The organism is Parafrankia sp. EUN1f (genome assembly GCF_000177675.1).
GTDB lineage: Bacteria > Actinomycetota > Actinomycetes > Frankiales > Frankiaceae > Parafrankia.
Window position 1 is genome coordinate 1 of the sequence record NZ_ADGX01000051.1, and the last position, 57,671, is coordinate 57,671.

A 57,671-nucleotide genomic window follows, 5' to 3' on the forward strand; every position below is an offset into this window, starting at 1 on the left:
CCCGTTCTCGGCCGCGTCCACGGTGACGTCCTTGAGGACGACCTCGATGCCGGCCTTGGCGCTCACGTACGCGATGCCGGCGCCCATCATGCCGGCGCCGACGACGCCGACCTTGCGGGTCGTGTACTTCGGGTGGCCCGCGGGCCGGCTGCCCCCGGAGTTGATGTGCTGCAGGTCGAAGAAGAACGCCTTGATCATGTTCTTGGCGATCTGACCGGTGGTGAGGTGGACCAGGTAGCGCGTCTCGACGAGGGACGAGGTGTCGAAGTCGACGTATGCGCCCTCGACCGCCGCCGCCAGCGCCGCCCGCGGCGCCGGGGCCGGCGCTCCCCGCGACTGCTTGCGCAGCAGGGAGGCCAGCGTCTGAAGCGTCGTCGCGACCTGCGGGCTGCGCACGTCACCGCCGGGCAGCGTGAAGCCCTTGACGTCCCACGGCTTGACCGGCGCCGGGTTCGCCGCGATCCAGGCGCGGGCGCGGGGCTCCAGCTCCGACGCGTCGCCGACGACCTCGTCGACCAAGCCGACGTCCAAGGCTGCGCGTGGGCCGAACTTCGTGGCCGGCAGGATCACGTTCTGCAGCGCCTTGAGCAGGCCCATCATCCGCACGGTGCGGGAGATCCCGCCGCCGCCGGGGAGCAGCCCGAGGGAGACCTCGGGCAGGCCGATCTGGGTGCCGGGGACGTCCGCGGCGATCCGGTGGTGGGCGCAGAGCGCGACCTCGAGCCCGCCGCCGAGCGCGGCGCCGCCGATGAGCGCGACGACCGGCCTGCCGAGCTTCTCCAGCCGGCGCATGTCGGCCTTCATGCTGTTGATGTAGTCGGTCTCCTCGGCGGCCTGCTCCGCGGAGCCCGCGCGCAGCCGGTTGAGGTCACCTCCCGCGAAGAAGCTCTTCTTCGCCGAGGTGAGCAGCACGCCGACGACGTCCTCGCGGGTGGACTCGAGGCGGTCGACCGCCTCGCGCAGCCCGAGCATGAAGTTGTCGTTCATGGTGTTCACCGGCGCGTCGGGATCGTCCATCGTCAGGGTCACGATGCCGTCCGCGCCATGGCTGTACCTGATGCCTGAGCTGACCATCTGATGTCTCCTAGACCCGCTGATCCGCGCTTAGACGCGCTCGATGACGGTGGCGATGCCCATGCCCGCGCCGACGCACAGCGTCACCAGGCCCCGGCGGCCGCCGGTGCGTTCGAGCTCGTCGAGCACGGTGCCGAGGATCATGGCGCCGGTCGCGCCGAGGGGATGGCCGAGCGCGATGGCGCCGCCGTTGACGTTGACCTTCTCGGCCGGGATCTTGAGGTCCCGCTGCCATTTCAGGACGACGGCGGCGAAGGCCTCGTTGAGCTCGAACAGATCGATGTCGTCGACGGTGAGGCCGGCCTTCGCGAGCACCTTCTCGGTCGCCGGTGTCGGACCGGTGAGCATGATCGTCGGCTCGGACCCGATGACGGCCGTCGCGACGATGCGTGCGCGGGGGGTCAGGCCCAGGCGCTCACCGACCGCCGCGTCACCGATGACGACCAGCGACGCGCCGTCGACGATGCCGGAGCTGTTGCCCGCGTGGTGCACGTGCTCGATCCGCTCGAGCTGGTGGTACTTCTGCAGCGCGACCGCGTCGAAACCGGCCTGGTCGCCGAGGGCGGCGAAGGACGGCTTGAGCTTCCCGAGGCTCTCGACGGTGGTGCCGGCCCGGCGGTGTTCGTCGGTGTCGAGCAGGAGCACGCCGTTGAGGTCGGTGACGGGCACGATCGACCGGGCGAAACGCCCCTCACGCCAGGCGGTGTCGGCGCGTTCCTGGGAGCGGACGGCGAACGCGTCGACGTCCTCGCGGGTGAAGCCCTCCAGGGTCGCGATGAGGTCGGCGCTGACACCCTGCGGGACGAAGTACGAGTCGTACGCCGTGGTGGGGTCCTGCACGTAGGCACCGCCGTCGGAGCCCAGCGGCACCCGCGACATCGACTCGACGCCGCCGGCGAGCACCAGGCTCTCGAAGCCGGAGCCGACCTTCTGCGCCGCCAGGTTGACCGCCTCCAGGCCGGACGCGCAGAAGCGGTTGACCTGAACGCCGGCGACGACGTCGGGCAGCCCCGCGACGAGCGCCGCGGTCCGGGCGATGTCGCCGCCCTGCTCGCCGACCGGGGAGACGACGCCGAGGACGATGTCGTCGATCCGGGTGGGGTCCAGGCCGGGGTTGCGCTCGAGCAGCGCCTGGATCAGGCCCACCACGAGGTCGACCGGCTTGGTGCCGTGCAGCGCTCCGCCGCGGTTCTTTCCGCGGGGGGTGCGCACGGCATCGTAGATGAACGCCTCGGACACGAGGTTTCCTTTCTCAGCAGGTCTTTCGCGTCACAGACCGAGGTCGCGGCCGACGATCTCCTTCATGATTTCCGTCGTGCCGCCGTAGATCGTGGTGATGCGCGAGTCGAGGTAGTCCTGCGCGATGCGGTACTCGAGCATGTAGCCGTAGCCGCCGTGCAACTGCAGGCAGCGCCCGACGATGTCGACGAGCTGCTCGGTGGTCCAGAACTTCGCGGCGGCGGCCTCCGCCGCGGTCACCTCGCCCGCCGTGTGCCGGGTGATGAGGTCGTCGATGTAGACACGGCTGACCCTGGCCGCGGTCACCATTTCCGCGAGCTGGAAACGGGTGTTCTGGAACGCGCCGACGGGCTTGCCGAAGGCCTTGCGCTCGGTGACATAGGACAGCGTGCGCTCGAGCACGCCCTCGGTCGCCGCGATGGCGCCGGCGGCGATCGAGAGGCGTTCCTGCGGCAGGTTCTTCATCAGCCCGAGGAAACCGCTCCCCTCCGCGCCGAGCAGGTTCTCCACCGGCACCCGCACGTCGCTGAAGAACAGCTCGCTGGTGTCCTGGGCGTGCAGACCGATCTTCTCCAGGTTCCGCCCCCGCCCGAAGCCGGGGCTGTCCGCCTCGATGACCATCAGGCTCAGGCCCTTGTGCGGGTCCTCGCTGGTACGCACCGCCGTGACGACCAGGTCCGCGTTCTGCCCGTTCGAGATGAACGTCTTGCTGCCGTTGACGACGTAGTGGTCGCCGTCGCGCACCGCGCTGGTGCGGATGCCCGCGAGGTCGCTGCCGGTGCCCGGCTCGGTCATGGCGACGGCGACGATCAGGTCGCCCTTCGCGATCCCCGGCAGCCAGCGGGCCTTCTGCTCGTCGTTGGTCAGGTCGATGAAGTACGGGATGACGATGTCGTTGGACAGGCCGACACCGGCCATGCCGTCGGAGACCGGGTTGCGGCCGAGCTCCTCCGCGACGATCGCGTTGAAGCGGAAGTCCTTCGTTCCACCGCCGCCGTACTCCTCCGGGATGTTGAACCCGAGGACGCCCGCGTTCCCGGCCTCCTGGAACAGCCAGCGGTCGACCTTGCCCCCCGCCTGCCAGCGCTCGGCGTTCGGCTTTGCGTACTTGTCGACAAAAGCACGGACAGTGGAGCGGAACTCCTCGTGCTCGTCCTCGTACAGGGGGCGGCGGGTCGCGTAGACGCCACTCATCGAATTCTCCGTTCAGCGATGTCGTCTCGTGGTCAGGACCGCGGACGGCTCAGTCCCGTTCCAACCCGAAATAGAAATGCCGGCCGTTGTCCAGCACCAGGCCCGGCTTGCCGTTCATGATGCCCATCAGGGTGCGGTCGTCGACCTTCTTGAAATGGTCGAGAACGGCCATTCCGTCGTAGACCATCGTCGCTGTCACCTCGCCGCGGAACTCCACGTTCCACAGGCTCGCCAGGCCCCGGCCGGACTCGACGTCGGAGAACAGCTCGCCGTCCGGGCCGACGCACAGCAGCGGCACCGCGTCGTCCAGGGCGACGAACCGCTTGCCGTACCAGCGGCTGCGGACCAGCAGCCTGCCCATCCGATGCCCGGTGGGGAAGGCGAAGCCGCGCCACTGCCCCAGGATGTCGCCCGCGTCGACGGGGGCGAGCGCGGCCCACAGGTCGTCCAGCTCGGTGGGCTCGATCGGCCCGGCGGACTCCCGCAGTGCCGTCCAGCGCCGGACCTGGTCGGTCTGCTCCGCCTGGTCCGTCCGGGAAAGATCGGTCATGCCGTGCGCCCTCTCTGGTAGAGGTCGGCGATGACGTCCTCGTATCGGCTGATCACGACCTTGCGCTTCAGCTTCAGCGTGGGTGTGAGCTGCTCGCCGCCGATGGTCCACTCCTCGGTGAGCAGCTCGTAGGCCTTGATCTGCTCGGGCCGTGACAGGCGCGCGTTCGTCGCCGCGACGACCGCGGCGACCGCGTCCAGGATCGCCGGGTCGACCGCGAGCTCGGCCACCGTCGTGCCCTCGGCACCGAGCCGCCGCGCGATGATCGGCGCCGTCTCGCCGTCGAGGGTCAGGATCGCCACGAGGTACGGGCGGCCTTCACCGATCACCAGCGCCTGCCCGATCAGCGGGCTCTCCTTGAGCGCGTTCTCGATGTTCGACGGGGCGACGTTCTTGCCCGACGAGGTGATGATGATGTCCTTCTTGCGGTCGACCACCCGCAGGAAGCCGTCCTCGTCGAGCTCGCCCACGTCCCCGGTGTGCACCCAGCCGTCGGGGTCGATCAGCTCGGCGGTCGCCGTGGGCTCCTTGTGGTAGCCGGGTGTCGTGATCGGCCCGCGCACCAGGATCTCGCCGTCGTCGGCGATGCGTACCTCGATGCCGTCCTGGGCGGTGCCGACAGTGCCGAGCCGGAACGCGTCCGGGCCGCCGGCCGTCGCCGAGGCGGTCGTCTCGGTCATGCCGTACACGTCGTAGACGCTCAGGCCCAGCCCGGCCAGGAAGCGGGCGATCTCCACCGGCATGGGGGCGGCGGCACTGGACGCCCACTCGATCCGGTCGAGGCCGAGTGCGGCGCGCAGCGGCCGCAGGATCGGCCCGTCGACCGCCTCGAACCGCGCCCGCAGCTCCGGCGACGTCGTCTGCCCCGTCTGCGTGGACTCGACATAGGCCTGCCCGATGGCGAGGGCCTGCGCGACGGCCTCGCGCTTCGCCGCGTTCGGCTCGGCCGCGAGCTTCGCCCCGATCCCCGCGCGAATCTTCTCCCAGACCCGCGGAACCCCGAAGAATCGAGTGGGACGGATCTCGGCGAGCGCGGGGGCGAGCGCCGCCGGATCGTCGATGAGGTGGACGTGACCGCCCTGCAGTTGCGGGATGTACAGGCCGAGGATTCGTTCGGCGATGTGCGCGAACGGCAGGTAGGACACCGAGATGCCCGGCCCGTCCAGGTGCGCCTTGCGGGCCGAGACGGCCGCCTCGAACCAGACGTTGCGATGGGTGAGGACGACGCCCTTGGGCCGGCCCGTGGTACCGGATGTGTACAGGATCGTGATCGGGTCGTCCGGCTTGATGGCCTCGCCCCGGGCGGCCAGCTCCGCGTGGCGATGTGCCAGCGCCACCGCACCGTCGGACGCCGCCTGGTCCCAGGTGACGACGCGCACGTCGGCGGCCACCGCCACGGACCCGGCGGCGTCGGCGTCGGCGTCGGCGTCGGCGTCGGCGCTCGCGGTCAGTGCGTCGAAGGCGGTGCCGAACGCGATGACCTGGCTCACCGTGGACTTTTCCGCGAGCACCACGGACCAGCGAGCGGCGTGGTCGGCGGTCTCGAGCACGACGATCCGCGGCTCGACATGCCCGGCGACGTAGGCGACCTGTTCCGGCGAGAGCGTGTTGTAGACCGACACGGGGATGCCGCCGGCGAGCACGGTGGCGATGTCCGCCACGACGTGCTCGATCCGGTTGGAGGCCATGATGGCCACCGCCTCGCCGGGTGCGAGGCCCGCGTCCAGGAAGCCCGCGGCCAGCTCACGGGCACGGTCGACCAGCTCGGCCCAGGTGACGGTCCGCCAGCCGCGGCCGTCATCCGCCCCGTCGGCGAGGCGCCGGTCGGAGTAGGCGGGCTCGGTGCCGCGCTCGCGCACCGTGCGTTCGAGGACCCCGACGAGGGTCAGGCCTTCGATCTCGGCGTCGATCGCTGCGCGCTGTAACGCGATGTCGGTCATCTCTTCGCTCCTCCTGGGATCCATCGGCCGCCGGTAAGGCCACCAATCACGGACTCGTTCCGGCCCCTTGCCTTTGCCCAGCACCGATGATCTGAGGTGAAGACGCGGGTCCGTCAGGCAGTGCCGCCCGTTACGCAAGCCTGGCGGCCAGGCGTCGGGCATTCATGTAGGCGATCGCCTCGATGGAGACCATGGGATTCACTCCAGGCGAGGTGGGAAAACACGACGCATCCGCCACCACGACATTCGGCAGCTCCCAGATGCCGCCATCCGGGTTGGTCGCGCTCATGTCCGGGGCGTCACCCATTCGCGCCGTGCCCATGATGTGCAACGCCGCGATCGAGCATTCACCCGGACCATAACCCGCGTTGTGGCAGGCGGCAACGAATTCACCGTGTGATCCGTACCGGCCCGGTTCATAGGATGGACCGGCCTGATGAGCCGAGTATATCCGGCGTGCTCCCGCGGCCTCCAGAATGCGGGCGGCGCCCTCGATTCCCGCCTTCACGTGCGCGGTGTCGTGGGCCGAAAGCCGATAGTGCGGCACGGGTTCACCATCCCGCCCGACCCGGACCTCACCGGGATCGCGGTCACGGGTGATGATGCCGACTCCCGCGGTGTGCGCGAGGTCCTTCATCGCGGCGAGGTGTGCCCCACCGCCCCGCCAGTTCATGAAGCCCTGCAGGGCGCCCGGGTTACCCGGGCCCGTCTCGTAGATCACGCCGTACCCGTCTCCGTCGAGGTCGCTGTGCTCCAGGGAGTAGCGCGTCTGCATACCGCCCTCCCAGGGGCGGATCGGCTCGTCGAACACGCCCCATACGGCGGTCGCCGGGTGCAGCCGCAGGTACCGGCCGATGTTGGGGTTGGACAGGCCCGACCGGCGCAGCAGCGCGGGTGTCTGGATGGCGCCGGCGGCGGCGACGACCGCCCGGGCACGCACCTTCACCGCGTGACCGTCCGGGGTGACACCTTCGACACCGACGGCGCGGCCGCCCTGCACGTCGATGCGGCGGACGTCGACGTTGACGACCAGCCGGGCACCGTGCGCCTGCGCGTCCGCGAGCCACGTCTTCGTGACCGACTGCTTGGCGCCGAGACGACAGCCGAGACCGCACCGCCCGCATTCGACGGCCATGTCACAGCCGGTGACGTTGCGCGGCAGCGCGTCGACGTGCCAGCCGAGCGCGGTGAGCCCGCGTTCGAGCACCGCGTCCCGCGCCGAGGGGGTGCTGTGGTCGGTGTTGACCGACAGCCGCTGGTTCACCGCGTCCAGCGCCCGCGTGAACTCGTCCTCGTCGAACTGCTTGGCGCCCAGCCCCGCCCACTGGGCACGGATCCGCGGCGGGGTCGGCAGCGACGTGGACCAGTTGACGACCGTTCCCCCGCCCAGGCAGGAACCCGCGACCAGGGCGACCTGGCCCTCCGCCGTCGTCGCCGGCCCCGCCGCGTACATCCGGCTCAGGCCCGACAGCTCACCGCCGTCGAAATCCGCGTCGTCGTAGTACCCGCCGCGTTCGAGGACGACGACGTCGAGGCCGGCGCCGGCGAGCACCCCGGCCGCGGTGCCGCCGCCCGCACCCGACCCGACAACCACCGCGTCACAGTCGAGGGTGGTGTCCGCGGTGGGGGTCAGCGGCGCCAGCGGGGGGCGGGGGGCACCCTCCCGCGGGCCCAGCGGGCCGGGGTAGCCGATCGCCTCCCACGCCGGCGACGAACCGGTCGGCCCCGGGGCGAAGTAGTACGACGAGGTGGCCAGCATCCGCAGGGCCTGGAACAGCACCCGCTTCTGCTCCGCCGGCGACTCCCCCAGCCGCAGCAGGACGTCCTGCCGGGCGGCCGGCTCGAGGGTGGAGAACCGCCTCGGCCCCGCGCCGAGCAGGAGGCCACCGAGGCGGGTGTCCCACACCGACAGCAGCGTCGCGAGCTGCCGACGGTCCGCGGCCCGGGGCAGGCCTGCCGCCACCGCCTCTGCGATGTCGACCGCACCGAGGGCGCTGGCGGGCGGGAGGCCGGCGCCGTCGCCGGGCGCGAACGTGTCGCAGATGGCGGCGAGCGCTGCGCGCTGTCTGGCTCTGAGTGTCAATGCCCCGGTCCCGGAGGTGTCGTGGGTGTCGTCGGCCGGCAGCGTCAGCGGCCGAAGTAGGCGCTCTGGATCTGTTGGCGGTCCTCGCGCAGCGCGGCAGCGGGCCCACTCAGCGCGACCGAGCCGTGGTGGAGGACCACCGCGCTGTCCGCGATCGACAGCGCCTGGTCGATGTGCTGCTCGACCAGCACGATCGCCAGGTTCGTCTCGTCGGCGAGCTGGCGCAGCGTGGGCAGGATCGCCTGGATCGCGATCGGGGAGAGCCCCATGCTCAGCTCGTCGATGAGCAGCACCCTGGGCTTGCGCATGAGCGTGCGCGCGATCGCCAGGCTCTGCTGCTCACCGCCCGAAAGCAGGCCGCACCGGCGCCGGAGCAGCGGCCGCAGCTGCGGGAACCGCTCGAGCGCCTGGTCCAGCTCGTCGCGGCCGCCGGCGAGGCGGAGGTTCTCGATCACGGTCAGGCGGTGGAACAGGCCCCGGTCGTCGGGGATCAGGCTGACGCCGGCCCGCGCGGTCCGTTCGACCCGGCCGCTGACGGGGGCCCCGAGCGCGGTGACGGTGCCGCTCAGCGGGGTCAGCAGGCCGGCGGCGGCGAGCAGGGTGGTCGTCTTTCCGGCGCCGTTCGGGCCGAGCAGCGCCAGGATGTTGCCCGGGTCGACCCGCAGGTTCACCCCGCGGATGGCGGGCACCCCGCGGTAGCCGGCGCTGAGGTTCTCGATCACCAGAGCCGGCTCGGCCGCCGTGGCAGTGGCCGTGGGGGTCACTGTCGCGGACTCCACCGGGCTCTCGGTATCGGTCGGGGTCGGGGTCGGGGTAGGGGTAGGGGTCGGGGTGGTCATGTGGTCACCGCGCTCCCGAGGTAGGCGGCCACGACACGCTCGTCGGCACTGACCTCGGCGGGTGTCCCCGTCGCGATGATCCGGCCGAAGTCCATGACGTAGACGCGGTCGCAGACGTCCAGAACGAGGGTCATGTCGTGGTCGATGAGCAGCACGCCGAGGCCGCTCGCGGCCAGCCGGCGTAGCTCGCCGCCGAACGCCACGCTCTCCTCGGTGTCCAGGCCCGCAGCCGGTTCGTCCAGCAGCAGCACCTGCGTGGCGCCGACGATCGCGCGGGCCACCCCGACCAGCTTCTGCTGGCCCAGCGTGAGCTGGTCGGGCCGGTGTTCCGCCAACTCCGCCAGCCCGACCAGCTCCAGCGCGTTCCACACCGCCTGGTCGGTGCGCCGGCGGCGGCCGAACACGTCGGTGAGCGCGCCGCGGACACCGCCACCCTCGACCGCGACGATCAGGTTCTCGGCGACCGTGAGATCACCGAAGAGCTCGCCGGCCTGCCAGGTACGGGCCAGGCCTGCCCGGCGGCGCCGGTGCGGGCCGGCGTCATCCAGGCTGGTGCCGCCCAGCTCGACGGTGCCCGTGTACCGGGTGAAGCCGGTGATTGCGTCGACGAAGGTCGTCTTGCCGGCGCCGTTCGGCCCGATGAGGCCGACGATCTCCCCGCCGTCCACGGCGAGTGTGATCTCGTCGTTGGCCCGCACGCCGCCGTAGTGGACCGAGACGCCCGCGGTCGCGAGCAGGCGCTGCTTCGAATCGGGTTCAGCGGGCATCGGCGGACCTCGCTGCTATGGACGGCGCCGCGTCGGCCGCGGTCACGCTGTCGGAATCGGCGGAGCTTTCGGAATCGGCGGGGCCGCCGGAGGCGGCGGAGGCGGCGGAGGCGGCGGAGGCGGCGGAGGCGGCGGAGGCGGCGGAGGCGGCGACGCCGTCGGTGGTGCCGGCGCTGGGAGCGGTCGCAGTGCTGGCGGCGGCAGTTCCGGCCGACGTGGCGGCGGTGCCGGCTGTGACCGAGCCGGCTGTGACGGAGCCAGCTGTGACGGAGCCAGCTGTGACGGAGCCGGCGCCGGTGGCCAGGGCAGGCGTTCGGCGTGGGAGCCTGGCGGCGAGCCACTCCTGGACGGGGCCGCCGTCCGGCGGGAACACCACCGCGCGCAGCAGCATGCCGAGCGCGGCGATGAGCGTGTAGTACTTGCTGAGGTCGAGGCTCTGGTTCAGGAAGAGGTAGAGGACGCCGAGCGGCCCGGCAAGCCCGGCGATGACGGCACCGGTGATGGTGGTGATCCCGCCGACGTACGTCATCGCCAGCACGGTGAGCCCGACCAGCACGGTGAACGACGCCGCGGACAGCTGACCGCTGCTGTAGCCGATCAGTCCACCGCCGATGCCGGCGAGGAACGACGCGATCGCGAACCCGAGCAGCTTCGTCGCGGCCACGTCGACTCCGGCGCTCGAAGCCGCCCGCTCGTTGGAGCGCACCGCCAGGAAGGCCCGCCCGGTGGCTCCGCCGAACAGCCGTGCCACCGCGATCAGCAGCAGCACCACGACCGCGAGCACCAGGTAGGAGAACCGCAGCGTGATGATGTTCGTCCCCTCGCGCACCGCCAGCGAGTAGCCGAACAGGGACGGATCCTTGATCAGCGCGCCCGAGTACGGGGTCAGCGACGGGTTGTTGAAGACGAAGGCCTCGATGGCGAGCGCCGCCGCAACAGTGGCGACGGCGAGCTGCGCGCCGCGGATCCGCAGTGCGGGAACACCGACGATGACCCCCAGCAGGGTCGACACGACCGCCGCGAGGAAGAGCGAGAACGGGAAAGGCACGCCCGCGTTCGTCGTCAGCTTCGACAACGCGAACCCGGCGGCACCGGCGAAGGCCATCGTGGCCAGTGAGATCTGGCCGAGGTACCCGGTCAGCAACACCACGGAGACCGCGATCAGCGTGAAGATCGCCGACATCACCAGGCTGAACCGCCAGGTGCCGGACGTCAGCGCGATGACCAGCCCGGCGACCGCAACGGCCCCCGCCACCGGCAGCGGCCGCAGCCGCGGCACCGACACCCGCGGGAGCCGCCCCACCCCGGCGCTGCCGCGCTCGGGGATGCTGCGGCCGAGCGCGAAGAGGGCGACGACGACGATGACGAACGGAATGGCGTCGCCGACCCCGGCCTGCGCCCAGGACGGCCACCAGTCCTTGGTGGTTCCGAACAGCAGGATCTGCTGGAGCGCGCCGAGGGCCAGACCCGCCGCGCACACGGTGCCGACGGAGGTGAGGCGGCCCACAAGGGCGACGGACAGCGCCGGGACGACGTAGAACATGTAGCTCGTCGGGTCAAGACCGCCGATGGCCGGCGCCGCGAGCACCACGATCAGCCCGGAGACGAACCCGGTCGCGCCCCACACCAGCGCCGCGAGGCGGTCCGGTGAGTAGCCCAGCAGGCGCAGCGCTCGCTCGTCCTCGGCACCGGCCCGGGTGGCCGTCCCCATTTTCGTGAACCGCAGGTAGGCCCACATGCCCGCGGCGATCGCGATCGCGATGCCGGCGAGGATCAGATTGCTCACCGCGATGGTGGCACCGGCGAGGGTGAAGGTGTCGGACGGCAGGATCGGCATCGGGATCAGGACGGTCGGGTCGAGCCCCAGGGTGTCGGCGTCGAACCGCAGGGTCACCAGTGCCTGCAGGAGCAGCATCATGCCCACCGACGCGACCACCTGCCCGAGGACAGGCGCCCTGCGCAGCGGGCGGAACACCAGGAAGTGCGCGAGAACCGCCCAGACCAGGCAGCTGGCCGCGCCGATCAGGAGGGCGGGCACCGTGTCCGTCGGGCCGTCGGTGAGCTTGAAACTCCCGATGGGCAGGACCAGCGTCCCGTTGGCCTGCAGGGCCGCCGTCTGCCAGACGCCCCACAGCGCGAGCGAGCCCTGCGCGAAGTTGATGATGCCGGTCGCGACGTAGATGCTGACCAGCGAGGACCCGAGCACCGCGTAGACGGCGCCGGTCGAGAACCCGAGAACGGCGAACTGCAGGATGTCGCTCATGAATGCGGCGTCACAATGGTCATCGGCCGAACCGACGTCCGCACCGCACTTTCCGGTGCGGTGCGGACGTCTTGCTCCTTCCGTTCAGCTTCAGCTCGCGCCCGGAATAGCGGAGAGGATCTGCGGCGACGGAACGATCCAGGTATCGCCCACCGGCTTCAGCGTCAGGTCGTCCTGAACGCTGAACAGCAGCATCTGGGTGGTGCAGTTCGGGCTGGTCGGCTTGCCGCAGGTGGCCGGCGAACCGAGGAAGGTCGGGAAGTCCTTCAGGCCCTTGAGCGTGGTCAGCACGGCCTCACCGGTGAGCCCGTCGGCCGACGGCGTCGTCGCCAGACCGGTGGCGAAGTCCACCACGGTCGCGAACTGACCGTAGGCGAAGAAGTCCTTCGACCCGCCGGCCTGCTTGATTTCCTTCGCCGCCGTCTCCAGCTGCTTGCCGGCCTCCGCAGGGGCGTACTTCTCCGAGCCCGGCAGCCATCCGGGGGCGTACATCATCGCGCCCGGGGCGTCCTTGGGTGCCGCGTCGATGAAGCCGGTGCAGGCCGCGAGGAAGACCCCGCCCTTGTACCCGAGCGACCGCAGGTTCTTGACCAGCTGGGTGCAGACCGACTCGTTGGGCGAGGCGACGAGCCCGGCGACGTCAGGCTTGGTGGAGACGATCGTCGAGGCCAGCGCGCTGAAGTTCGGGTTGGTGGCCGAGAAGTAGACCCCCTCCGCCTTCAGCCCCAGGGCGGTCGCCAGCGGCTTGAGCTGGTTGTCCACGGTGTTGTGACCGGACGGCGTGTCCACCAGGGTCATGGTCACCGCTGTCATGCCCTGGGCCTTGAAGCCCTGCAGCGCACCCACGAGGAACGAGGCCTGCGGCGCGCCGAAGAAGACCCGACCGTCGGCCTTGCTGCCCGTGATCTGGTCGAACGCGATCTGGCCGACCAGCGGAATCTTGGCGTCGACGAGAATGTCGACACCCGCGCTCGAGCTGTAGTTGAAGCCGTCGAACGCCGCGACGACCTTGTCCTGCACGAACTTGTTGGCACACGAGATCGTCTTCTCGGGCGTGCCGTCGACCGGGCAGCTGACGACCTCGAGCGGATGACCGTCGACCCCGCCGAGCTCGGTGTTGACATACGAGACACCGGCCTTCATTCCAGCGACGGCGCCGGGGAGTGTGTTCACCCCGCCTTCCGGGCTGAAGAAACCCACCTTGATCGGTGTGCCGGTCGCGGTGTTCTGGCCCGTCGACGCCTCGTCCGAATCCTTCGAATCGCCGCCGCAGGCCGCTGTCACCGTGAGCACGAGGCCCAGTGCCAGACCGACGGCAACCCTTGATCGCTTCCGCGCGATTAATCGCATGAAGTGCCCCGCTTCTCGATGCCAGCTCGTGTGACGCGGCGACCCCGCACCCGGCCCCACCCTCGGCCCCTCGGTGTGAAGCGCGTCACCGGCCAGGAAGTTAGACCAAAACTGAGGATGACGTCAACCTCTTGATTGGGAGCGACCGAACACGCTTGACTGGGCGGGCTGCCCCGCCGTGGTACCGGGGCTCGTACCATCGCTGCAGCTTGCGGAGGCGTGGAGACCCGCCCGCGCCAGATCCATGACGACGAACGAGGAGTGGTTGTGCCGACGCCTACCGCTGGCCGGAAACGTGGGAACACTCCGGAAAGCCCCCGGCGAACCCGCAACGACCCTCGTCGCGAGACCACGCCTCGGCGGCTCGCCGAGGCGGCCCGGGTCGTCTTCGAGCGGGACGGGTTCTACAACGCCCGGCTCTCCGACATCAGCGCCGAGGCGAAGGTGGCCTCCGGCACGCTGTACAACTACTACCGGTCCAAGCACGACCTGCTGCACGAGGTCATGAAGGACGTCTCCGCCGAGCTGACCACGCTGGCGCCCGATCACGTCAGCACCCAGCTCGACCCGGCCGGCAGCGTCGAGGAGGTCAACCGGGCCTACATCGACGCCTTCCAGCGCAACGTCCATGTACTGCGCGCGGTCTACCAGGCCCGGGATGACGACGACCGGCTCAAGGCCCAGTGGCACGAGGTCGCCGATCACTTCCAGGGCCGGGTGACCAGGGCGATCAGCAGATGGCAGCTGGCCGGGATGGCCTACCCCGACCTCGATCCGCGGCACACCGCGCACGCACTGACCCTCATGGTCGAGCGGATGGTCATGGCCTGGACCTACGAGGGCGCCGACTACGACCGGGAGATCCTGCTCGACACGATCAACAAGATCTGGGAGCGGTCGCTCGGCCTCCCCAAGCGCGGGACACCACCGACCTCGACCCGGGCCGCCTCGGCCTGAGCTGAGCGCCACCCGGGCGAGGATGTGGCGGGAGGTTCCCCCCGGGCCCGCATCGCCTGCGCTCGACCCGCCACACGCCCGCGGCGTACCCCCCGACCGCGTCCGTTGGTTCCGTTGTGTTTGCGGGCAGGCTAGACAAGGTGAGCTGGTCGTGGTGCGGCGTAAGGGCGAACATATGGCTGCCAGGCGGATGACCCCGGGCCGGGATCCGCCGACGGTGGCGACGCGACCGGTGGTGTTGCACGCGTCGGACCGGACCCGGATCAGCCGGATCATGCTGCCGACGGGACCGGTGATCCGGAAGGAGCCGCTGGGCCCGGATGCACAGCAGCGGTTGGGCCACGAAGTGGAGATCCTCGAACGGTTGTCAGGAGTCGAGGGTGTCGTTCAGCTCGCCGCCGGGCCGGCGGAGTGCACGGGATCGATCCTGCTGGCCGATGTCGACGGCACCGCGCTGTCCCGACGGGACACCCCGCTGGAGCCGGCCGAGCTGATCGCTCTCGCCGAATCGCTGGCCCACGCGGTCGCGGGCATGCACCACCGGGGTGTGATGCATCGGGATATCTGCCCGGCGAACATCGTGGTGGCCGCCGGCAACGGGGCGCCCTGCCTGATCGACTTCGCGCTCGCCACGACGTGCCCGGTGGTCAGGCCAGAGCCCGGCTTCCCCGGCGCGACAGTCGGGACCCTGCCGTACCTGGCACCAGAGCTGATCGGGCGCACGGGTCGCCCCGTCGACCAGCGGACCGACCTGTACGCACTCGGGGCCACCCTGTACGAGCTGGCCACCGGCGCGCCACCGTTCGGCACCGGGAACCCGTTCCGGATCATCCATGATCATCTTGCGCGGATCCCGACGCGGCCGGGGGCGGTCAATCCGTCCGTGCCCGCCGGCCTTTCCGTCATCATCATGCACCTGCTGGAGAAGGAGCCTGACGACCGCTACCAGTCCGCCGACGGGCTGGCGCACGACCTCGCGCTGGTGCGTCGCGGCGCGCCGGCGGTGCACCCCGGCGAGCACGATCTCCCGATGCGCCCGCTGGCGCCCTCCCGGCTGGTCGGCCGCGACCGCGAGGTCGACGAGCTGGACACGGCGTTCGCCAGGGCCGTCACCGGGGGTTCGCACGGGGTCCTCGTCACGGGCGCGCCGGGCGTCGGCAAGACGTCCCTGGTCAATGCGCTGCGACCGATCGTGGCCGGCGACAACGGCTGGTTCGTGGCGGGCAAGTTCGACCAGTACCGCCGTGGCCAGGACTATGACGGGGTTCGGCAGGGGCTGCGCGCCCTGGGCCGGCTGCTGCTGGCCGAGTCCGAGGACTACCTGGCCGAGGTGCGGGAGCGGATGCTGCGGGCGTTGGGTTCCAACGCCGGCCTGATCACGGCCACCGTGCCGGAGCTGGCAGCGCTGCTGAGGGTTCCCCCCGAGCCCGGGGAGCCGATGACGGCGCAGGTGCGGCTCTCACATGCGCCGGTCGAGGTGCTGCGCGCCGTCGTCTCCAGCACGCGGCCGGTGGTGTTCTTCATCGACGATCTGCAGTGGGCCGGGCGTACGCCGCTGGGCTTCATCGACCTGGTGTTCAGCGGTGAGGAGCGGATCGCCGGGCTGCTGCTGGTCGCCGCGTACCGAGAGAGAGACATCGACGCCGCCCATCCCCTGGCGCCGCTGCTCGCCCGCTGGTGCGACCAGCGGCCCGGCCCGCAGCGCCTGCGGCTGCGCGGCCTGTCGCCGACGGATCAGACATCCATGGTCGCCGACATGCTGCACCTGGCTCCGGAACCCGCCGCGCGGCTGGCACGGGCGATCGCGCCGTCCACCGGCGGCAACCCCTACGACATCGTGGAACTGCTCAACTCGTTGCGGCGCGACGGCGTCGTGGCCCCGGGCGCGGGCGGGTGGCGATGGGACGCGGCGGTGCTGCGCCGCCGGCTCGACCGGGTGGAGGTGACCGCGCTGCTGGCCGCCCGGGTGGCGGCGCTGCCGCCGGACACCGCCGAGCTCCTGGCAGCGATGGCGTGCCTGGGAGGACAGGTGGAACTGCGCGTCCTGGCCGCCGCGACGGGGCTGCCGGTGGAGGAGGTCGAGAGGCTGCTCACCCCCGCGCTGGGCGAAGGCCTGCTGGTGCGGGAGTGCGACGCCCATCCGAGCGTCCGTTTTCACCATGACCGGACGCGGGATTCCGTGCTGGGTGGCTGTCCTGCCCAGGAGCAGGCCGCGCGGCGGCTGCGCCTGGCACGACGCCTGGCCGCCCGACCGGAGCTCTTCGCCGCGGCAGCCGAGCAGTACCTGCCGGTGGTCGACGCCGTCCGGGGAACCGAGGAACGGCGGGCGGTGGCCGCGCTCTTCCGCCGCGCTGCCGAGCAGGCGAAACTGCTGAGCAACTACCCGCTGGTGGAACGGTTCCTGGCCGCGGCGGTCGAACTCGTCGACCCGGCCGACACCGACAGTCTGATCGCGGTCCTCACCGAGCGGCAGGCCGCGCTGTACAGCCTCGGCCGGCTGGAGGACACGGACGACACCTACCGGACCATCAGCCGGCTGTGCACCCGGCCGGCCCAGCTCACCTCCGCCACGGTGGTGCAGGTCATCAGTCTCACCAATCGGGGACTTGCCAGCGAGGCGACGCAACTCGGCCTCGGCCAGCTGCGGCGCCTCGGCGTATCCGTTCCGGGCGAAGGCGCGGTCAGCGCGGAGACCGACCGCGGACTCGACGAGCTCCCGCGGTGGCTCGACACGACCAGCGAGGCAGACGACCTGCGCAAGCCGGGTGTCACCGACCAGGACGAGCTCGCCGTCATCCGGCTCGTCAACCGGCTCATGGTCGCGACGTTCTTCTGCGACCAGACACTGATGGCCTGGCTGAGCATCAAGATGCTCGAGATCTGGGCGCGGCACGGCCCGGATCGCACCCTGGTCGGCCCGGTCAGCCACCTCTCCGTCGTGTGCATTGTCCGCAGGGGCGACTACCGCACCGGACACCGCATCCTGCAGCGGATACTCGCGGTCGGGCGAGCCCGCGGCTACGAGCCCGAGATCTGGCAGGCGCAGTTCATCTATGTGATCACCAGCGGCCACTGGTTCACACAGCTGGAGGACATTCTGCCCCAGGGCCGTCAGGCGCTGGAGGGCCTCGTGCACGGAGGCGACCTGCAGAACGCGTGCTGGGTCCACTACGCCCTGCTCTGCGCGCTGCTGGACAGCGCGCCATCGCTTGATGTCGTCGCCTCGGCGGTCGACGAGGCGCTGGCGTTCGCCGCGCGCACCGGCAACAGACACGCCGAAGGAACGTTCCGGGAATACCAGCGGCTCGTACAGGCGCTGCGCGGCGAGGCCACCGAATCGGCCGGTGATGAGGCGGCGGAGCTGAGCCTGCTGGCCGGCGACCCGTTCTCCGTCGCCAACCTGCATGCGGCCCGGGCTCTCGTGGCCACGATTCTGGACCGCCCGGCCGACGCGGCACATCACGCCGCAGCCGTGGTGCCCTGCAGGTTCGCGATCGAGACGAACTATTCCGCGGCGGTGGCGCGGGTGCTGCTCGCGATCGCGCTGGCGGCCCAGGTACGGGCCGCGGGCACGGAGCAGCGCGACACCCCGCTGCGGGAGCTCGACACGTCGATCGAATGGCTGGCCGCACGCGCGGCCGACGCACCAGCCAACTTCCTGCCCTTGCTGCGCCTGGCGGAGGCGGAGCGGGCGTGGGCCGTCGGGAACTTCCACGAGGCCGCATACACGTTTGACGTGGCGCTGAGGGAGGTCTCCGTCCGGACCCGCCCGTGGCACCGGGCCCTCGTCCTGGAACGCGCCGCACGCTTCTACCTGGCACATGCCATGGAGGAAGCCGGCTATGCGCTCCTGGCGACCGCCCGGCGCCAGTACCTCGAGTGGGGCGCGACCGCGAAGGTCAGCCAGCTCGACTGGGCCTACCCGGGGCTGCGGAACAGCATCATGGCCGGGATCACGCCCGCGACCCAGGAGCCGATCGTCGCCTCGCCAGCGGAGCGGCCCGGGCGCCGCTCGGCGGTGGCGATCGGCACCGTGGACCTGCTCGCCGTCGTCGCCGCCTCCCAGGCTCTCAGCTCCGAGACCAGCGTCGCCGGTCTCCAGACGAAGGTCGCGGGAATTCTCTCCGAGATGACGGGAGCCACCAGTGTCCATCTGCTGCTGTACGAACAGGAGCAGGACGAATGGCTGGTGCCGACCGACTCCGGCGACACCGTCACGCTCCGCGAGGCCGGCCGGCGGAGGGTGCTGCCGTCCTCGGTCGTCCGCTACGCGGCCCGTACCCACGCGCCCGTCGTCGTCCCCAACGCCGCGCGGGACGACCGCTTTAACCGTGACGCCTACTTCGCCGGCCTCGAGCGCTGCTCGCTCCTCGCCATTCCGATCACTATCCGGCGCGCCCTGCGGGCGATGCTGCTGCTGGAGAACCGGATGATCCGCGGCGCGTTCTCCACCGAGCGCCTCGAAGGCATCATGCTCATCGCCGGGCAGCTCGCGGTCTCGCTCGACAACGCCCGGGTCTACGCGTCGATGGAACGCAAGGTGGCCGACCGGACCAAGGAGCTGGCCGCGACGAACAAGCAGCTCGCCGCCGTGAACCGCCAGCTGGAACAGCTGTCGGTCACCGACCCGCTTACCGGGCTCGCCAACCGGCGGCGTCTCGGGGAGGTCCTGAAGGCCGAATGGCAGCGCGCCCGGCAACACGCCACACCCATCGCGCTGGCGATGATCGACATCGACCATTTCAAGCTCTACAACGACCACTTCGGGCATGCTGCCGGCGACCGGTGCCTGCAGCGGGTCGCCGCGTGCCTCGCGAAGAACGTCGGTGGAGCGCTGCTCACCGCACGTTACGGCGGGGAGGAGTTCACCGTCGTGATGCCCGACACCGACCTGGGCACGGCCACCCGCCTCGGCCGGCGTCTCTGCCGCGCGGTCGAGGACCTCGCCGAACCACACCCGCTGACGGCCGAGTCCGTCATCACGGTCAGCATCGGCGTCACCGCGGCAACCCCCGCCGAGGACGACGGTGAGGCTGCCGGCGACGGCGTGGCGGCCCTGACCAACGCCGCGGATGCCGCCCTGTACCGGGCGAAGAACGGCGGGCGCAACCAGGTGGAGACAGCCTGACCCGGGACCGCCGGGTAGCCGCGGTGTGGCCCAGACCGCGTGCCGCGGGCCCGGCTCACTGCAACAGCAGCGCGGCGGCCGTCGTCTCGAACCACGCGGCGACCGAGGCCTCGTCGCGGTCGGGCTCCGCCTCGTACAGCAGCCAGGCCGTGTACCAGTTGCACGCGGCCCACAGGCGGGTGGCCGCGCACTCGACCGTGAGCCCGGCGCGTAGATCACCGCGCGCGGCCACCGCCTCGACGAACAGGCGCATGTCCTGCAGCCGGCGCCGCTCCTGCTCGTGCCAGGCGGCCGCGATGGCCTCGTCCTGGGCCGCGGCCTGGACGTAGGCGCGGCTGATGGCGGCGTAGCTCCTCGCCCGGCGCCCGGCCATGACGCCGAACAGTCGCACCTGGTCACGCTGGTCCTCGGCGTCGAGCGCGGCGCGGAAGGACTCCTCCTGGGCAAGTGGGGTGTTCTCACCCGCGACGACGGTTCGCTCCAGCGCCAGCTCCAGCAGCCTGGCCTTGGGAGCCAGCCCGTAGACGGACTCGACGGCCACACCCGCCTTCGTGGCGATCGCCTGCATCGTCGTGCGGGCATAGCCGTCCGCGCAGAAGAGCTCGACGGCGGCGTCGAGGATCGCGGCGCGGGTGGCCTGGGCCTGCGCGGCGCGGTGCGGCGAACGGTAGGCGCGCGTCGGCTTCACGACCAATTTCACTCCAGTCGACCTGGGTTCAATACTGTCACCCTACAACGATCTCAGGGAGGACGTTCCCATGGCCAATCCGAACGCCTATCTTCTGATGCACGACGGCATCCGCCTGGAGCTGCGTCGCATCGCCGACTTCGCGACGGAGCTCGCCGCCGGCCGCCGCGTCGCCGGCTCGGCGCAGCTCACGGCGCTGCGGGCCCACGTGGGCGAGGCCCTCGACGCCCTCCACCATCATCACGTCGCCGAGGACGACCACCTGTGGCCCCTGCTGCGCCAGCGCGGCCTCGGCTCCGGCGACCTCGACACCCTCGACGCCCTCAGCGCCGACCACGACCGGCTCGATCTGCTGATCCAGCGCCTGCGCACGACACTGGCCGACCTCGCCGGACCGACCGAGAACACCGGACGTGCCAGACCCAACCGACCCGCCGGGCCCACCGGCCCCACCGGGAACGACGGGAACGACGGGAACGACGGGAACGACGGGAACGACGGGAACGACGGGAACGACGGGAACGACGGGAACGACGGTTCGAGCGTGTCGGCTCTCGCCGCGGTGACCGCCAGCCTGCACAGCCTCATGGGCGAGCACCTCGCCACCGAGGAGGCACTGGTCGTGCCGGCCATCGAGGACCGGATCTCCGACGACGAACTGACCCAGCTCGAGAAGCGGATGAGCCGGGGCGCGAAGATGCGGCTTTCGTTCGTGCTGCCGTGGCTCGCCGCGGCGAACCCCCAGCGCGCGGCGGATGTCGCCGCCGGCCTCGGGCCCGTCCTGCCGCTCCTGCTCGCCGCGAGCCGTTCCGGCTATCAGCGCCGCCTGGCCGCCGCCTACGGAGACCTGGTGGTCGACCCGGGCCCGGTGCTCCTGCGCGGATCCGCCGAGATCTTCGTTCCCGCGCCGGCCGACCAGGTGTACGCGGCGGTGGCCGACGTCGCGGGCATGGCCCGCCACAGCCCCGAGTGCTACCGCTGCGTCTGGCTCGACGGCGCGTCCGGACCCGCCGTCGGCGCCCGCTTCCGCGGCTGGAACCGTTCGCGCGGGATGCGCTGGTCACGCGAGTGCGAGGTGGTGACCGCCGAACCTGGGCGGGAGTTCGCCTACCGCACCCGGCGGACCAGGAGCAAGCCCGACAGCACGCTCTGGCGCTTCCAGCTCCGCGCGCACGACGGCGGCACCCATCTCACCCAGACCTTCGAGCTGTCACCCTCCGCGCTGGTGCTGCGCTTCGAACGGCTCAGCGGCCGGGACGTCAGCACGCCCGTCGCCATGCGCCAGACGCTGGAGCGGCTGCGCGACGAGCTGACCCGCCGGCCCGCCCGCGTCGAGGCGCCCCGCCCGATGATCGGTGTCTGACCGGGGCCCAGCGGGCGTGTCCGACCGTCGCCCGGGATGATCGGGAGCGATCGGGGAGGGGTGGATCCGGAACCCGCCCCTGCCCGCAGACCCGTACGGACGGCAGACTGTCGCACCGGCCATCGGGACCGGGCCCGTCGGCACAACGAGTTCCGCCGGTGAGGAGAGACGTGATCGTGCCTGTACGCGCGCGAAGGACCATCGTCGTGGTGATGGGGGTGAGCGGCAGTGGGAAGACCACGGTCGGCCAGCTGCTCGCGGACCGACTCGGTGTCGACTACGCGGAGGCGGACGCGTTCCATCCAGCGGAGAACATCGCCAAGATGAGCTCCGGGCAGCCACTGAACGACGAGGACCGGCTGCCCTGGCTCGCCTCCATCGCCGTGTGGATCACCGACCGGCTGGCCGCCGGCGACGGCGGCGTCGCGTCCTGCTCGGCGCTCCGGGCCCGCTACCGCGACGTTCTCGGCCAGGGCGGCCCGGGCGCGTGGTTCCTGCACCTGGACGCGCCACGCGAGCTGATCGTCGAGCGCGTCTCCGCCCGGCGGGACCATTTCATGCCGGTGTCCCTCGTCGACTCCCAGTTCGCCGCGCTGGAACCGCTGCGCCCCGGCGAGGCGGGCATGGCCGTCGACGCGTCGCTCCCGATGGACGAGATCGTGAACCGCGCCGTCGACGGGCTCACTGCCTACTGGACATCGACGCTGCCCGAACCTCCGCCAGGCTCGCCGTGAGGCGGTCCTGGGCCGTGGTTGCGCCGATCCGCGCCAGCAGGCGGTCGGCTCGTTCCAGGCTGTAGCTCGCGCCGCCGTTCTCACCGACGTCCGCCTGGCAGTCACCGATCCCCCACCAGGCGCGGGCCTCCTCGAGGGTGCTGCCCACCCGCTGCGCCAGCACGAGCGCCTGGACGAACTCCTGGCGCGCCGACGCGACGTCCCCGGCCCGCCGGGCGAGCCGGCCGAGATGATTGCGCGCCTCGGCGGCTCCCAGGCGATCGTCGAGCTGCTGGTACTGGTCCAGCGCCGCCAGCAGCGGGCCGCGGGCCGATGTCAGGCTCGCGCCGCCCCGCGCGTCGCGGACGAGGCCGTAGCGCGTCGCACCGAGGTTCTTGGACGCGTTGGCGACGCCGAGTGGGTCACCGACCCAGCGGTAGAGGCGCAGCGCACGACTGATCACGCCAAGTGCCTCCTCATGCCGGCCCGCCTCGTTGAGCACGATCGCGGTCTCGTTGAGGGCGTTCGCCTCGCCGAGGCGAGCGGCCGCCCGGCCGGAGCGCCGGGCGAACCGGCCGAGCCCGACGAAGATTCGCCGCGCCTGTTCGAGCACGAGCAGCGCCCGTTCATCCCCCAGCAGTCGATATGTGACGCCCAGATCGTTGAGGGCGATGCCCTGCGCCGTCCGGTCGCCCAGTCCGGTGGCGAGATCCGCGGCGAGCCGGTGCACCTCGGCCGCCACCAGCCAGGGGCCGTTGTTGCGCAGGTATCCGGTCAGCGCGGCGGCGAGATCGACAACGTACCGCCGCCAGGACGGCAGCCGGCCCGGCAGGCCGCGCCCGTCCCCCCACCACACACAGCCCAGCAGATTGGGCTCCTCGAGGGTGAACCATGCCAACGCCCGCTCGCGGGCCGCCCACGCGGCCAGTTCCGTGCTCGGTCCGCTCGTCGGCCGGTTGTGCCGGAGCAGCAGCCACCCCGCACATCGAGCCTGCTCGGTGGCTTCCTTCTGGTAGTGGGCGAGGAGCCGTTCAAAAGCACGGTGCCGCACCTCGGACTCGAGGTCGGCGCAACGCCGGGCGGCGTACAGGGCCACCGGGTCCGGGACGCGCCACCGGTTGGTGGCAACCCAGCTGATCAGATGGGCGCGTTGCAGCGTGTGGAGGTGGCCGCGCGCGGCCTGTCGCTGCCCGCTCAGCGCGGTCGCGGCCGCCGTCGAGATCTCCGGGCTCGGGTTCAGTGCGAGCAGCTGGAACAGCTCGGCGGCACCCGGATCGTGGCCCCGCACATGCTCCCAGGACGGCTCCAGCACCCGCGCGACGATCGACTGCCGCCCGTCGTCCAGGTGGTCCAGCCGATTGTCGGCATCGGCGAGATCGGCCACCAGCTCCCCGATCGGCCGGCTCGGCACCTCGGCGAGCAGCGCGGCCGAGATCCGCAGAGCGAGTGGCAGCCCCCAGCACAGGTCGACGAGTCGGCGGGCGGACTCGCTCTGGCGGGTCGCCCGGCGGTCGGCGGGACGGCGCCGGCGCAGCACCTCGTCGACGACCTCGACGCCGGCGCCGACGTCCAGGCCGGCCAGCGGCAGGCCGTAGAAGTCGCCAAGCCCGAGGTCCCGGGTAGTGACGAGGACCCGGTGTGCCTGCTGCCTCGGGAGCAGGTCGACGATCTGACCGGGATCGGCGACGTTGTCGAGCACCAGCAGGACGGGCTGGCCACGCTCGGCCAGCACCGTCAGCGCCTGGTGGTAGGCGCCGTGCTGTTCCATCGGCGACTGTGGAACCGGATCATCGGGCCGGAGCAGGGCGAGCAGCGGGCCGTACACGTGCGCCGGGCCGCTGCTCCTTCTCCCACCCAGTGCCCCGCGGTCCGGCCCCGCGCCATATCCCTGGAGGTCGGTCACATACACCCCGCCGGGAAAGTAGCCCCTCGTGTCGGCGTCGGCGGCGGCCCGCAACGCCAGTGCGGTCTTGCCGATCCCGCCCATCCCGGACACCGACACCACGGTCACCGGCCGGGCACCGTGGGCCGCCGGCGCCAGCAGGCCCAGCAGCTCGCCTGTCTCACGGCCGCGCCCGACGAACACGTCGGCGGCGAGCGCGTCGTCTGGACGAAGCCTGGTCACCCGGCCTTCGGCCGATGTGCTGTCCACCCGTGTCCGGCTCGGGTCCCGCCCCGGCTTCTTTCCCTCAGGCCCGGGGGAGGACGTGCTCGCCTGTGCCGACGCCGCAGGGAAGGGCGGCGGCACGGACGGTTTGACCCGGCCGGCGAGGGCCGCGTCGACCGCGTCGAGCAGGCGACGTCGAGCCTCGTCCTCCCCCAGACCGACGAGGCTCACCGGGGCGATCTGTGCGAACAGGAGGTCGGGCACCGGGCTGTCGTCGACCCGGACCGGCAGCAGAGCGCGGCTCAGCCCACCCGGATCGGCGGCCCAGAACGACAGCCAGTCGGTCTGGACCCGGTCCGCTACCAGGTAGTTCTCGGACACCACGGCGACCAGCCGCCGGGCCTGGGTGAGAACCGCGTGCGCGCCGGCCGGTCGATGTGTGCCCGCGACGACGTCCCACGCCTCGATGTGCACCCGGTAGCCGACATCCTCCAGATGCCAGGCGACCCACTCCGCCCATGGCTTGTCGGAATCGGCGTAGGAGACCGCGAAATCCCAGCGGAACGTCTCGGCGTCCGCCGAACCTCGTTGCCGCATCTCCCCGTCCCGTCGCACCGCGCGCCTCGGTGACACCACCGTGGCCGTCCTGCGCCTACGCCTACCGCCGACCGGTGCCGCTCGGGCCGCGCAGATGTGACCGTATCGCTTCACTCGGCGACCACCGAGCGCCCCACAGGATCTCGCTGTCGGCGAGTCTGCGGCAATGGCGACAGGGCGTCGCGTGATCGATCGGCCCGGGCGCGGACCCGGTCAGCTGCGGTCAGGCCGCCCGGGCGAAGTAGAGGATCGCCAGCATGATCGCCAGGGCGCCGAGAAGCAGCCGCAGGGCGGTGTTGGGAAGCCGCGGCTGCAGCCGGGCCCCGAGGTAGCCGCCGAGCAGGCCGCCGAGGCCGCAGGCGAAGCCGAGCGCCCAGTGCGGGGCGATGCTGCCGGGCGCGGCCAGGGCCAGCAGCGCGTACGTCACCGCGCCGGCGATCGAGGTGACGAGGGTGGAAGCGAGCGTGGCGGGCGCGACCTGCGCGATCGGCAGGCCGCGCCCGACGAGGATCGGTCCGAGGATGGAGCCGCCGCCGATGCCGTAGAGGCCGCCGACGAAACCGACGACGCCCGCGAGCGGCCTGACCGCGCGCAGTCCCGGCGCGGCGGCGTGCGCGCCGCGGGGTCGGGGCGGGCGCAGGGTGCGCACGCACAGCCAGGTCCCGAGCGGCAGCAGCAGGCAGGCGAGCAGCAGGCGGAACATCCCCGCCCCCGGGGCGAAGGTGACCCGCACGAAGGCTCCGAGCACCACCCCGGGCAGGGTGCCCGCGACGAGCCGGCGAGTCAGCGGGCCACCGAGTTGCTTCTGCTGCCGATAGCGAAGCAGCGACCCCGGCGTCGCGATGACGTTGAACAGCAGGTTCGTGGGCGTGACGGCCGGGTTCGGCACGGACAGCAGATCAAGCTGCACCGGCAGGAGGAACATCGCGCCCGAGACACCGACCGGAGCGGTGAGCGTCGCCAGCACAAGCCCGGCGACGAACCCGGCAAGGACCACGCTCACAACCGGACACCCTCCAGCGCGTTCCGACCCGGCACGACCCCTCACGCCCATTACCTGCGCATTCGCGACGTCCCCTACCAGGTGTGAGGTTTTTCCCACACTTCGAATAGAGTTTCGAGGTCTGTTGTCTGTCGGGGGGCCGACGGGGCGATGTGGGGGGGACGACGTCGAGGCGTCGTCGTGGTGAGCCGTGCCTGGGCGGCAGGGTCGCCGCCACCCCCACCTCCACCTCCCGGGGGCGACGGCCCGGCCGAGTTCTCGACCACGGCGACAAGCTCCGGCAGCCCCGCCCCGCACCGGGCAGCTGCGGCTCGCCATCGTCCTGGACGAGGCGCATCGCCTCGCGAAGGACGCGACCCTGCCCAAGCTGATGAAGGAGGGCCGGAAGTTCGGCGTCGCCGTCGTCGTGGCGAGCCAGGGCCTCGACGACTTCCACCCGGACGTCCTCGCCAACGCGGGTACCAAGGTTCTCTACCGGGTCAACTACCCGCAGTCCCGCAAGGCCGCCGGATTCCTGCGCACCCGTACCGGCAAGGATCTCTCGGAGGAGCTGGAGCAGCTGCCGGTCGGCAACGCGCATATCCAGACACCCCATATGCCCGGCGCGCGCCGTGCGCGCATGCTCCGCCCGGAGGCCTGAGAACCCGACCACTTCTTGCCGGGTGGTCCACCAGCATTTCCAGGGATTCCCGCCGTGAATGGTTGACGGGGGGCACTCCTCCGGTCATGCTGATCAAACTAAGCAAGCGCTTGTCAACTGGTGCGACGGCCGCCCCTGCCCCAGGGCGGCCAGCACCATCACGCCGGCTTCTCGGGCACGCGCGTCCAGCGCCGCACGAATGCCCCGGCACCCGTTCCTAGATTCAGGAGCCACAGGTCCACCGGGATGTCCAACAGACGTCCGCGTACACCTGAGCATGTTCGCAGATTCCGCCGAAACGTCGCGTCATCGCCGCTGCCCGCATTTCGGTGTCTTTGTGCTGGCCGCGACCAGGTCCGGTCGCGGTTCGGAGAACCCACGACGAGAGGAGTTCTAATGCGCGCTGGAAAACTACTGGGGAACGCCCGTAGACGGATACGGCTCGCTCTTGCGAGCGCCACGGCCGCGGCCTTATGCGCCGGCGTCGTGGCCGCGGCGCCGACCGCGCAGGCCGACGTCAACCCTTATGCGAAGGGGCCCAACCCGACGGAGGCGAGCGTCACCGCGACCACCGGTCCGTTCGCGGTGACGACCTACAACATCTCGTCCCTGGTCTCCGGCTTCGGCGGAGGCACCCTCTACTACCCGACCGACACCAGCCAGGGCACCTTCGGCGCGATCGCGCTCTCGCCCGGCTATACCGCCAGCTGGTCCAGCATCTCCTGGCTCGGCCCGCGGCTGGCCTCGCAGGGGTTCGTGGTCATAGGCATCGAGACGAACACGGTTCTCGACTATCCGCCGTCGCGGGGTGACCAGCTGCTCGCCGCGCTCGACTGGGCGGTGGAGGACAGCCCGGCCGCCAGCCGGATCGACCCGAACCGGCTCGCCGTCGGCGGCCATTCCATGGGCGGCGGCGGCTCGCTGGAAGCGGCTTCCGACCGGCCTTCGCTGAAGGCCGCGCTGCCGCTGGCCCCCTGGAACACGGACAAGACCTGGAACGAGGTCGGCGTCCCGACGCTCATCATCGGCGGCGAGGCCGACACCGTCGCCCCGATGAGCACCCATTCGACGCTCTTCTACAACTCGCTCGGCGGCGAGAAGAGCCTGCTCGAACTCAACAACGCGAGTCACTTCTTCCCGCAGACGGCGAACAGCCTGGTCGCCAAGATGATGATTTCATGGGCGAAGCGGTGGGTGGACAACGACACCCGCTACACGCAGTTCCTCTGCCCCGGCCCAACCGCCAGCGCCCTCGGGCCGGTCGAGGAGTACCAGGCCACCTGCCCGTTCTGAGAAAATCCATCCCCGTTTCCCGGAGATCCTTTCGTCCGGCCGGGACAGTGACCTGAAAGAGGAAACTTCGTGAATGCTGGCCAGCCGTCGGGGACGGCGTCTGGCCGGCATTCATCCTTTTCCATCCCACGACCCACGGCCATGGATGCCGCGAGTCCGGGCCGACGACGGAAAGGCTCACTCATGACGGCAGGGCGCCGACCTCCGGCGTGGCCCCGCCGAACATGGCCCGCTGGTTTCGGCGCGAGAATCGAGCACTGGCCCGTTCGAGATACCGCCGCCCGGCGGCGCTGCGCACCAGCAGACCGGAGCGCACCAGGTTCGCGGTGACGATCGGCGGCACCGCCCAGGGCACGGCCGAGGGCAGGCCAAGCTGACGGAGGCCCTCCGCACCGAGGAAGTACCGCAGCATGCTGAGCAGACGGGCCCGCTCATAGCGGTTGCGCAGCGCCGTCAGTCTGCCCCGGTCGCGGGTGAGCTGGCCTTCGACGAGCGCGCGGGCCAACGCCGGGCCTGCCGATGTGGGCTCGGCCTGCACCAACACAAGGTGATAGTTGTGCCGGTTCTGCTCCTGTTCGGTGTCGAACAGCCAGTCCTCGTCGACGCCCATCAACCAGCCCACGTACTTCCACAGGTGCATGACCGCACGCGACTGGTCCGCGGTCACGATCCAGCCGAGCGCCCGGATTCCGAGCAGCAGTGTGCTGTTGAACAGCCCGAGAGTCCCCGACGCGTCGGTCTGGTTGATGGGCAGGCCCCACCGGTCGGCATCCCAGCGGCCGTTCGTCTCGAACTCGTGGTTCACCAGGGCATGCATGACCCGTACGTGGACGGTGGCCACGAAGCCCGCCCCCGTGCGGCGCATCCCGTTCGGCTCCAGCACCGACAGCGCCCACTTCTGGGTTTCGCCGAGCCGGCGCATGGCCGTCGCGCCGACCAGTCCGCCGGTGGCGACCAACAGGTCGGGGGGCCCGCCGAACCGGTAGCCGCCGATCAGCGCCAGCTGCAGCATCACGTCGTCGACCGAGCGCCCCATCTCCCGCATGATCCGCGCGCCGCGCTCGACCTGGTCGAAGTCGACCCACTCGGGCACCTCGTCGACCACGGCGAAGAAGCGGGCCAGTGCGGGCGGCGGGTCGTCGACGCCCCCGATCCCGTGGTTCAGGGCATGGCGCAGCTGGGCGAAGGTCACCCGCTCGGGATCGTCCCGGTCCCGGACGCGCATCGCTCGGGCGAGCTGCGCCCCCAGCTCGTCCCGGGTGCGCAGGCGCCGGCCGATCTCGTGCAGGAGCTCCTCGTCGTCCGTCTTCACCCGGGCCACCCTCCGCAGCGGGCGCGCGATTCGGCGCGACCGCTCGGGTGCGGACCGGAAGCGCGCCGGGTAGTCGCCCGGCACGCTGGCCGATGTCGATGCCTCGGTCGCGGTCGTGATCTGGATGGGTGTCCGTGCTGTCATGCCCGGCGCCGCAACGACGACGGCCTGCGGTGTGGTGGCCTGCGCCGCGGGCGGGCCGGCGGCGTTGCACGCGGTCGCGCGAGGGATCATGGACGGATGTTGACACGACTAACTATTCGTGTTCAATTCGCGTCCGTGCCCTCCCCCGCACCGCCACAGACCGGCCCGCAGGCCGGCGTCACCCAGTGACCGGCAGGCCGTGGGTTCCCACCCGCAAGGAGCCGATGCGCCGGGCACCACGCCAGGACCGGTCCCGCGCCATGGTCGAGCGCATCGTCACCGCCGGGCGCGAGATCCTGCTGGAACGCGGCTACGAGCGCACCAGCACCAGCCGCATCGCCGCCCGCGCCGGCATCAGCCCCGGATCGCTCTACCAGTACTTCCCGAACAAGGAGTCGATTCTCGACCGGGTCGTCGAGGTCTACGCCGAGCAGCTGCGTGCTCGCATTTCACACGCCTTCGTCGCGAACCTCGGCACCTCGGTGCCCGAGATGGTCCGCGCGAACATCGTCGCACTGCTCGACGCCTTCGAGGAGGACTCCGGGCTGCTCCGGGTCCTGTACCAGCTGCCCGAGACGGTCGACGTCCAGCGGGCCGGCTTCGAGCGGCACATCGACGAGCTGGTCACGGCGACGCTGGCGACGCTGCTGCCGCGCCGGCCCGGCGAGCGTGCCGCACCGGGACGCACCTGCGGGACAGCCGGGACAGCCGAGGTAGCCGAGGTAGCCGGGACGCCCGAGACAGGCGGGGACGTCGGAGAGGCCGGGAGTGCCGGCGCGGTGGGAACCGTCGCCTGGATCCTGGTGCGCACGGTCGAGCACGTGACGATCCGCTACGTCCTCGATCAGCCGCCCATCCCGCGGGCGGAAATCGTCGAGGAACTCACCGCAATGATCACCATCTACCTGCGGCAACGGGTCTGAAAGCGAGATGTTCCTCGGCCGGGCAGGACTGGAGCGCACCGGCGCCCGTCCCGGTGATGTCACCATGGGACGGACCCGCGACCGATGAGGGTGGGCGGGCTGGGCGAGCCGGCCAGCCCGGTCGGCGACGAGCGGAGCCGTGCGGCGGCGAGGGGACGTAGGTGCAGGCGACGTCGACAGCTCAGACAACGCCGGGGCGGCGGCCGAGGAACCGAAAGGCGCAGATCGCCCTCGCCGCGGCGGAGCTGTTCTGCGAGCGCGGCTACCACGGGGTCGGCATCGACGAGATCGCCGCCGTGGTCGGCATCAGCGGCCCGGCCGTCTACCGGCACTTTCCGAACAAGTACGCGATCCTCCTGCACGCCTCCCGGGAGCTGATCGACACGCTGGTCACCGCGGCCGACGAGGCACTGGCGGTACCGGACGAACCCGCCGAGCGGATGGCCCGGCTGCTCGCGGCGACGGCGCGGGTGAGCGTCCAGCGTCGCCGGGTGGGCGCGCTCTACCAGTGGCAGGCCCGCTACCTGGAGCCGGCGCACCAGGGCGAGGTCCGGGCCGGGCTGACAGCTCTGGTGCGGCGGATCACCGACCTGCTCCTGGAGCTCCGCCCCGATCTGCCGCGGCCGTCCGCCGTGCTTCTCAGCCGGGCTGCGCTCAGCGCGATCGGCAGCATCTCGACGCACCGCTGCGCGATCGCCGACAGCCGCGCCGAGCAGATCCTGCGATCCGCCGCGTGGACCCTGCTGACGGCGGACCTGCCCGCGGACGTCGCGGCGCCCGTCCTGCTCCCGCCCGGCCCAGGCCAGGCGGGGAGCGAGAGCTCGGGTGGCGACCGGGTGGCAGGTGCCGACGCGGCCGGCGACGACACGGCCGACGACACGGAGGTCCGGCACGTGACGGCCGGCGGCAGCGGGCTTCCCGACGGTGGTTCCGCGCCGATGCGGCCGGGCTCCCGGCGGGAGGCACTGCTGACCGAGGCCGTCCGGCTGTTCGACCGCCTCGGCTACCACGCCGTCAGCATCGACGACATCGGGCGGGCCGCGGGTATCAACGCCTCCGGGGTCTACCGGTACTTCCCCGGCAAGGCCGATCTGCTCGCGGCGGTGTACTACCGTGCCGCCGAGCGCCTGAGCACCAGCACGACCAGCGCGCTGGCCACCGCGAGCAGCCCGGCGGACGCGCTGCGGCGGCTGATCGACGCCTATGTCGACCTGACGTTCGCACATAACGATCTGGTCTCGGTCTACCTGGCCGAGAACAACAATCTGCCGGCCCCGGACCGGCACGAACTGCGCCGCCTCCAGCGGGAGCATGTCGAGGAGTGGGTCCGGCTGCTGGTCACGATCAGGCCGGAGCTCGCCGCGAACGAGGCCCGGCTGCTGGCTCACGCCGCGTTGAACCTGGTCATGGATCTGGGGCGGACCACCAGCTTCAACCGGTCCAACGGGTCGGAACAACTGGTGCGGTTCCTCGCCCTGCGCATGCTCGTGCCCTGACCCACACCGGCCGGCCGGCATCACCTGCGCACAAGACCGGGCCACACGACCGGGCGGCACGACCGGGCCGCGACTTCCCATGTGACCCCGATCACGCCACACTGGGCCCACTGGACGGAACGTGCGGCCGAGACGCCCGCAGACCCTCGGGCCGACCAGCCCGACATCCCCGCCGACCACCCTCAAGTTAACGGACATTCACGCTTACCGTGGCCCGCCACAAACCCATCGACTAACCCGATTTCAGTTGCAGGGAAGGCTATTCAAGCCGGGATCCCCTTGCACATAAGTTAACGATGGTTCTACAGTTCCGGCCATGAGTGAGGGACTGTTCGACAAGCCAGCCGTGATCCGTCGCGTGGTACGGGAGGCAGCCCTCTTAGCCGGCGACGGGTGTGCCAGCCCGCAGAAGGCCGGCTCCCGCGTCCCCGCAGCGGCCTGAGAGGAATCGGCGCGCACCATGACCGGCCCCGCCACCACAGTCATCTCCGGCGACAGCTCCGACGCCGCCGCGGACAACCATCCGCTCACCGGGCTTGAGGCCGAGTGCGCTCGCCGCGCCGCCGACCTGACAGTGCCCGCGCTGCTGGAGCGCAACGCGCTCGAGTTCGGCGATCTTCCCGCCATAAGCGTGATCGGTTCCGAGGAAGCTCCGCTGACCTGGGCGACGGTACGCACGCGATCCCTCGCCCTCGCTCGGGGTCTGTACGAGCTGGGCCTGCGGCCGGGCGAACGGATGCTGATCGCGATGTCGAGCCGGCCTGAGCACTGGCTGGTCGACCTCGGCGCCGTGCACCTCGGCGCGATCCCCTCCACCGTCTACGCCACGCTCAGCACCCCCCAGCTGCGGTACGCGGCCGAGCACAGCCAGGCACAGGTGCTGATCCTGGAGGGCGCCGAGCAGCTGGAACGGTGGGCACTGGTCCTCGCCGGGCAGACGTCCATCCACTCGGTCGTCATCGTGGACGCCGACGCGCTCCCGGCCGACCCGCTCCCGGCCGACGAGGCCCGCCTCCGCCCCCGCTTCCACACCCTCGCCGAGGTCGAGCGCGACGGCGCCGCCCGGCACACCGCGGACCCGGGCGTCGTCGACCGGCTGTGGCGCGCGGTGCATCCCCACCAGCCCGTCACGCTCCTCTACACCTCCGGCACCACCGGCACCCCCAAGGGTGTGGTGCTCAGCCATCACAACGTCCTGTACCAGTCCGTCGCGCTGGAGGCGCAGGTCGACCTTCCCGCGCATCCGGTGACGGTCGCCTACCTTCCGCTCGCCCACATCGCCGAGCGGGTCCTGGGCATCTACGCGCCGATCTACCGCGCCGGCCATGTGCATATCTGCACGGACACCGCCGCGGTCGTCAGCGCGCTCGCCGCGATCCACCCCCTGTCGTTCTTCGGCGTTCCGCGGGTGTGGGAGAAGCTCGCCGCCGGCCTGCAGACCATGATCGCTCTGGCGGACGACGAACGCCGCGGCGCCCTTGCCGCCGCGCAGGCCGTCACGTTGGAGGTGCACAACCTGGCGGAGGCCCACGCCCCGGTCCCCGAGGACCTTGCCCGGCACTTCGACGACGCGCAGGTGTCGGTGCTGCGGCCGCTGCTCGGCACGCTCGGGCTGGACAGGATGATCTGGGCGTGCAGCGGCGCCGCCCCGATCCCGGTGGCGGTGCTGCGCACACTGGCCAGCCTGGGCATCGAGGTTCGCGAGGTCTGGGGCCTGAGCGAGACCACCGGCACCGCGACGATCAACACCCTGGACGTCTTCCGCACCGGCACGGTGGGCCGACCGCACCTCGGCATGCGGCTGCGCCTGGCCGACGACGGGGAGATCCTCATCCGCGGGCCGCTGGTGTGCCTGGGCTATCTGCGGGCCGACGGGACGATCGAGACGATCACCGATGCCGACGGCTGGCTCGCCACCGGCGACATCGGCACCCTGGACGACGCCGGGTACCTCACGATCACCGACCGCAAGAAGGAACTCATCATCACCTCGACCGGCAAGAACGTCGCGCCGGCACAGATCGAGAACCTGCTGCGGGCGCATCCACTGATCGGTCAGGCCGTCGCGATCGGCGACCGGCGCCCGTACGTGACGGCGTTGCTCGTGCTTGACGACGAGGTCGCACCGGCCTGGGCCAAGGCCGCCGGCCTTGACGCGGATGGCCCGGACGCCTCCGCTCGGCTCGCCGCGCACCCCGCCGTCCTGGCTGAGCTGCAGGGCGCGGTCGACGCGGCGAACAGCCGGCTCGCCCGGGCGGAGCAGGTGAAGAAGTTCCGGGTACTACCCGTCGGCTGGACACCGGAGAGCGGCGAGCTCACCCCGACACTCAAGCTGCGCCGCCGGATCATCAACGAGAAGTACGCCATCGAGATCGACGACCTCTACTCCTGACATCTCCCGCACAAAGGAGGAGGCTCACTGAGCCTTTTCCATCGTCGGCTTCGGCCTGCGGTCAGAGCGCTCGACAACGTGAGATGGAAAAGGCTCACTGGTCACCGGCGGGCCCCGCGCCGGTGACCAGTGGTGCGAGAAAACAGCGCGCGAAGGTACGGACCTGCTCCGGGTCGTCGAGATCCAGCTGGCTTTCGGGAGTCAGGCAGAAGGACAGCGTCATGCGGGCGAGCACCTCGGCGACGATGTTCATATCGACCTCCCCCGATATCTCCCCGGCCTCCTGCTCACGGCGAAGCTGCATCGCGATGAAGTCGGACACAGCCCGCAGAAAAGCCCCTCCATCCGTCGTGAGGAAGGGCAGGATGACCTCGGGCTCGACCTCGATGAGGCCGCCGAACAGCGGGTTCACGCGAGCGGTCCGCAGCGCCAGGCAGAATCCCTCGACCAGCCTTTCAGCGGCGGACTCGGCCCTGCCCACGACCGCCCGGAAGCTGACGAGGAAGGCGCGCAGATCCCGTAGCAGAACCTCCTCGACGAGCACGTTCTTCGTCGGGAACCGGCGATACACGGTAATGCGGGAGACGCCGGCACGGCGCGCCACGTCCTCAATGCTCGTGCGCCGGATTCCGGACCGTCCGAAAAGCTCGGCCGCGGCGTCGAGCACGCGGTCACGTATCTCGTCACCGGAGCCAGCACTGTCGAGGGAGGCCCCGAGCGCGCGTTCCAACAATGGTTCCCCGCCAGGCCGCGGACCTTCGGAGGGCAGTGCTGTTCCGGGAGAGCGGCCCCCTGCCTGAGGGCGGGGATCTCCAGCAAAGATCATGAGGCCTCTACCGTACCGCTGCGTTCAATGGGCACCGTCTCGCCGGGCGGACGCCGAGCGGGCGTCCTCCAGCTGCCGCACGTTCCAGGTCGCGGCGACGATACCGCCGGCGATCCGCAGCGGCGGGATCAGGAACACCATCAGCACACGTACCAGCCGGGCGAATCGCCTCAGCCAGCGCTGCTGGCGTTTCGACCAGGTCAGACCCAGCCGCTCACGCAGCACCGGGGGCAGGGTCCCGACGGTGACGAGGTAACAAAGCCGGCCCAGGCCGGCTCCGGCGGGCCGCCACAGCCGGCCGGGGATGAGCCGAAACGGCTTCTTCGGTACCCGCATGCTCTCGAGGACGTCCCAGACCGCCTGGTTGTCCTCGAGCCGGGCGGCGATCTTCTCCTCGTAGTAGGTCCGAAAACTCGGATAGTCCGCGGGCAGGTGCTGCTCGGGTATTCCGAGCATCCGGCCGATGTCACGCATCCCCTGGTAGTAACCGTCCAGCTCGGCGGCTGGCAGACCCGCACCGAAGACACGATGACCGTCGAGAGCGCCCTGGACGAGGGTGGCATGCACCCAGGCATATGCCTCGGGGTTCAGCGCGTGATAACGCCGACCTTTTTCGTCGACCCCACCCATGGCCTTGTGGAGCTCGAACAGACGCTCGCCCTCCAGCGCGGCGCCGCGCTCACCGCCGTAGATCACGGTGGACAACGAGAGCAGGGTACGCAACAGGCGGCCCCAGGGATCATCCCGAAAGTTCGAATGCTCCCGAACCCCCGCCCCGACAACCGGGTGCGCCACCTGGAGCACGAGCAGCTGCGGCCCCATAAGCGAGTTTCTTGCATCACCGAAGTAACGCCACACCGCGGAACCCCGCACCGGAGCCAACCGAATGCACGGCGTGCCCGATGGGTCACGCAGGCCATCACCCAAGCCCTCCGCAGGGTCCGGATGAACATTGAGAACCGATGACGAGCCCACGACCCACACCTCCCGCACACGCTGGGCGACACCAGGTTGCCGAGATACGACTATACGCTAGCCATACCAATGCGCCGAAGCAGGTATTCGTAAGCGTTTTCCCTGCCGCACGCAAGGCCTTCCGCGGGAGGATCAATGTTCGTCGACATGTCAGCGGGAGGGAGCGAAAACCGATGTGGAGTGGCGAACTCGGTGGCGGCGAGCCGCACTGTTATTCGTGCCGCCGGCGGCCAGCCACCAGATCGCCCCGACCGACCCGAAGGCCGTGGCACGCTACGCGGGCGTGCGTGACGGGTTCCTCCACTTCTCGTCGAGGTTCTCAGGCGGCGGCGGGGCGCCCAGGTCCCGCGGCTGGTAGCCCTCGGGATAGCCGGGATAGGTGCGGACCCTGGGATTCCAGGCGAACTTGACCTTCTTCCGCGGCGGCAGCTGACGCACCACCGCCGAGCGGGCACGCAGCGAGCCAGCCGCGGCCCGGCTCATCCACGCCGGCGCCGGATCGAAGCCGAAGGCCGTCAGCATCGTCTCGTCGAGCAGCGCACGCACCCCAAGCCGGACCGCCGGCCGCAGCGGCCCGGGGAACCAGTTGGCGAACATCTCCGTCGTGTACGTACCGATCTTGCGGTTGCTCTCGGCGAAGCGGAAGGTCTCGCGCTCGTAGGCCCGCTTGAAGCTCAGGAACTCGTCGAAGTCGGCAGGAATGTCGCGAATTCCCATCCGGATCCCGACCTCGCGGTAGAAGTGGAAAGCAGCGAGGGTCTCGTGCTCGGTCAGCCGGCGCCAGCCATGGGCGTTGATCCAGTCGATCGGCTCGTAGATGAACGTGGTCAGCACGTAGAGCATGTCGTCGTTGTCGATCGCGTAACGCCCGTGCATCCGGTTGATCACCCGCAGGGCCTCACGGCCTCGCGGCGAGTCGTAGCCGACGGCGGTGAGCTCCCCCATCAACACGGCGGTGTCGTCATAGCGCTTCTGCGGCCGGTCCCGGAACTCCCCCGTCGCCTCGAGCAGGGCCGAGATCGTGGGGACACAGTAGGTCCGGAACAATGCGAACTCGAGCGCCCGACGATAGTCCCATGGGAACTCGTGGCCAGAGGAGATCACGTAGATCTCGTGATGGTCAACCACCGGATCGAGCTCGAGAATCCGGCGCTTCCACCTGTCGCGGTCGGTAAACATTCAGCCCACCTCATGCCGTCCTTCGGATCGCCGTGGTCATACGGCGACTTGCCATCGACTGGTCCCGTCCCGGTTCACACCGCCCCGCGAACCCGCGAACCCGCGGGCCCGCGGGCAGCGTGTCCCTGCCGCCTGCCGCCCGCCTCCGATCCGTCCCGTCGCCTACGCCGCCCGGCGGGCCCGACTGCACGGGCCGCCGCGGCTGCGACGCCGCTCTCGCCGCCGTGCGGGCCGAGCATCCGCGAGATCCCACGCCTACCGCGATACATTTCATATATTTGATAGGCGACTTTGGCCATGACCATCCGCCAGAGCTACGGTCAGCCTGACCGGCCGCTTGGGCACCTCACGGCAGACACCCCGGAAAGGCGGCACATGACCAGGCCAGCCGGAACGCGACGGGCCCGTGGCACCCCGCTGCCCCGAGCACCCCAACTCGCCGACGAAGTCGCCGCCCACCTGCGCGACCTCATCATGTCCGGCGAAATCTGGCCCGGCCAGTACATCCGCCTCGACGACGTCGCCCGCGAACTCGGCGTCAGCGTCACCCCCGTCCGCGAAGCCCTCGTCCGCCTGCGCAGCGAGGACATGGTCGAACTCGAACCCCGCCGCGGCTACGTCGTCACCCCCCTGTCCCAACAGGACGTCCGCGACCTGTTCAACCTCCAGGGCCACATCGCCGGCGAACTCGCCGCCCGCGCCGCCACCACCATCGACCCCCCACACCTCACCCAGCTCCACGACATCCAACAAGCACTCCGCAACGCCGTGGACACCGAAGACATCGACCAGGTCAAAAAGCTCGAGTTCGAGTTCCACCGCGTCATCAACCGCCTCGCCCACGCCCGCAAACTCTCCTGGTTCCTGCACACCGCCAACCGCTACACACCCGCCCGCTTCTACTCCACCGACCAGGCCTGGCGCGCCGACATGCTCCAACGCCACGACGCCCTGCTCACCGCCCTCGAGAACAAGAACACCGAAGAAGCCCGCGCCATCACCGTCCGACACTTCACCGACGGCGCCGACCGCCTCATCAACCACCTCGCCAAACTCGGCATGTGGCGACCGCACCCGGTCACACCCCCACACCCACGCCCGCCGGCCTGAGCCGGAGAACCGGGTACCCACGAACCGGGTACCTGTATTCGCGGCGGTCATCACCGAACCCCGTGGAAGACATCCAATATATTTGGTATTCAGTACGATACAGACTCGGCGGTCGGCATGGGAGACCCACACGGAGCCTCTTCCCGCCTTCCGTCCCGGTTTCGCACCCCTGTACTTGTCTGGGGTGTCACCATGGGCCGGTGTCCGCTCATGTCGCGAGCTCGGCCGGGGCACCGCCCGCACCGGCGCCGACGCTGACGCGACGGCGGTGGCTGGATTTCGTCCGGCTGTACGGCAGCGTCTGTACCGCCCCAGTCGGTCGGGTGTCGCGGGCCGCCGGCGCGGGCCGAACCTGAGCCGAACCCGAGCCCGCGCGCCCGCGCCTTCGACAGCGCACTCACGCGCCGTCCGCTCCCGGCCGATCAGCGCGCCCCGTCCCGTTCTGGGTGGCGCACACCTGCGCCGGAGCCGCATCGCGAGAGGACTCATGAGCTACGACCCCCGCCAGCGGGAGCTGGGCGTCTTCCTGCGCGCGCACCGCGAACAGATCAAGCCGGAGGAGGTGGGGCTGCCCACCTCGCCCCGACGGCGTACACCGGGTCTACGCCGGGAGGAGGTCGCCACCCTCGCCGGCCTGGGCCTGGCCTGGTACACCTGGCTCGAGCAGGGCAAGGTCACAGCGTCGCGGCAGGTGCTGGAGGCCATCGCCCGAGCGCTGCGCCTCGACGACGACGCCCGCCGCCACGCGCTCACCCTCTCCGGCCTGTACACGTCGCCGGACGGCGACCGGCACGAGCAGGCCGTCGCCCACCTGCGCCCGGTGCTGGAAAGGTGGACGACGTCGCCGGCTCTGTTACTCGATCGCCACTTCGACGTCACCGCGTGGAACGAGGCCTACGCCGCGCTGTGGGGCGATCCGGGACGGTTGCCGGATTCACGCCGCAACCTGCTGTGGCTGATGGCGGCCGACCCGCGTGTGCGCGCAGTGCTTCAGGAGTGGGAGTCCTTGGCACGCGATGTGTTCGCGCAGTTCCGTGCGCAGGCCGGGCTGCACCCGGAGGACCCGCGGGCGCGCGCGGTGCTGGCGGCGCTCGAACAGGATGTCCCGCACCTGCGCCACTGGTGGCGGTGCCAGACGGTGCGCGAGTTCCCCAGCCGGACGGTGACCTTCGACAGCACCGCGGGCCAGATCACGTTGGTGGTGTCGCCGCTGCGCCCCGCCGACGACCCGGAGGCGCTGATTCTGCTGCAGACACCGGCGACCGAGACGGACCACGCACGCCTGGCCGTACTCGTCTCACGCGGGCCTGGGGAACGGCGCGAGCCGCTGGATGCGCCAGCCGGCCAGCATGAGCCGCGCCTCCGGCCCGGCCAGGTACCGGTCGCCGATCAGCCCGTTGTCCTCGCAGAACCGGACGAAGACGGTACTCAGCACCCACGCGACCGCGGCCTGCGTGACCCGCTCGTCCAGCCAGGCTGACCGGGTCGCCGCCGTTCGGCCGACCTTTAACGCACAGTCGTACTCGGCCCGCAGCCCAGAACAGAAAGGCGTGCGGGAGGGCCTCCTGGTAGGGCCTGCCCTCGCCGAGCATCTTTCCGTGGGTGTGCCAGAACGCGGCGAGGCTGGTCAGCGCGCCCGGAACGTCGAACCGACCGTAGGGCACGCAAGATCCACGCATGACGTGCCTAATACTGCTCGTATCAGGACAGTCCGGCTCCTGGATGTTCGTTTCCCTCCCAAGCAATCATCGAGCCCGCAGGTATCGGCGAGGCGCGGCGACCGCGGGTCGGCCGGTCGATGTCCGGGCGAACGGGGGGCAGTCCGCGTGGAACGGCACGACGAGGTTCCGCTCCTGTGCGTGGGAGCGCCACTGGGCGCACGACGCCATCCGCCGAGCGGGCAGCGGCGGCGGCACTGGGGGCGCTGCCACGCGACGGATCCCGTCCTCGGCGGGCGGCACGGCGACGGCGGGCAGCCGGTCCTCACGAGGCCGGTGTTCCTGGACCTGCGCCGACTGGCCGGCTCCGCCTGCCCCGGTTCACCCGGGCAGCACGCACCGGACGCTCGCAACACATGTTGACCGCCCGGTCACAGCCCCCGGTGGCCCTCCAGCCGCGACCCTGCTGATCGGCGTCGTTCTCACCGCGGCGCGGCACCGGGCCTGACGGCCACGCACCGTCGCGGCGGGCCTGCGAGCAGGCCGGCGGACAGATCCACCGCCGGCTCGCGCCATCGCCACGGCCGTCAAGGCAGCGGCCGCCCACCGTCATCGCGCTGATGGCCTCGCGTCGCGATTCGGATCGCCATCCGCAATCCGCACCATTCCCTTATAAGACGTCGGATGTCCAGTGGCGGGAAAATCCGCACTCGGGATGCTCCGCGTGCCTTCTCCGGGAGCTATTGATGAATGCCAATCGTCCGCTGATCCGGCCGCGGCGCAGAACAGCGCGCCGCGGCACCGTGGCGGCCGCCGCCACGGTGCTCGCGCTCGTGTCAGGAGCCTGCGCCTCCGACCCCGAGCCGACCGGTTCGACCAGCACCGCCGGAACGCCGCACTCGGGCGGCAAGCTGACCTTCGCCGTCAACACCGTGGGCGACTGCCTGGACCCCCATGTGAGCCCGGCAGATGTCACTTCGGTCATCCAGCGCGGAGTTTTCGACTCCCTGGTCTCGCTGACCGCGGACGGCAAGGTCGTGCCCTGGCTCGCCCAGAGCTGGGAGGTCTCCCCTGACGCGAAGACCTTCATCTTTCATCTGCGCGATGACGTGACGTTCCACGACGGCACGAAGTTCGACGCCGGCGCGGTGAAGGTCAACTTCGACCACATCGTCGCCAAGTCGACCAGATCCCAGTATGCGGTGGCGCTGCTCGGCAGCTACACCGGCACCGATGTCATCGACGCGCAGACGGTGAAGGTGAACTTCGCCAAGCCGTACGCGGCGTTCCTCACCGCCGCCAGCACCACCTACCTGGGTTTCTACTCACCCAAGGTCATCGAGACCGCGCCGGACACGCTGTGCGCCGACGCGAAGAGCTCCGTCGGTTCCGGGCCGTTCCGTTTCACCGAGTTCGTCAAGGGCTCGCACGCGACCTTCAGGCGCAACGACGGCTACCGCTGGGCGCCGAGCAGCGCCAGGCATGCCGGCGCCGCGTACCTGGACACGCTGGTGATCCGCATTCTCTCCGAGGACGCGACGCGGGTCGGCGGGCTGCGCAGCGGCGAGCTGGACGCCATCGACAACCTTCCCGCGACCAGCGTGACCACGCTGGCGGAGAGCAAGCTGCAGGTGCTGAAGGTGCTCCCGCAGAACGCCAACTTCTCCGTCTACTTCAACACCGTCCGCGAACCCTTCTCCGACCATCGTGTCCGGGAGGCGTTCCAGCACGCGGTGGACGTCGACACAATCGTCAAAACCGTCTATCAGGGGCAGTACGACCGTGCATGGAGCAACCTGACACCGAAGAACATCGCCTACGATCCATCGTTGGAAGGCCGGATAACCCACGACACCGCCAAGGCGAACAGCCTGCTCGACGAGGCGGGCTGGACCGAGCGGGACGGCGCCGGCTACCGGGCGAAGAATGGCAGACGACTCGTTCTCGAATGGCCGTATGTAGGTGCCTTCAACCGTGACCAGCGCGACGTCGTCATGCAGGCCATTCAGGCGGACCTGAAGAAGGTCGGCGCCGACGTCCAGATCACCTCGCTGGAGTCCGGCGCGTACACGACCCGACGCAATGGCGGTGGCTATGACCTGATCGCGTTCAGCTGGGGCAAGTCCGACCCCGATCTGCTGCGCCAGATCTACGCCTCCGACCAGGTGTTCACGAAGGGTGGGGTGAACGGATCCGGGATCAGCTCGCCGGAGGTCGACGGCTGGCTGGCGGCCGGTGCGGCCACCACCGATCTCGCCGCCCGGCGGGAGAACTACGCGAAGGTCCAGAACTACGTCGTGGACGAGGCCTACACGCTGCCGCTCTACGTCAACACCCGGCTGGTGGGCGCCCGGCCGTCCGTGCACGACATCACCTTCGACACGGATGCCTTCCCGATCTTCTACGACGCCTGGGTGGATTGAGCCGCCGTGATGCGGGTGGCGTGGTTTCTGCTCCGCCGGCTGGCCGTCGGTCTCGCGGTGCTGTGGGGAGCGGCCACGATCAGTTTCGCGACGCTGCACACGATGCCCGGCGACCCGGTCGACACGCTGATCGGGCCGACGTTCGGAGTCACACCACAGCTGCGCGCCCAGATCAACGAGACCTACGGATTCTCCGAGCCACTGGTCGCCCAGTACGGCCGATGGCTCGGCCGCCTGGTCACCGGGCATCTCGGCACCTCGTACCAGCAACAGGCACCGGTCGCAGACGTGCTCGGTGACCAGCTGTGGCCCACGGTGGAGCTCGCCCTCGCAGCCTCGGCGGTCGCGGCCCTGCTCGCCGTCGGCGCGGCACTCGCGACAGCCGGGCGCCACGGCCCGGGCGGGCGGGCCCTGCGCGGGCTGGCCAGTTCGCTGGAGCTGCTGGCGGTGTCCAGCCCGACCTTCTGGGTCGGCATCCTGCTGGCCACCGTCTTCTCGACCTGGCTGGGCTGGCTCCCCGTCGCGGGCGCCACGGGTCCGGAGGGACTGGTGCTGCCCGCAGTCACGCTGGCGCTGCCGATCGCGGGGGTGCTGGCGCAGGTGCTGCGCGAAGGCCTGGACTCCGCGCTGGAACAGCCGTTCGTCGTGTCGGTCCGGGCGCGAGGGGTCGGCGCGGCCACGGTGCTGTTCGTCCATGCCCTGCGGCACGCCGCGCTCCCGCTGGTGACGCTGCTCGGCTGGGTGGTCGGCAGCCTGCTCAGCGGCACGGTCATCACCGAGGCCGTCTTCGCCCGACCCGGCCTCGGCCGGGTCACCCTGGAGGCGATCACCGCGCGGGACGTCCCCGTCGTCACCGCGGTCGTGCTGCTGTCCGCAGTGGTGTTCGTGGTGGTGAACAGCCTGGTGGATCTGGCGTATCTGGTCCTCGACCCACGGCTGCGGGACGACCGCCGCGCACCTGACACGCCCGGCCCGCCGGGCGCGCCGGCGAGGTCGGGCAGGTCGATGGTCAGCGGGGCGACGCAGAAGGGATCTTCCGCGTGACGACGACGGCATCGGAGATACCCGGCTGGCCGGGGTTCCTCGCCGCCCGCGCGACCCGCTCGGTCCTGCGGGCCGGGCCGGGGCTGATCGCCGCAGTGCTGCTGCTCGGGCTCGTCACCGTGGCCGCGCTCTGGCCCGGCCTGTTGGCCCGGTACGACCCGGATGTCATCGACCTCGCCGCGTCGCTCGACGGCCCGAATGCGGCGCACTGGTTCGGTACGGACCAGCTCGGGCGGGACGTGTTCGCCCGGGTGGTGCACGGCGCCCGTCACTCGCTGCTGCTCGGCATCAGCGCCACCGCGCTCGGGGCCGTCGGCGGCGCGATGGTCGGCCTGGCCGCCGGGCTCGGCGGGCGCCTCCTCGACGGACTGCTCATGCGGGTCGCGGACATCCTGCTCGCCTTCCCCGAGCTGCTGCTGGCCCTGGTGGTCATCTCGGTGATGGGGCCGGGCCCGGTGAACGCGGCGGTCGCCATCGGCGTGGCGGCGATTCCCACCTACGCGCGGGTCGTCCGGTCCAGTGCGCTGGTGGTGCGCCGCGCACCGTACCTCGACGCCGCCGTCGCGCTCGGCCAGAGCCGCGCCCACATCCTGTTCCGGCATGTCGTCCCGAACACCCTGGGACCGTTGCTGGTGCTGGCCACCGCGGGCGTCGGGACCGCGACCATCGCAGGCTCGGCGCTGAGCTTCCTCGGCCTGGGAACCAGGCCGCCGGTCCCCGAATGGGGCGCGATGCTGTCGGAGGGCCGGAACTTCGTGGAGTCCGCCTGGTGGATCGTGGTGTTCCCGGGAGCGGCGATCGCCGCCACAGTGGTGTCGGTGACCGTGGTCGGCCGGGCCGCGCGGCTTCGGGTCGAAGGCAGGCCCCGTTGACCGCCTCCGGCGCGGCGCCGCTGCTTGCCGTCGAGGATCTGCGGGTGGCCTTCGGCCGCCGGGGCGCTCTGGTGGAGGCGGTCCGCGGGGTGTCGCTGACGGTCCACCACGGCGAGATCGTCGCGCTGGTCGGTGAGTCCGGGTCGGGCAAGAGCGTCACGGCCCGCACGCTGCTCGGCCTGGCCGGAGCCGACGCCCGAGTCACCGCGCGGCGCCTTGAGTTCGACGGCATCGACCTGACCCGCCAGGACCGGGCCGGCTGGCGACGGCTGCGGGGCCGGCGGATCGGCCTCGTCCTGCAGGACGCCCTGAGCTCCCTCGACCCGCTGCGACGGGTGGCCGACGAGGTGGCCGAGGCCCAACGGGACGACGTCAGCCGGGCACGGCGCCGCGCCCGGGTGCTCGAACTGCTGGCGGAGGTCGGCCTGCCGGACCCGCCGACGCAGGCCCGGCAGTATCCCCATCAGCTCTCCGGCGGGATGCGCCAGCGGGCGCTGATCGCCGCCGCGCTGGCCGGCGCACCGGATCTGCTGATCGCGGACGAGCCGACCACCGCGCTGGACGTGATCGTCCAGGCCCAGATCCTCGACCTGCTGGGGGATCTGCGGGCCGCGGGCCGGGCCGTGCTGCTCATCAGCCACGACCTCGCCGTGGTGAGCCGCCTCGCCGACCGGATCGTCGTGATGCGCGAGGGCGTCGTCGTCGAGTCGGCCGCGGCCGGGGAGGTCCTGGGATCCCCGGCGCACGAGTACACCCGCGCCCTGCTCGCGGCCGTGCCGTCGGCCGCGACCCGAGGACGTCGGCTCGCCGCGCCGGCCGCGCCGCAGCGGCCCGCCGAGGTTCCGACGGTGCCGGTGCCGGTGGCGCCCGTGGCCGAGGTTCCGGTCGTCGAGATTCCGGTGGCGGATGTCCCGGTGGTGCAGGAGCCGGTGCTCGCCGCGGAGGGGCTGGCCAAGCGGTTTCGTGACCCCCACGACGGCTGGCGCGATGCCGTGATCGACGTGTCCTTCGAGCTGCGCGCCGGTGAGGCACTCGGTCTGGTGGGGGCGTCCGGCTCCGGCAAGACGACGCTCGTCCGGATGCTGCTGGGTCTGCTCGAACCGGACACGGGCGAGGTCACCCTGGACGGACAGCCCTGGAGCGGGGTGGCGGAGTCGGCCCGCCGACCACGGCGCGGCGACCTTCAGGCGATCTTCCAGGATCCGCTCGGGTCGTTCGACCCGCGGCTCACCGTCGGCGCGCTCCTCGGCGAGGCGCTGGCGCTGGCCGGTGTGCCCAGGGCGGGCCGCCGCGACGCGGCGGTGCGGCGAGCCGACCAGGTCGGGCTGCCCGCCGCCCTGCTGCGCCGCCGCCCGGCGGAGTTGTCCGGTGGGCAGCGCCAGCGGCTCGCGATCGCCCGGGCGCTGATCCGGCAGCCGCGAGTGCTGGTCTGCGACGAGCCGGTCTCGTCGCTGGACGTGTCCATCCAGGCACAGATCCTCGACCTGCTGACCGACCTGCGGGCCGAGCTCGGTATGACGTTGCTGTTCGTGTCCCATGACCTGGGCGTCGTCCGCCATCTGTGCGACCGCGCCCTGGTGATGCACGCCGGCCGGATCGTCGAGGCCGGCGAGGTCGAGACCGTCTTCACCGCACCACGCCACGAGTACACCCGCGCGCTGCTGGCCGCCGTCCCCGTGCTACGGGCGGTCCGGCCGGGCACCCTGTCCGCGCAGCTTCCCACGATCGAGGTAGGCCGTTGACATCGCATCTGAGTTCCGTTCCCGACTATCGCAACCCCGGTGTCGGCGTCCGCACCGGGCTGGCGGCTCCGTCCACACCGCCGGTGCCGGTGCGCTGGGGCATCACGCTGCCGTTGGCGGGGGTGCCGCTGCGCGAGCACCAGCCGATCGTGACCGGCCTGGCCGAGGCCGGCTACACCGACGTCTGGACCGCCGAGGGCGGCGGCCTCGATGCCTTCACCCCGCTGGCGGTCACCGCCGCCTGGGCCCCGCAGCTGCGGCTGGCCAGCGCGATCGTGCCGGTCCACACCCGCGGTCCGGCCGTCATCGCCCAGACCGCGGCGACGCTCGCCGACCTGACCTCCGGAGGGCTGGTGCTCGGCATCGGGTCCTCGGTGGCCGCGCATGTCACCGACATCAACGGCATCGAGTTCACCGAGCCGTTCAAGCGGACCAGGGACGTCCTGCGTTTCCTGACCCGGGTGTTCGACGGCGAGGTCATCAGCGGCGCGTTCGACACGTTCGCCATCCGGGGGTTCGCGCTGCGTGACGCGCCGAGGATCCGCCCGAAGGTCATCCTCGGCGCGTTGCGCCCGCGGATGCTGCGCCTCGGCTTCGCCGAGGGGGACGGTGCGGTGACGAACATGCTGTTCGCCCGGGACGTCCCCACTGTGCTCGGGGCGGTGGGCCCCCAGCCGGCCGGCAAGGAGCTGGTGGTCAAGGTGTTCGTCTGCCCGGTCGAGGATCCGGTGCTGGCTCGGCGGCTGACCCGGCCGTTCCTCGCCTGGATCCTCAACCAGGAGCCCTATCACGCGTTCCACGAATGGCTCGGCAACGGTGATCTTCTCGCCGCCAGCTACCAGCGCTACCTGGCCGGGGACGCGGCCGGCGCCGAGCGCGAGCTGCCCGACGAGGTCGTCGACGGCCTGTTCGTCCACGGCACGCCCGAGGAATGCCGCCGCAGGATCGCCGAGTACGTCCAGCCCGGGGTGACCGCCATCCAGCTGTACCTGCAGGCACCGCGGCTCGCCACGTTCGGCGGGCCGCGCAACCGGGGCCTGGCCGGCGCGCCCGGCGCCCTGGCCGCGTCGGGTGCGGCTGGCATCTCCGTCGCGGACGAGGCACTCATACTGCTGCACGCCCTGCGGTCCTGACGTGACGTGGGCCACTTGTTCATCACTTGACTGAACAATGTCGGTCAGCGAAGGTGGAGCCACCTGGTGATCGCGATGGACGACAGCATCGCGATGGACGACGGCCCCGTCTCGCCGGGCCGGCAGCGCGACCGCGGCCGTGCACGGCAGGCTACGCCGCGCCGTGTCGGCACCTGGTCACCGCGGTCGCCTGACGTCCGCGGGCAGGCGCGGACTGGCGCGCCCGGCGCAGCCACCCCACCGCAGGTCGGGCTTGTCACCCGACTGACCGGCCGGGGCGAGCCCGCGGCGGGTCCCGGCGGTCCGGTGCCGTGGCCACCAGGCAGACCGCGACTCCAGAGAGCGAGCCAACGATGAGCGCCCCGCCCGGCCCCCGCGGCACTCTCGCGCCGCGACCCTCACTGGTCGTTTTGGACGGAAGTCCGCAGCTGGCGTCCCGCACGTTGACGGTCGCGCGGTTCCTGGCGCACCGGCTGGCGACGTCGCTGCCCGCGCGCCCACCGGCCGCCTTCGGCCCGGAGGGCACCTCCGCGGCCGAAGGACTCGGCCCGCCCGGCACCTCCGGAACAACCGGCGCGGGCAGCGGCACGGTGGAGCTGGCCCGGCTCGCCGGCGACCTGTTCACCGACGCCCACGGCCCGGTCCGGGCCAGGCTGGCCGAGGTGCGTGACGCCGAGGTCCTCGTCGTGGCGACACCGGCCTACAAGGGCCAGTACACCGGCCTGCTCAAGGCTTTCCTGGATCTGCTCCCCCCGGGAGCGCTCGCCGGCACGCTGGTCGTGCCGGTGGTCGTGGCGAACGCACCGGAACACCGCGTCACGACCGACGTCGCGCTGCGCGCGGTGCTCGCCGAGCTGGGCGCGGCGCTGCCGGTTCGTTCGTTCACCCTGGTGGAGGCAGCCCTCGGCGAGGTCGAAGCACACGGCGAGCGCTGGCTCAGCGCTCATCTGCGGGTGCTGCGCGCGGTCCTGACGGCGCTGGCACCGCCGACCGCCCCGCTCAACGGCAGCCGCCCGGCCGCCTGATCCCGCAGGCCCGTGGGCCTGCGGGCCTGCGGGCCCACGCACCGCCGCGCCCCGGGACTTGCGCACTTCACAGCTGTCCCCTCGTATCCACCTGTCCCCGCGTATCCGCTTCACCTGTCCCCGCGTATCCGCTTATTCATCCGACGGAAGGTCGCCCTGTGAGCGGCACCAAGACTCCCGGCCTCCCCGGGAGCGACCAGGCCCACCCGGCGGCGGTCGGCGTCGTCGACCCGACCGACCTCGCCGGCCGGCTGGACGCAGGCGAACGCATCGTCCTGCTCGACGTGCGCTGGGCCCTCGGCGACGACCACGGCCACGAGCACTACCTGGCCGGTCATCTCCCCGGAGCGGTGTTCGTCGATCTCGAGACCGAGCTTTCCGACAAGCCCGGCCCGGGCACCGGCCGCCATCCGCTGCCCACAGCCGAACACCTGCAGGCCGCAGCCCGGCGGTGGGGCCTGCGCGCCGGCGACGAGGTCGTCGTCTACGACAACAGTGGCGGGCTCGCCGCCGCCCGGGCCTGGTGGCTGCTGCGCTGGGCCGGCCACCGGCAGGTGCGGCTGCTCGACGGCGGCCTCGCCGCCTGGCTCGAGGCCGGGCTGCCGGTGCGGACCGGTGAGGTGACCGCACCCGCGGGTGACGTGGTGCTCTCCCCCGGCCAGCTACCGGCGCTCGATGCGGACGAAGCCGCCCGGCTCGCGCGCGACGGCGTGCTGCTCGACGCCCGGGCAGGCGAGCGTTACCGTGGCGAGACCGAACCGATTGACCCGCGCGCCGGCCACATCCCAGGTGCGCGCAGCCTGCCCGCGGCCTCGCTGCTCGGGGCCGCCGGTCGCGTCCTGCCGCCGGCGGAGCTGAACGCCGCGCTGGCGGCAGTAGGCGTCACGCAGCCCGAGCCAGGCGAGAACGCGCCCGCCGTCGGCGTGTACTGCGGCTCCGGTGTCACGGCGTCCTTCCTCGCCGCCGCCCTGGCCACGGTCGGCGTGGAGGCGGTGCTCTACCCGGGTTCCTGGTCCGAGTGGTCCGCCGACCCGGCCCGGCCCGCCGCCACCGGGGCGCAGCCCGGCTGAGGGCCAACCTCCCTGTCCCGCATCGTTCCTTCCCGGTTTCCTCCGTCTTCGCCGTATGCGCACCCGTCGTCGCGGGAGCGCCGTCACGACATCGAGGTCATGCCAATGCCGCGTCGCCTGTTCACCTCCGAATCAGTCACCGAAGGCCATCCCGACAAGCTCGCCGACCAGATCAGCGACGCGCTGCTCGACGCCTTCCTGGCCGGCGACCCGCGCTCGCGGGTGGCCGTGGAGACCTTGCTGACCACCGGGCATGTGCACGTGGCCGGGGAGGTCACCACCGCGGCCCACGTCGACGTCACCAGCGTCGTCCGCCGCACCCTCACCGAGATCGGGTACGACGCCGCGACGGGCTTCGACGGCGCCACCGTCGGTGTGCTGGTCTCGATCGGGTCTCAGTCGCCCGACATCGCCCAGGGTGTCGACCGGGCCCACGAGGCCCGGGTCGAGGGTGCCGACGACGCGCTGGCCCAGCAGGGCGCCGGCGACCAGGGCATCATGTTCGGCTACGCCACCGACGAGACCCCGGCCCTGCTGCCGTTGCCGATCACCCTGGCGCACCGGCTGTCCGCCCGCCTCGCCCGGGTACGCCACGACGGCGTGCTGGACTACCTGCGCCCCGACGGCAAGACCCAGGTCACGATCGAGTACGACGAGCACGGGCCGGTCCGGCTCGACACCGTCGTGGTCTCCGCGCACCACGCACCCGGGGTCGACCTCGACCTCACGCTCAGCGCCGACATCCGCGCCCAGGTCGTCGAGCCGGAGCTCAAGCGGCTCGCCGAGGAGAACCTCAACCTGGAGGTCGACGGCTACCGGCTGCTGGTCAACCCGACCGGCCGGTTCGAGGTCGGCGGGCCGCAGGGTGACGCCGGCCTGACCGGGCGCAAGATCATCATCGACACCTACGGCGGGTCGGCACGCCACGGCGGTGGCGCGTTCTCGGGCAAGGACCCGTCCAAGGTCGACCGGTCCGCCGCGTACGCCCTGCGGTGGGCGGCCAAGAACGTGGTCGCGGCGGGACTGGCGCACCGGGCGGAGCTTCAGGTCGCGTACGCGATCGGGAAGGCCGAGCCGGTCGGGCTGTTCGTCGAGACGTTCGGCACCGAGACGGTGCCGGTCACCCGGATCGAGCACGCCGTGACCGAGGTCTTCGACCTGCGCCCGGCCGCGATCATCCGCGACCTCGACCTGCTTCGGCCGATCTACCGCCCGACCGCCGCCTACGGCCACTTCGGCCGCGACGAGCCGAACTTCACCTGGGAGCGCACCAACCGCGTCGAGGAGCTGCGCGCCGCCGCGGGCAGGTCAGCCTGACGCCGTCGAGCGCCGCCGCTGCCGCTGCCACCGCCACCGCTGGCGGCGCTGGCGGCGGCGGAGCCGGCCTGCCGGCGGGCTTTCTGCCCGCGTTGCGGGCCGCCACCAGCGCCGGCAGCGTCAGCCAGGACCCCGCAGACCTGACCGCGGCCCGGGCGGACCGGTCCGGCTGGCCGTCACCGGCACCGCCGGCGGTCGTCGTCCGGGCCGCCGGCGTCGACGACGTGTGCGCGGTGCTGCGCCTGGCGCACGAGTACCGCGTCCCGGTCGTGCCACGCGGCGCCGGGACGGGGCTCGCCGGCGGCGCGGTCGCCGGCCCCGGCGAGCTGGTCCTGAGCCTGGAGCGGATGAACCGCATCCGCGAGCTCTCCCCCGCCGACATGATCGCCGTCGTCGAGCCGGGCGTGCGGGCCGCCGAGCTGGACCAGGCCGCGGCCGCGCACGGCCTGCGCTACGCACCCGACCCGGCCAGCCTCGACATCTCCACCCTCGGCGGGAACATCGCGACCAACGCCGGTGGCCTGCGCTGCGCGAAGTACGGCGTCACCCGCGAGGCCGTGCTGGGGCTCGACGTGGTGCTGCCGGGCGGGGAGCTGCTGCGCACCGGCCGGCGCACCGTCAAGGGAGTCACCGGCTACGACCTCACCGCGCTGCTCGTCGGCTCGGAGGGGACCCTCGGCGTGGTCGTCGCGGCGGCGCTGCGGCTGCAGCCGATTCCGCCTGGGCAGCCGGCCACCATCGCGGCCTACTTCCGCGACGCGCACGCCGCCGCGGCCGCCGCCGGCGCCGTCCTCGCCGCCGGTGTGACGCCGGCGCTGCTGGAGCTGCTCGACGCCCGTTTCCTCGCCGCGCTCGACGCCTGGCGCGGGACGGACCTGCGGGCACGCGGGCAGGCCCTGCTGCTCGCGCAGACCGACGGCGCGGGTGCCGCGGCGGACGCCGACCGACTGGCGGCCGCGATACGCGAGCACGCCACCGTCGTGGAGATCAGTACCGATCCGGCGAGCGCCGACGAGCTGCTCGCCGCCCGCCGGCTGGCGCTGCCGGCGATCGAACGTCTCGGCCGGCCCCTGATCGAGGACGTCGCCGTGCCCCGCTCACGCCTCGCCGACATGGTCGAGGCGATCGCCCGCATCGGCGAGCGGCACGACGTGGTGGTCGCCACCCTCGCCCACGCCGCCGACGGCAACCTCCACCCGATCTTCGTCGTCGACCCGGCCGAGGCCGTGGCCGGTACCGGCATCGGTGGGGCAGAGCTGGATGCGACCGCGGGGGACCCGGGCGCGCCGCAGGTACCCGAGGCGGTGTGGCGCGCCGCCGACGAGGTGTTCACCACCGCGTTGGAGATGGGCGGCACGCTCACCGGTGAGCACGGGGTCGGCCTGCTCAAGCGCCGCTGGGTGGCGGCCGAGCTCGGCGACGGCTCCGTCGACCTGCAGCGGCGGCTTCGCGCCGTCTTCGACCCGCGCGGAATCCTCAACCGGGGCAAGGTCCTGCCAGACCCGGCGAACACGGCGGCCGTGTAGTCCCGCCCGCCCGCGGCGCACGCAAGGTCCTTTGGCAATCCGCAAGAAGTGCGGATCTCGGTTGCTGCGGCAGCCAGAATCCGCGCTTCTTGCCCGGAAGCAGCGGTGGCAGCGGAAGCCCGAGACTCGGGGACCCACCACCGTGCTCAGGTACTCGGCGGTCCAGCCCTAGTCGATGACGTCCGGTTCGAGGCCGACGGTGAGCCAGTCCGAGTACGACAGGCCGGTCAGCTCCTCCAGACGGGCGATGTCGGAGGTGAAGTAGGGCAGCACCGCGGCCCGCTCGGCCGGGGTCAGCTTCGGGCGCCCGCCGCGCTCACGCTGCAGGAGGGTGAGTAGCGGGCCCCGCACCGCCAGGCGCACCGGCACCGGGAAGTGATAGCCGATCTGGCCGCCCGTGCGCAGCACCGCCCGCAGCACCGCGTTCGGCCGGGTGTCCGCCACGAACGGGGTGACGTTCTGCGAGGGCACGACGTCCAGCAGCCCGGTCTCGACGCCGAGGAACTCGCAGACCCGGTCGAGGGTGGCCTTCGGTTCGTCGCGCAGGTCGCGGTAACGCAGCAGGAGCACCTGCTCGCGCGGGAACAGCTCGAACAGGTGGGCGAGCTGTTCCCCGTAGAGCCCCTGCGAGACGTAGTGCCAGAAATGCGCCCAACCGGCGGCGCGGCGGCTCTCCTCCAGCGCGCAGGCGCGGACGAAGTCCCGCTCCGGCTCGAGGCCGGCGGCCCACAGATGCGTCCAGTTCGAGTGGGCCCGGTCGACCGGGTTGCGCAGCAGCACCACCAGCCGCGCCTTCGGCAGCAGCCGGCGGATCCGGTTCTGCGCGTCGAGGTCGTAGAGATAGAACGGGGTCGCCTCGCCGCGCAGTGCCCCGGGCGGCGCCTGGTCGAACAGCGCCTCGTAGTCCGCGGGCCGCCACACGTGTTCCTGACTGGTCTGGACGTCGCCGGGCCCGCGCCAGGCGGGCGGCGGCCCGTCCGAGAGGAAGAACTTCGGCTCCTTGACCTGGGACAGGAACAGCTGCGGGTGCCGACTGAGCGCCGCGTGGATGGCGGTCGTACCGGCCTTGGGGACGCCGATGACGAGGAAGTCGGGCAGGGGCATCTCGACACGCTCCTGATGGGGCGACACGACACAGAATCCGTGTAACGACAGGTGACGACCCGGCGTCGCGTCGTCGTCCGGAGCTTAACCGGTAAGTCCGATCGAAATAGTGGAAAGAGATCGAGAGTGGGCGAGGCCGCACGGCGACAACCCGGCGACAGCGTGGCGACGCGGCACCGAACGCCGGCGAGCCCCCGGATCCCCGACATGTTTACCGGCTAAGTAGGATTGCCGCGTGACAACCGGACACGCCGAACGGGCCGAGCACCTTCCCCTCCCCCTGCCTGACGCGGGGGCGATCGTGGTGGGCCCGCCCGGCGACGGCCCGGGCTACTGGGCCGGCGCGCCCAGCGCGATCCTGGTGGACGGCGTCTACTACCTCACCTACCGGCTGCGCCGGCCCGTCGGGCGCGGGCGCGGCTATGCGGTGGTCGTCGCGTCGTCCACCGACGGCGAGCACTTCACCCAGCTGGCCACGATCACCCGCGGCCCGTTCGGCGCCGAGTCGCTCGAACGCGCCGCGCTCGCCGTCACGCCGCAGGGCACCTGGCGGCTCTACGTCAGCTGCGCCACCCCCGACAGCTACCACTGGTGGGTCGACGTCCTGGAGGCCGACTCCCCCGCCGGCTTCGACGCCAACCGCAGGCAGACCGTGCTGCCCGGAGATGCGCGCACCGCCGTGAAGGACCCGGTGATCAGGTACGACGGCGACCGCTGGCACCTGTGGGCGTCGTGCCATCCGCTGGAGGACGACACCGCCACCGACCGGATGGACAGCCGCTACGCCACCAGCCCCGACGGTCTGACCTGGACCTGGCACGGCGTCGCCCTGGCACCGCGCCCGGGGCACTGGGACGCCCGCGGTGTCCGGATCAGCTCCGTCCTTCTCGACGGTGACCGGGCGGTGGCGTTCTACGACGGCCGGGCGAGCGCCGCCGAGAACTGGGCCGAGCGCACCGGTGTCGCGTTCGGCACGGGCCCCGGCCACTTCGAGGCGGTCGGGGTGGAGCCGGCCGCGCAGTCATTCGACGCCGACCACGCGCTGCGTTACCTCTCCGTGGTCGAGCTGCCCGGCGGCGGCTACCGGACGTACTATGAGATCGCCCGCCCCGACGGCGCGCACGAGCTGCGCTCGCAGCTCCACCCGGCGTAGTCGCACCCCACGGGCTCCAACCCCACGGGCGACGCCGTCCGCGGCGCCTGACGCTGATCGCGCCGAGATCCTGGACGGGGCTACGCGGCGGTCAGGCTTCGCGGTGCGGCGATCAGGCCTCGGGCGTCAGGCTTCGAGGCGGCGGAACTGGCTGGCGTGGAACACCAGTGGGCTGATGCCGTGGTCGGCGTCGAGGTCGTGCACCCGCAGCAGGATGACGTCGTGGTCACCCGCGCGCACCTCCTGCTCGATGCTGGTCTCGATCCAGCCGCTCGCCCCGTCGAGCAGGACGGCGCCGTGCTCGCTCACCCGCCAGCCCAGCTCGGCGAAGCGGTCATCACCGCGCCCCGCGAGCTGACGGGCCACCCGGTCCTGATCGGCGCTGAGAATGCTCACCCCGATGCGGGCCGCGCTGCGCAGCACGGGCCAGGTGTTGGACGTGTGTGCGACGCACAGCGACACCAGCGGCGGCTCGAGGGAGACGGAGGTGAAGGAGCTCGCCGCGATTCCCACGGGTGCGCCGTCGACCAGAGCGGCCACCGCGGCGACCCCGGACGGGAAGGCACCGAAGACGTGCCGCAGCCGCCTGGGGTCAAGCGCCGGCAGGGCTGTCACCATCTGCTCGCCTCCGTGACGATGATCGGGCTCAGCGCCGGCTCGTTGCGCAGCGCCTCCAGGAACGTGACGACCTCAGCGGAGACCGACCGGTGGTGGACGTCGTTGAGCACGTCGTGGTGCGCGCCGCGGACGACGGTGAGGCGCGCGTTCGGCAGCGACTTCGCCGCGCGGGTGAGCGCGTCGCGGTCGGCGACGGGGTCGGTGTCGCCGACGAGCAGCAGCTGCGGCAGCGCGGCGGTGCTGCCGTAGGCGAGGTCGAGCAGCGCGTCGGGGACGACGTCGCCGAGGCTCCCCCGCTGTACTGCCGGGTCGTCGCTGAGCACACCGCGATGCACCGGGCAGTGGCTGCGGGCGTCCAGCTCGTCGTCCCAGCCGCCGGTGGCGTGGGCGCCGTAGCCGGGCAGCCCGGCGAGGACGAGGGCGTCCGGCCGCCAGACGTCCGCAATGGCGCGCTGACCACCCGCGGCGAGCGCGGCGAGCGCCGCGAGCGCCACCGCGCCGGTGTCCGACCCGACCGCGACGAGCGGCTGGGCCAGCTCGTCTCCCACGCCGGCCACCGCTTGTGACAGCTGCTTCGCGATCAGCTCGAGCGAGGCGACCGGGTCGGCCGGGTCGATCGCCGGTGCCTCGGTGACCCGTACGCGGTAGGTGTCCGACGCCACGCGGGCGCCGAAGCGGCGGTAGACGGCCGGGCTCTCACCGCGGCCCGGCACGATCAGAACGGTCCCGCGGGTGCGCAGGCCGCCGGTGGCTTCGAAGTCGAGGTGGTCGGTCATGGTGTCGGGCTCCCGCCGGTTCGGGCTGTGCGGTGGGCCGCGGTACGACGGTGCGCCGCCACGGCAGGACAGTGAGTGAGGGTCAGGTCACACACCGGCGGGCTGCAGCGTCTGCTGGCGGGCCGCGGTGTGGCGGTTCTCGGGGATGGGCAGCCCGAGATTGCCGCGCAGCGTCGTGGACTCGTACTCGTCCCGCACGACGCCACGCTCGCGCAGGATCGGCAGGACCTCGTCGACGAAGCGCGCGAACTCGCTGGGCACCGTCACGATGATGTTGATGCCGTCGAACGCGCCGGCACGGAACCAGCGCTCGATCTCGTCGGCCACGGTGCGCGCCGAGCCGACGAAGGGTGAGTAGTGCGCGCTGAGCTGGTGCTCGACCACCTGGCGCAGGGTGAGGTTGTTCTCCCGGGCGTGCTTCTTGATGGCCTCCGCCTGGGTGCGGAAGCTGAGCGCACCGGCGTCACCGACCTCGGGGAACGGCGCGTCCAGGTCGTACTGCGAGAAGTCGTGCCAGCCGAACGGCCGGCCGAGCTCGGCCAGTGCCCGGGCGAAGCTCTTCGCGCCCAGGGTCGCCCGCTGGAGCTCGCGGGCCTCCTCGTCGGTGTCGGCGATGATCGGCGAGATGCCCGGGAACACGAGCACCTGCTCGGGGTCGCGCCCCTTGGCCGCCGCCCGTGCCCGCAGCTCGGTGCGGAACGCCTGGGCCTGCTCCAGCGTCTCGGCGTGTGTGAAGATCGCCTCGGCGACACTGGCGCCCAGGTCACGGCCCTCCTCGGAGTCCCCCGCCTGGAAGATCACCGGCTGCCCCTGGGGGGTGCGCTCCAGGTTGAGCGGGCCGACCACCGAGAAGTACTCGCCGCGGTGGTTCAGCGTGTGCTGGCGGTCGCGGTCGAAGAACATGCGGCGTTCCTTGTCCCGGGGGAAGGCGTCGGCCTCGTAGGAGTCCCACAGCGCCCGCGCGACCTGGACGTGCTCCAGCGCCCGGCCGTAGCGGGTCGCGTAGTCGTAGTGCTCGTCCCGGCTGTAGTTGCCCGCCGTACCGGCGTCGCCGCTGGTGACCACGTTCCAGCCGGCCCGCCCACCGCTGATGTGGTCGAGGGACGCCAGCCGGCGCGCGACGTTGAACGGCTCGTTGTAGGACGTCGTGATCGTCCCCACCAGGCCGATGTGGCTGGTGTGCACCGCGATCGCGGACAGCAGCGTGAGCGGCTCCAGCCGGCTGAGGTAGTGGTGCGGCGAGTCCGGGGTGATGAACTGGCTGTCCACGATGAAGACGAGATCGAACTTCGCGGCCTCGGCGGCCTGCGCGCGGGCGATGTACCAGTGGACGTCCACGCTGGCGTTGCCCGGGATCTCAGGGCTGAGCCAGGTGTTGTGCTGCCCTGGCCCGCCGACCCCGAACAGGACGGCACCGAGCTTCAACGTGCGAGGCTTCAGCGTGCGAGCAGACATCGGTGGACCTTTCCTGGTCGGCAAACACGCGCCGGACCGCCCTCGGACCGGGCGATTCAACACGCAAAGTGACGATCTTGCGCCGGGCATGCCGGACCGACACCCCGAATCGGCGACGATCCACCGCCGGGCGGACCAGCGACTTCGACGGCCTGAGCGGGCCATGTGCTCAGTGCGGCGCGGCCCCTGGACCGACCGCGCGGCGAACCGGTGCAGCCCAGCCGGCAGAACGCCTGATCAGAGGGCTGGCAGCGGGCGGGACACGGTCAGCGGCAGCGCGTGGCGGCACCGCGACACACGGCGGCACCGCGACAGGCGAGGTCGATCAGATGACAGCCGACGCCCGCCGCTACGATCTCCGACCCGTTCATGGGCCCAGCATGCGTCCGTTTGGCGGCCGGTGTCCAACTACGCTTCACAATGATGATCTATAGCGTTCCGCGATTATTTTCACCATTCCAGTGAAGATAGTGTGGCCGATAGGTAGCCTGACCTGGTGGGACGGACCCTGGACATCGCCCCGCTGCGCAGCTTCGTCGCTGTCGCGGACTGCGGCGGCTTCCAGCGCGCGGCGTCCTCACTGCACCTCAGCCAGGCGGCGGTCAGCCAG

The 57,671-nt window shown here is 71.4% G+C and carries 42 protein-coding genes and 1 pseudogene (1 of these 43 running past the window's edge); 22 read left to right on the forward strand and 21 right to left on the reverse strand.

Annotated elements, in window-relative coordinates; translation table 11 throughout:
- From FREUN1FDRAFT_RS16815 to FREUN1FDRAFT_RS16860, 10 genes are all read right to left on the reverse strand, one after another.
- A partial coding sequence (locus FREUN1FDRAFT_RS16815; protein ID WP_006541311.1) for an enoyl-CoA hydratase/isomerase family protein occupies positions 1-1,074 on the reverse strand: 1,074 nt, incomplete at its 3' end.
- A 30-nt stretch (positions 1,075-1,104) separates the two neighbouring features.
- Positions 1,105-2,313, reverse strand: coding sequence for an acetyl-CoA C-acetyltransferase (locus FREUN1FDRAFT_RS16820; RefSeq protein WP_006541312.1), 1,209 nt, complete (start codon positions 2,311-2,313; stop codon positions 1,105-1,107).
- A gap of 30 nt (positions 2,314-2,343) precedes the next feature.
- Positions 2,344-3,507, reverse strand: coding sequence for an acyl-CoA dehydrogenase family protein (locus FREUN1FDRAFT_RS16825; protein ID WP_006541313.1), 1,164 nt, complete (start codon positions 3,505-3,507; stop codon positions 2,344-2,346).
- Positions 3,508-3,556: 49 nt separating this feature from the next.
- Positions 3,557-4,057 carry a DUF4334 domain-containing protein gene (locus FREUN1FDRAFT_RS16830; protein ID WP_006541314.1) on the reverse strand — a complete coding sequence of 167 codons (501 nt, stop codon included), beginning with the start codon at positions 4,055-4,057 and terminating at the stop codon, positions 3,557-3,559.
- Entirely contained in the window at positions 4,054-5,997 is a 1,944-nt protein-coding gene (locus FREUN1FDRAFT_RS16835; protein ID WP_006541315.1) for a long-chain fatty acid--CoA ligase, read from the reverse strand. Before FREUN1FDRAFT_RS16835 ends, FREUN1FDRAFT_RS16830 begins: the two co-directional genes overlap by 4 nt.
- Before the next feature lie 130 nt (positions 5,998-6,127).
- Positions 6,128-8,080: a GMC family oxidoreductase gene (locus FREUN1FDRAFT_RS16840; RefSeq protein WP_006541316.1), complete on the reverse strand. Its 1,953-nt coding sequence runs from the start codon at positions 8,078-8,080 to the stop codon at positions 6,128-6,130.
- A 44-nt stretch (positions 8,081-8,124) separates the two neighbouring features.
- Positions 8,125-8,919: an ABC transporter ATP-binding protein gene (locus tag FREUN1FDRAFT_RS16845; protein WP_006541317.1), complete on the reverse strand. Its 795-nt coding sequence runs from the start codon at positions 8,917-8,919 to the stop codon at positions 8,125-8,127.
- Complete coding sequence (locus tag FREUN1FDRAFT_RS16850) at positions 8,916-9,686, reverse strand: ABC transporter ATP-binding protein (protein WP_006541318.1); 771 nt, start codon at positions 9,684-9,686, stop codon at positions 8,916-8,918. The genes FREUN1FDRAFT_RS16845 and FREUN1FDRAFT_RS16850 overlap by 4 nt, the downstream gene beginning before the upstream one ends.
- Complete coding sequence (locus FREUN1FDRAFT_RS16855; RefSeq protein ID WP_006541319.1) at positions 9,676-11,949, reverse strand: ABC transporter permease; 2,274 nt, start codon at positions 11,947-11,949, stop codon at positions 9,676-9,678. Before FREUN1FDRAFT_RS16855 ends, FREUN1FDRAFT_RS16850 begins: the two co-directional genes overlap by 11 nt.
- Before the next feature lie 90 nt (positions 11,950-12,039).
- Positions 12,040-13,299, reverse strand: a complete 1,260-nt coding sequence (locus FREUN1FDRAFT_RS16860) for an ABC transporter substrate-binding protein (RefSeq protein ID WP_035951929.1) — start codon at positions 13,297-13,299, stop codon at positions 12,040-12,042.
- Positions 13,300-13,566: 267 nt separating this feature from the next.
- On the opposite strand from FREUN1FDRAFT_RS16860, the gene FREUN1FDRAFT_RS16865 reads away from it, so the two are divergent.
- Complete coding sequence (locus FREUN1FDRAFT_RS16865) at positions 13,567-14,256, forward strand: TetR/AcrR family transcriptional regulator (RefSeq protein ID WP_006541321.1); 690 nt, start codon at positions 13,567-13,569, stop codon at positions 14,254-14,256.
- 175 nt (positions 14,257-14,431) lie between these two features.
- The gene (locus FREUN1FDRAFT_RS16870) at positions 14,432-19,384 is read left to right on the forward strand and encodes a diguanylate cyclase (RefSeq protein ID WP_006541322.1); all 4,953 of its coding nucleotides are present in this window, start codon (positions 14,432-14,434) and stop codon (positions 19,382-19,384) included.
- Between the two features lie 55 nt (positions 19,385-19,439).
- Here the strand turns inward: FREUN1FDRAFT_RS16870 and FREUN1FDRAFT_RS16875 are convergent, their stop codons facing one another.
- Positions 19,440-20,072 carry a TetR/AcrR family transcriptional regulator gene (locus FREUN1FDRAFT_RS16875; RefSeq protein ID WP_157474874.1) on the reverse strand — a complete coding sequence of 211 codons (633 nt, stop codon included), beginning with the start codon at positions 20,070-20,072 and terminating at the stop codon, positions 19,440-19,442.
- A 70-nt stretch (positions 20,073-20,142) separates the two neighbouring features.
- Between FREUN1FDRAFT_RS16875 and FREUN1FDRAFT_RS16880 the strand changes: the two genes are divergently transcribed.
- The gene (locus FREUN1FDRAFT_RS16880; protein ID WP_006541324.1) at positions 20,143-21,435 is read left to right on the forward strand and encodes a hemerythrin domain-containing protein; all 1,293 of its coding nucleotides are present in this window, start codon (positions 20,143-20,145) and stop codon (positions 21,433-21,435) included.
- A gap of 212 nt (positions 21,436-21,647) precedes the next feature.
- On the forward strand, positions 21,648-22,169 hold the full coding sequence (locus FREUN1FDRAFT_RS16885) for a gluconokinase (RefSeq protein ID WP_050795899.1): 522 nt from the start codon (positions 21,648-21,650) through the stop codon (positions 22,167-22,169).
- Here FREUN1FDRAFT_RS16885 and FREUN1FDRAFT_RS16890 read toward each other — a convergent pair.
- Positions 22,117-24,870 (reverse strand): toll/interleukin-1 receptor domain-containing protein, encoded by a 2,754-nt coding sequence (locus FREUN1FDRAFT_RS16890; RefSeq protein ID WP_006541326.1) that lies wholly within the window; start codon positions 24,868-24,870, stop codon positions 22,117-22,119. The genes FREUN1FDRAFT_RS16885 and FREUN1FDRAFT_RS16890 overlap by 53 nt on opposite strands.
- A gap of 205 nt (positions 24,871-25,075) precedes the next feature.
- Complete coding sequence (locus tag FREUN1FDRAFT_RS16895; RefSeq protein ID WP_006541327.1) at positions 25,076-25,855, reverse strand: anion permease; 780 nt, start codon at positions 25,853-25,855, stop codon at positions 25,076-25,078.
- A 190-nt stretch (positions 25,856-26,045) separates the two neighbouring features.
- Between FREUN1FDRAFT_RS16895 and FREUN1FDRAFT_RS16900 the strand changes: the two genes are divergently transcribed.
- Together FREUN1FDRAFT_RS16900 and FREUN1FDRAFT_RS16905 are read left to right on the forward strand one after the other, a co-directional pair.
- Positions 26,046-26,495: a type IV secretion system DNA-binding domain-containing protein gene (locus tag FREUN1FDRAFT_RS16900; protein ID WP_232295227.1), complete on the forward strand. Its 450-nt coding sequence runs from the start codon at positions 26,046-26,048 to the stop codon at positions 26,493-26,495.
- Between the two features lie 396 nt (positions 26,496-26,891).
- Positions 26,892-27,788 carry an alpha/beta fold hydrolase gene (locus tag FREUN1FDRAFT_RS16905; RefSeq protein ID WP_006541329.1) on the forward strand — a complete coding sequence of 299 codons (897 nt, stop codon included), beginning with the start codon at positions 26,892-26,894 and terminating at the stop codon, positions 27,786-27,788.
- 181 nt (positions 27,789-27,969) lie between these two features.
- Here the strand turns inward: FREUN1FDRAFT_RS16905 and FREUN1FDRAFT_RS16910 are convergent, their stop codons facing one another.
- Positions 27,970-29,334: an oxygenase MpaB family protein gene (locus FREUN1FDRAFT_RS16910; protein ID WP_006541330.1), complete on the reverse strand. Its 1,365-nt coding sequence runs from the start codon at positions 29,332-29,334 to the stop codon at positions 27,970-27,972.
- Positions 29,335-29,468: 134 nt separating this feature from the next.
- Between FREUN1FDRAFT_RS16910 and FREUN1FDRAFT_RS45180 the strand changes: the two genes are divergently transcribed.
- The 3 genes from FREUN1FDRAFT_RS45180 to FREUN1FDRAFT_RS16925 all read left to right on the forward strand — a co-directional run bounded on the left by FREUN1FDRAFT_RS45180 (position 29,469) and on the right by FREUN1FDRAFT_RS16925 (position 34,055).
- Entirely contained in the window at positions 29,469-30,167 is a 699-nt protein-coding gene (locus FREUN1FDRAFT_RS45180; RefSeq protein WP_006541331.1) for a TetR/AcrR family transcriptional regulator, read from the forward strand.
- Between the two features lie 161 nt (positions 30,168-30,328).
- Entirely contained in the window at positions 30,329-31,663 is a 1,335-nt protein-coding gene (locus tag FREUN1FDRAFT_RS16920) for a TetR/AcrR family transcriptional regulator (RefSeq protein WP_006541332.1), read from the forward strand.
- Positions 31,664-32,123: 460 nt separating this feature from the next.
- Positions 32,124-34,055, forward strand: a complete 1,932-nt coding sequence (locus FREUN1FDRAFT_RS16925) for a long-chain fatty acid--CoA ligase (RefSeq protein WP_006541333.1) — start codon at positions 32,124-32,126, stop codon at positions 34,053-34,055.
- A 94-nt stretch (positions 34,056-34,149) separates the two neighbouring features.
- On the opposite strand, the gene FREUN1FDRAFT_RS16930 is transcribed toward FREUN1FDRAFT_RS16925, so the two are convergent.
- The 3 genes from FREUN1FDRAFT_RS16930 to FREUN1FDRAFT_RS16940 all read right to left on the reverse strand — a co-directional run bounded on the left by FREUN1FDRAFT_RS16930 (position 34,150) and on the right by FREUN1FDRAFT_RS16940 (position 37,035).
- The gene (locus tag FREUN1FDRAFT_RS16930; protein WP_232295228.1) at positions 34,150-34,785 is read right to left on the reverse strand and encodes a TetR/AcrR family transcriptional regulator; all 636 of its coding nucleotides are present in this window, start codon (positions 34,783-34,785) and stop codon (positions 34,150-34,152) included.
- A gap of 120 nt (positions 34,786-34,905) precedes the next feature.
- Entirely contained in the window at positions 34,906-35,703 is a 798-nt protein-coding gene (locus FREUN1FDRAFT_RS16935; RefSeq protein WP_157474876.1) for an oxygenase MpaB family protein, read from the reverse strand.
- A 426-nt stretch (positions 35,704-36,129) separates the two neighbouring features.
- Positions 36,130-37,035, reverse strand: coding sequence for an oxygenase MpaB family protein (locus tag FREUN1FDRAFT_RS16940; RefSeq protein WP_006541336.1), 906 nt, complete (start codon positions 37,033-37,035; stop codon positions 36,130-36,132).
- Between the two features lie 375 nt (positions 37,036-37,410).
- On the opposite strand from FREUN1FDRAFT_RS16940, the gene FREUN1FDRAFT_RS16945 reads away from it, so the two are divergent.
- The 11 genes and pseudogenes from FREUN1FDRAFT_RS16945 to FREUN1FDRAFT_RS16995 all read left to right on the forward strand — a co-directional run bounded on the left by FREUN1FDRAFT_RS16945 (position 37,411) and on the right by FREUN1FDRAFT_RS16995 (position 51,955).
- Positions 37,411-38,145 (forward strand): GntR family transcriptional regulator, encoded by a 735-nt coding sequence (locus tag FREUN1FDRAFT_RS16945; protein WP_050795900.1) that lies wholly within the window; start codon positions 37,411-37,413, stop codon positions 38,143-38,145.
- A gap of 487 nt (positions 38,146-38,632) precedes the next feature.
- Positions 38,633-39,427: pseudogene (locus FREUN1FDRAFT_RS16950) on the forward strand (helix-turn-helix domain-containing protein); the annotation flags it as partial.
- Between the two features lie 1,122 nt (positions 39,428-40,549).
- Positions 40,550-42,226, forward strand: a complete 1,677-nt coding sequence (locus FREUN1FDRAFT_RS16955; protein ID WP_006541339.1) for an ABC transporter substrate-binding protein — start codon at positions 40,550-40,552, stop codon at positions 42,224-42,226.
- A 9-nt stretch (positions 42,227-42,235) separates the two neighbouring features.
- A complete protein-coding gene (locus FREUN1FDRAFT_RS16960; protein ID WP_006541340.1) occupies positions 42,236-43,270 on the forward strand; it encodes an ABC transporter permease in 1,035 nt (344 codons plus the stop codon).
- Positions 43,267-44,142 carry an ABC transporter permease gene (locus FREUN1FDRAFT_RS46415; protein WP_006541341.1) on the forward strand — a complete coding sequence of 292 codons (876 nt, stop codon included), beginning with the start codon at positions 43,267-43,269 and terminating at the stop codon, positions 44,140-44,142. Before FREUN1FDRAFT_RS16960 ends, FREUN1FDRAFT_RS46415 begins: the two co-directional genes overlap by 4 nt.
- Complete coding sequence (locus FREUN1FDRAFT_RS16970) at positions 44,139-45,884, forward strand: ABC transporter ATP-binding protein (RefSeq protein WP_006541342.1); 1,746 nt, start codon at positions 44,139-44,141, stop codon at positions 45,882-45,884. The genes FREUN1FDRAFT_RS46415 and FREUN1FDRAFT_RS16970 overlap by 4 nt, the downstream gene beginning before the upstream one ends.
- Positions 45,881-47,017: an LLM class F420-dependent oxidoreductase gene (locus FREUN1FDRAFT_RS16975; RefSeq protein WP_006541343.1), complete on the forward strand. Its 1,137-nt coding sequence runs from the start codon at positions 45,881-45,883 to the stop codon at positions 47,015-47,017. The genes FREUN1FDRAFT_RS16970 and FREUN1FDRAFT_RS16975 overlap by 4 nt, the downstream gene beginning before the upstream one ends.
- Before the next feature lie 353 nt (positions 47,018-47,370).
- The gene (locus FREUN1FDRAFT_RS16980) at positions 47,371-48,042 is read left to right on the forward strand and encodes an NADPH-dependent FMN reductase (protein ID WP_006541344.1); all 672 of its coding nucleotides are present in this window, start codon (positions 47,371-47,373) and stop codon (positions 48,040-48,042) included.
- Between the two features lie 158 nt (positions 48,043-48,200).
- Positions 48,201-49,112 (forward strand): sulfurtransferase, encoded by a 912-nt coding sequence (locus FREUN1FDRAFT_RS16985; protein WP_006541345.1) that lies wholly within the window; start codon positions 48,201-48,203, stop codon positions 49,110-49,112.
- 105 nt (positions 49,113-49,217) lie between these two features.
- The gene (gene metK, locus FREUN1FDRAFT_RS16990) at positions 49,218-50,429 is read left to right on the forward strand and encodes a methionine adenosyltransferase (protein ID WP_006541346.1); all 1,212 of its coding nucleotides are present in this window, start codon (positions 49,218-49,220) and stop codon (positions 50,427-50,429) included.
- 92 nt (positions 50,430-50,521) lie between these two features.
- Complete coding sequence (locus FREUN1FDRAFT_RS16995) at positions 50,522-51,955, forward strand: FAD-binding oxidoreductase (protein WP_006541347.1); 1,434 nt, start codon at positions 50,522-50,524, stop codon at positions 51,953-51,955.
- A 168-nt stretch (positions 51,956-52,123) separates the two neighbouring features.
- Here the strand turns inward: FREUN1FDRAFT_RS16995 and FREUN1FDRAFT_RS17000 are convergent, their stop codons facing one another.
- A complete protein-coding gene (locus FREUN1FDRAFT_RS17000) occupies positions 52,124-53,059 on the reverse strand; it encodes a sulfotransferase (protein ID WP_006541348.1) in 936 nt (311 codons plus the stop codon).
- 235 nt (positions 53,060-53,294) lie between these two features.
- Here FREUN1FDRAFT_RS17000 and FREUN1FDRAFT_RS17005 point away from each other — a divergent pair, with 235 nt between their 5' ends.
- Positions 53,295-54,212: a hypothetical protein gene (locus tag FREUN1FDRAFT_RS17005; RefSeq protein ID WP_006541349.1), complete on the forward strand. Its 918-nt coding sequence runs from the start codon at positions 53,295-53,297 to the stop codon at positions 54,210-54,212.
- 126 nt (positions 54,213-54,338) lie between these two features.
- On the opposite strand, the gene FREUN1FDRAFT_RS17010 is transcribed toward FREUN1FDRAFT_RS17005, so the two are convergent.
- The 3 genes from FREUN1FDRAFT_RS17010 to FREUN1FDRAFT_RS17020 form a co-directional block, all read right to left on the reverse strand.
- A complete protein-coding gene (locus FREUN1FDRAFT_RS17010) occupies positions 54,339-54,830 on the reverse strand; it encodes a flavin reductase family protein (protein WP_006541350.1) in 492 nt (163 codons plus the stop codon).
- Positions 54,824-55,606 (reverse strand): alpha/beta hydrolase, encoded by a 783-nt coding sequence (locus tag FREUN1FDRAFT_RS17015; protein ID WP_006541351.1) that lies wholly within the window; start codon positions 55,604-55,606, stop codon positions 54,824-54,826. Before FREUN1FDRAFT_RS17015 ends, FREUN1FDRAFT_RS17010 begins: the two co-directional genes overlap by 7 nt.
- 87 nt (positions 55,607-55,693) lie before the next feature.
- Positions 55,694-57,061 (reverse strand): NtaA/DmoA family FMN-dependent monooxygenase, encoded by a 1,368-nt coding sequence (locus FREUN1FDRAFT_RS17020; protein ID WP_006541352.1) that lies wholly within the window; start codon positions 57,059-57,061, stop codon positions 55,694-55,696.
- 496 nt (positions 57,062-57,557) lie between these two features.
- Here FREUN1FDRAFT_RS17020 and FREUN1FDRAFT_RS17025 point away from each other — a divergent pair, with 496 nt between their 5' ends.
- Positions 57,558-57,671 carry the 5' end (the start) of a LysR family transcriptional regulator gene (locus FREUN1FDRAFT_RS17025; protein WP_006541353.1) on the forward strand. The gene runs 900 nt beyond the window's last position, so only the first 114 of its 1,014 coding nucleotides appear in the window; the start codon lies at positions 57,558-57,560; its stop codon lies off the right edge, out of view.

What these genes read in the sequence shown, in the direction of transcription:
- FREUN1FDRAFT_RS17015 (WP_006541351.1), bottom strand. Translation starts at nt 55,606, where the DNA reads ATGACCGACCACCTCGACTTCGAAGCCACCGGCGGCCTGCGCACCCGC.
- FREUN1FDRAFT_RS16830 (WP_006541314.1), bottom strand. Translation starts at nt 4,057, where the DNA reads ATGACCGATCTTTCCCGGACGGACCAGGCGGAGCAGACCGACCAGGTC.
- FREUN1FDRAFT_RS16845 (WP_006541317.1), bottom strand. Translation starts at nt 8,919, where the DNA reads ATGACCACCCCGACCCCTACCCCTACCCCGACCCCGACCCCGACCGAT.
- FREUN1FDRAFT_RS16945 (WP_050795900.1), top strand. Translation starts at nt 37,411, where the DNA reads ATGACCAGGCCAGCCGGAACGCGACGGGCCCGTGGCACCCCGCTGCCC.
- FREUN1FDRAFT_RS16910 (WP_006541330.1), bottom strand. Translation starts at nt 29,334, where the DNA reads ATGATCCCTCGCGCGACCGCGTGCAACGCCGCCGGCCCGCCCGCGGCG.
- FREUN1FDRAFT_RS16855 (WP_006541319.1), bottom strand. Translation starts at nt 11,949, where the DNA reads ATGAGCGACATCCTGCAGTTCGCCGTTCTCGGGTTCTCGACCGGCGCC.
- FREUN1FDRAFT_RS16940 (WP_006541336.1), bottom strand. Translation starts at nt 37,035, where the DNA reads ATGTTTACCGACCGCGACAGGTGGAAGCGCCGGATTCTCGAGCTCGAT.
- FREUN1FDRAFT_RS17020 (WP_006541352.1), bottom strand. Translation starts at nt 57,061, where the DNA reads ATGTCTGCTCGCACGCTGAAGCCTCGCACGTTGAAGCTCGGTGCCGTC.
- metK (WP_006541346.1), top strand. Translation starts at nt 49,218, where the DNA reads ATGCCGCGTCGCCTGTTCACCTCCGAATCAGTCACCGAAGGCCATCCC.
- FREUN1FDRAFT_RS16825 (WP_006541313.1), bottom strand. Translation starts at nt 3,507, where the DNA reads ATGAGTGGCGTCTACGCGACCCGCCGCCCCCTGTACGAGGACGAGCAC.
- FREUN1FDRAFT_RS16980 (WP_006541344.1), top strand. Translation starts at nt 47,371, where the DNA reads ATGAGCGCCCCGCCCGGCCCCCGCGGCACTCTCGCGCCGCGACCCTCA.
- FREUN1FDRAFT_RS16835 (WP_006541315.1), bottom strand. Translation starts at nt 5,997, where the DNA reads ATGACCGACATCGCGTTACAGCGCGCAGCGATCGACGCCGAGATCGAA.
- FREUN1FDRAFT_RS16860 (WP_035951929.1), bottom strand. Translation starts at nt 13,299, where the DNA reads ATGCGATTAATCGCGCGGAAGCGATCAAGGGTTGCCGTCGGTCTGGCA.
- FREUN1FDRAFT_RS17010 (WP_006541350.1), bottom strand. Translation starts at nt 54,830, where the DNA reads ATGGTGACAGCCCTGCCGGCGCTTGACCCCAGGCGGCTGCGGCACGTC.
- FREUN1FDRAFT_RS16870 (WP_006541322.1), top strand. Translation starts at nt 14,432, where the DNA reads ATGGCTGCCAGGCGGATGACCCCGGGCCGGGATCCGCCGACGGTGGCG.
- FREUN1FDRAFT_RS16850 (WP_006541318.1), bottom strand. Translation starts at nt 9,686, where the DNA reads ATGCCCGCTGAACCCGATTCGAAGCAGCGCCTGCTCGCGACCGCGGGC.
- FREUN1FDRAFT_RS16935 (WP_157474876.1), bottom strand. Translation starts at nt 35,703, where the DNA reads ATGGGGCCGCAGCTGCTCGTGCTCCAGGTGGCGCACCCGGTTGTCGGG.
- FREUN1FDRAFT_RS16925 (WP_006541333.1), top strand. Translation starts at nt 32,124, where the DNA reads ATGACCGGCCCCGCCACCACAGTCATCTCCGGCGACAGCTCCGACGCC.
- FREUN1FDRAFT_RS17000 (WP_006541348.1), bottom strand. Translation starts at nt 53,059, where the DNA reads ATGCCCCTGCCCGACTTCCTCGTCATCGGCGTCCCCAAGGCCGGTACG.
- FREUN1FDRAFT_RS45180 (WP_006541331.1), top strand. Translation starts at nt 29,469, where the DNA reads ATGCGCCGGGCACCACGCCAGGACCGGTCCCGCGCCATGGTCGAGCGC.
- FREUN1FDRAFT_RS16960 (WP_006541340.1), top strand. Translation starts at nt 42,236, where the DNA reads ATGCGGGTGGCGTGGTTTCTGCTCCGCCGGCTGGCCGTCGGTCTCGCG.
- FREUN1FDRAFT_RS16880 (WP_006541324.1), top strand. Translation starts at nt 20,143, where the DNA reads ATGGCCAATCCGAACGCCTATCTTCTGATGCACGACGGCATCCGCCTG.
- FREUN1FDRAFT_RS16885 (WP_050795899.1), top strand. Translation starts at nt 21,648, where the DNA reads ATGGGGGTGAGCGGCAGTGGGAAGACCACGGTCGGCCAGCTGCTCGCG.
- FREUN1FDRAFT_RS16955 (WP_006541339.1), top strand. Translation starts at nt 40,550, where the DNA reads ATGAATGCCAATCGTCCGCTGATCCGGCCGCGGCGCAGAACAGCGCGC.
- FREUN1FDRAFT_RS16905 (WP_006541329.1), top strand. Translation starts at nt 26,892, where the DNA reads ATGCGCGCTGGAAAACTACTGGGGAACGCCCGTAGACGGATACGGCTC.